Origin of the sequence: Gilliamella sp. B2911 (assembly GCF_026536965.1) — a bacterium.
Lineage (GTDB): Bacteria > Pseudomonadota > Gammaproteobacteria > Enterobacterales > Orbaceae > Gilliamella > Gilliamella apicola_E.
Genome location: NZ_JAFNNA010000001.1, coordinates 403699 through 444394, shown reverse-complemented (window position 1 = coordinate 444394; position 40696 = coordinate 403699). Strand labels below are relative to the sequence as shown.

The 40696-nt window shown below is 34.4% G+C and carries 41 protein-coding genes and 1 tRNA gene (1 of these 42 cut by a window edge); 25 read left to right on the top strand and 17 right to left on the bottom strand.

What is annotated here, in order from left to right; all coding sequences use genetic code 11:
- From J3U27_RS01980 to J3U27_RS01970, 3 genes are all read right to left on the bottom strand, one after another.
- Positions 1–320 (bottom strand): hypothetical protein (locus J3U27_RS01980; protein WP_267376704.1); only part of this gene is annotated, 320 nt, incomplete at its 3' end.
- A gap of 769 nt (positions 321–1089) precedes the next feature.
- On the bottom strand, positions 1090–2163 hold the full coding sequence (gene mltB / locus J3U27_RS01975; protein ID WP_267376701.1) for a lytic murein transglycosylase B: 1074 nt from the start codon (positions 2161–2163) through the stop codon (positions 1090–1092).
- 54 nt (positions 2164–2217) lie between these two features.
- The gene (locus J3U27_RS01970; RefSeq protein WP_065562123.1) at positions 2218–3219 is read right to left on the bottom strand and encodes a 2-hydroxyacid dehydrogenase; all 1002 of its coding nucleotides are present in this window, start codon (positions 3217–3219) and stop codon (positions 2218–2220) included.
- A 236-nt stretch (positions 3220–3455) separates the two neighbouring features.
- Here J3U27_RS01970 and J3U27_RS01965 point away from each other — a divergent pair, with 236 nt between their 5' ends.
- The 14 genes from J3U27_RS01965 (at position 3456) to J3U27_RS01900 (ending at position 17484) form a co-directional block, all read left to right on the top strand.
- Positions 3456–4721, top strand: coding sequence for an AmpG family muropeptide MFS transporter (locus J3U27_RS01965; protein ID WP_220224995.1), 1266 nt, complete (start codon positions 3456–3458; stop codon positions 4719–4721).
- 8 nt (positions 4722–4729) lie between these two features.
- Positions 4730–5383 carry an NAD(P)H-dependent oxidoreductase gene (locus J3U27_RS01960; protein WP_065734349.1) on the top strand — a complete coding sequence of 218 codons (654 nt, stop codon included), beginning with the start codon at positions 4730–4732 and terminating at the stop codon, positions 5381–5383.
- Between the two features lie 522 nt (positions 5384–5905).
- The gene (gene trxB / locus J3U27_RS01955) at positions 5906–6859 is read left to right on the top strand and encodes a thioredoxin-disulfide reductase (protein ID WP_220224997.1); all 954 of its coding nucleotides are present in this window, start codon (positions 5906–5908) and stop codon (positions 6857–6859) included.
- Positions 6856–8589 carry a heme ABC transporter permease/ATP-binding protein CydD gene (cydD, locus tag J3U27_RS01950; protein ID WP_267376699.1) on the top strand — a complete coding sequence of 578 codons (1734 nt, stop codon included), beginning with the start codon at positions 6856–6858 and terminating at the stop codon, positions 8587–8589. The genes trxB and cydD overlap by 4 nt, the downstream gene beginning before the upstream one ends.
- Positions 8583–10208, top strand: coding sequence for a heme ABC transporter ATP-binding protein/permease CydC (gene cydC, locus J3U27_RS01945; RefSeq protein WP_267336802.1), 1626 nt, complete (start codon positions 8583–8585; stop codon positions 10206–10208). The genes cydD and cydC overlap by 7 nt, the downstream gene beginning before the upstream one ends.
- Before the next feature lie 157 nt (positions 10209–10365).
- Positions 10366–10683 (top strand): ribosome silencing factor, encoded by a 318-nt coding sequence (gene rsfS, locus J3U27_RS01940; RefSeq protein ID WP_065734345.1) that lies wholly within the window; start codon positions 10366–10368, stop codon positions 10681–10683.
- 4 nt (positions 10684–10687) lie between these two features.
- Positions 10688–11158: a 23S rRNA (pseudouridine(1915)-N(3))-methyltransferase RlmH gene (gene rlmH, locus J3U27_RS01935; protein ID WP_220225000.1), complete on the top strand. Its 471-nt coding sequence runs from the start codon at positions 10688–10690 to the stop codon at positions 11156–11158.
- A 13-nt stretch (positions 11159–11171) separates the two neighbouring features.
- Positions 11172–11630, top strand: coding sequence for an rRNA maturation RNase YbeY (gene ybeY / locus J3U27_RS01930; protein WP_267336801.1), 459 nt, complete (start codon positions 11172–11174; stop codon positions 11628–11630).
- A gap of 77 nt (positions 11631–11707) precedes the next feature.
- Positions 11708–12574: a CNNM family magnesium/cobalt transport protein CorC gene (gene corC, locus J3U27_RS01925; protein WP_065734343.1), complete on the top strand. Its 867-nt coding sequence runs from the start codon at positions 11708–11710 to the stop codon at positions 12572–12574.
- A gap of 10 nt (positions 12575–12584) precedes the next feature.
- Entirely contained in the window at positions 12585–14108 is a 1524-nt protein-coding gene (gene lnt, locus J3U27_RS01920; RefSeq protein ID WP_267376697.1) for an apolipoprotein N-acyltransferase, read from the top strand.
- Positions 14109–14334: 226 nt separating this feature from the next.
- Positions 14335–15243 carry a glutamate/aspartate ABC transporter substrate-binding protein gene (locus J3U27_RS01915; protein ID WP_065562134.1) on the top strand — a complete coding sequence of 303 codons (909 nt, stop codon included), beginning with the start codon at positions 14335–14337 and terminating at the stop codon, positions 15241–15243.
- Positions 15244–15324: 81 nt separating this feature from the next.
- Positions 15325–16059, top strand: coding sequence for an amino acid ABC transporter permease (locus J3U27_RS01910; RefSeq protein ID WP_065734340.1), 735 nt, complete (start codon positions 15325–15327; stop codon positions 16057–16059).
- 1 nt (position 16060) lies between these two features.
- On the top strand, positions 16061–16762 hold the full coding sequence (locus tag J3U27_RS01905) for an ABC transporter permease subunit (protein WP_065562136.1): 702 nt from the start codon (positions 16061–16063) through the stop codon (positions 16760–16762).
- Positions 16759–17484, top strand: a complete 726-nt coding sequence (locus J3U27_RS01900; RefSeq protein WP_065562137.1) for an amino acid ABC transporter ATP-binding protein — start codon at positions 16759–16761, stop codon at positions 17482–17484. The genes J3U27_RS01905 and J3U27_RS01900 overlap by 4 nt, the downstream gene beginning before the upstream one ends.
- Positions 17485–17534: 50 nt before the next feature.
- Here J3U27_RS01900 and recD read toward each other — a convergent pair whose 3' ends face one another.
- Together recD and J3U27_RS01890 are read right to left on the bottom strand one after the other, a co-directional pair.
- Positions 17535–19385, bottom strand: a complete 1851-nt coding sequence (gene recD / locus J3U27_RS01895; protein WP_267376695.1) for an exodeoxyribonuclease V subunit alpha — start codon at positions 19383–19385, stop codon at positions 17535–17537.
- A gap of 24 nt (positions 19386–19409) precedes the next feature.
- Positions 19410–20987 (bottom strand): mucoidy inhibitor MuiA family protein, encoded by a 1578-nt coding sequence (locus J3U27_RS01890; protein ID WP_267376693.1) that lies wholly within the window; start codon positions 20985–20987, stop codon positions 19410–19412.
- A 228-nt stretch (positions 20988–21215) separates the two neighbouring features.
- Between J3U27_RS01890 and nadR the strand changes: the two genes are divergently transcribed.
- Positions 21216–22460, top strand: a complete 1245-nt coding sequence (nadR, locus tag J3U27_RS01885; protein WP_065562140.1) for a multifunctional transcriptional regulator/nicotinamide-nucleotide adenylyltransferase/ribosylnicotinamide kinase NadR — start codon at positions 21216–21218, stop codon at positions 22458–22460.
- Entirely contained in the window at positions 22453–23157 is a 705-nt protein-coding gene (gene pnuC, locus J3U27_RS01880; RefSeq protein ID WP_065562141.1) for a nicotinamide riboside transporter PnuC, read from the top strand. The genes nadR and pnuC overlap by 8 nt, the downstream gene beginning before the upstream one ends.
- 54 nt (positions 23158–23211) lie before the next feature.
- Here the strand turns inward: pnuC and J3U27_RS01875 are convergent, their stop codons facing one another.
- From J3U27_RS01875 to J3U27_RS01850, 6 genes are read right to left on the bottom strand one after another with little or no spacing between them, the layout of a single operon-like run.
- Entirely contained in the window at positions 23212–23838 is a 627-nt protein-coding gene (locus J3U27_RS01875; RefSeq protein WP_065562142.1) for a protein-L-isoaspartate(D-aspartate) O-methyltransferase, read from the bottom strand.
- Positions 23838–24854, bottom strand: a complete 1017-nt coding sequence (gene truD / locus J3U27_RS01870) for a tRNA pseudouridine(13) synthase TruD (protein WP_267376691.1) — start codon at positions 24852–24854, stop codon at positions 23838–23840. The genes J3U27_RS01875 and truD overlap by 1 nt, the downstream gene beginning before the upstream one ends.
- Positions 24855–24870: 16 nt before the next feature.
- On the bottom strand, positions 24871–25356 hold the full coding sequence (gene ispF, locus J3U27_RS01865; protein ID WP_305054762.1) for a 2-C-methyl-D-erythritol 2,4-cyclodiphosphate synthase: 486 nt from the start codon (positions 25354–25356) through the stop codon (positions 24871–24873).
- 12 nt (positions 25357–25368) lie between these two features.
- Positions 25369–26070: a 2-C-methyl-D-erythritol 4-phosphate cytidylyltransferase gene (ispD, locus tag J3U27_RS01860; RefSeq protein ID WP_416380526.1), complete on the bottom strand. Its 702-nt coding sequence runs from the start codon at positions 26068–26070 to the stop codon at positions 25369–25371.
- Positions 26067–26360: a cell division protein FtsB gene (gene ftsB / locus J3U27_RS01855; RefSeq protein ID WP_065562145.1), complete on the bottom strand. Its 294-nt coding sequence runs from the start codon at positions 26358–26360 to the stop codon at positions 26067–26069. Before ftsB ends, ispD begins: the two co-directional genes overlap by 4 nt.
- A gap of 21 nt (positions 26361–26381) precedes the next feature.
- Positions 26382–26699, bottom strand: coding sequence for a TusE/DsrC/DsvC family sulfur relay protein (locus J3U27_RS01850; protein ID WP_065562146.1), 318 nt, complete (start codon positions 26697–26699; stop codon positions 26382–26384).
- Positions 26700–26892: 193 nt separating this feature from the next.
- Between J3U27_RS01850 and J3U27_RS01845 the strand changes: the two genes are divergently transcribed.
- Positions 26893–26980, top strand: a tRNA-Ser gene (locus tag J3U27_RS01845).
- A gap of 338 nt (positions 26981–27318) precedes the next feature.
- On the opposite strand, the gene J3U27_RS01840 is transcribed toward J3U27_RS01845, so the two are convergent.
- The 6 genes from J3U27_RS01840 to J3U27_RS01815 form a co-directional block, all read right to left on the bottom strand.
- Positions 27319–28044, bottom strand: a complete 726-nt coding sequence (locus tag J3U27_RS01840; RefSeq protein ID WP_267376686.1) for a hypothetical protein — start codon at positions 28042–28044, stop codon at positions 27319–27321.
- 1028 nt (positions 28045–29072) lie between these two features.
- Positions 29073–30239 carry a serine hydrolase domain-containing protein gene (locus J3U27_RS01835; protein WP_267336793.1) on the bottom strand — a complete coding sequence of 389 codons (1167 nt, stop codon included), beginning with the start codon at positions 30237–30239 and terminating at the stop codon, positions 29073–29075.
- A 388-nt stretch (positions 30240–30627) separates the two neighbouring features.
- The gene (locus J3U27_RS01830; protein WP_065562154.1) at positions 30628–32229 is read right to left on the bottom strand and encodes a bifunctional aspartate transaminase/aspartate 4-decarboxylase; all 1602 of its coding nucleotides are present in this window, start codon (positions 32227–32229) and stop codon (positions 30628–30630) included.
- A 29-nt stretch (positions 32230–32258) separates the two neighbouring features.
- Entirely contained in the window at positions 32259–33959 is a 1701-nt protein-coding gene (aspT, locus tag J3U27_RS01825; protein ID WP_267352741.1) for an aspartate-alanine antiporter, read from the bottom strand.
- Positions 33960–34257: 298 nt separating this feature from the next.
- On the bottom strand, positions 34258–34656 hold the full coding sequence (locus J3U27_RS01820; RefSeq protein WP_065562156.1) for a hypothetical protein: 399 nt from the start codon (positions 34654–34656) through the stop codon (positions 34258–34260).
- A gap of 26 nt (positions 34657–34682) precedes the next feature.
- A complete protein-coding gene (locus J3U27_RS01815; RefSeq protein ID WP_416379926.1) occupies positions 34683–35750 on the bottom strand; it encodes a methyltransferase in 1068 nt (355 codons plus the stop codon).
- A 136-nt stretch (positions 35751–35886) separates the two neighbouring features.
- Here J3U27_RS01815 and J3U27_RS01810 point away from each other — a divergent pair, with 136 nt between their 5' ends.
- The 8 genes in view from J3U27_RS01810 to J3U27_RS01775 are tightly spaced (at most 34 nt apart) and all read left to right on the top strand, a layout consistent with a single transcriptional unit that may run on beyond the window.
- Positions 35887–36606, top strand: coding sequence for a beta-ketoacyl synthase chain length factor (locus J3U27_RS01810; RefSeq protein ID WP_220225017.1), 720 nt, complete (start codon positions 35887–35889; stop codon positions 36604–36606).
- Positions 36588–37376 (top strand): lysophospholipid acyltransferase family protein, encoded by a 789-nt coding sequence (locus J3U27_RS01805; RefSeq protein WP_267330136.1) that lies wholly within the window; start codon positions 36588–36590, stop codon positions 37374–37376. The genes J3U27_RS01810 and J3U27_RS01805 overlap by 19 nt, the downstream gene beginning before the upstream one ends.
- A 29-nt stretch (positions 37377–37405) precedes the next feature.
- Entirely contained in the window at positions 37406–37660 is a 255-nt protein-coding gene (locus J3U27_RS01800; RefSeq protein WP_065562159.1) for a phosphopantetheine-binding protein, read from the top strand.
- Between the two features lie 15 nt (positions 37661–37675).
- Positions 37676–37924: an acyl carrier protein gene (locus J3U27_RS01795; protein ID WP_065562160.1), complete on the top strand. Its 249-nt coding sequence runs from the start codon at positions 37676–37678 to the stop codon at positions 37922–37924.
- Positions 37925–37958: 34 nt separating this feature from the next.
- A complete protein-coding gene (locus J3U27_RS01790; RefSeq protein WP_176701509.1) occupies positions 37959–38492 on the top strand; it encodes a hypothetical protein in 534 nt (177 codons plus the stop codon).
- Positions 38462–39838, top strand: a complete 1377-nt coding sequence (locus tag J3U27_RS01785) for an AMP-binding protein (RefSeq protein ID WP_267376681.1) — start codon at positions 38462–38464, stop codon at positions 39836–39838. Before J3U27_RS01790 ends, J3U27_RS01785 begins: the two co-directional genes overlap by 31 nt.
- Positions 39835–40185 (top strand): hypothetical protein, encoded by a 351-nt coding sequence (locus J3U27_RS01780; protein WP_065562163.1) that lies wholly within the window; start codon positions 39835–39837, stop codon positions 40183–40185. Before J3U27_RS01785 ends, J3U27_RS01780 begins: the two co-directional genes overlap by 4 nt.
- Positions 40176–40696 carry the beginning of a glycosyltransferase family 2 protein gene (locus J3U27_RS01775; RefSeq protein WP_267376679.1) on the top strand. Its footprint extends 1213 nt past the window's final position, so the window shows 521 of its 1734 coding nt (coding positions 1–521); it begins with the start codon at positions 40176–40178; its stop codon lies beyond the right edge, outside the window. The genes J3U27_RS01780 and J3U27_RS01775 overlap by 10 nt, the downstream gene beginning before the upstream one ends.

Sequence of the window (40696 nt, the reverse complement as noted above, 5' to 3'; positions counted from 1 at the left end):
CCATCATCATCACCCCAATAATTATTAGGAGGACCGATAAGAGAACTCAAAGCGACTGAATTAGTATTAGTAGGAACGAACATACTTATATCAGCAAAACTCTGACCCACAACCGGCAAGACGATTGGGGTTGTAGATGATGAATTGGTAGAAGGCGTATATTGTGTACCATCAGATAGTGTAATCCCAAGCAGACCGTTAGCATCAACAACACGAGTACGACCACCATCGAAAGTCAGATAAGGTGCACTACCCTCAATATGATTTTTTGTTGTCTGTGAAGTCAATGCATGACTGGGAAAAGAAAGAAAAAACACCACGAATAGACCTAAATGGATCCACCGGGATAATTGTAGAAGATATAAGGATCTAAAAAAGGATCTGAAAAACGATCGAGAAAAGGATCGCGGAAGCGATCGCGCGAAAATTCGCAGAATTTCACTTGATCGCATGAAAAAATAAGCGATAGTGAAAAATTTAATTTGGGAGCTGGACTTAGACGAATTTAAATTAGAAGTTGGCCAAGTTGCCTGTTGCCTGTTGCCTGTTGAAAATTATAAAACATATGCGACAATCCTGTCAAGTAATTTTTTGATTTCTTTGCACTTTTGTGCTTTTTTATCAAATTTTAGCTTCTTTGCTAAAATTGTTAAAAAAGTATAGTGATTGGAAAAACACGATGCAACATTTTTTTTCACTCAATTGCGTTAACTTTCGTAAAGATGATCTAAAAAAGATCTAGGTGATATTTAGTTAATTACTGTTTTAATTAAAGATGTCATCATTACAAATCTTTAAAAAGATGATTAATGATCCTAAAAATTTTATTTTAGGGTTTAAAATCGTGATTGTGATCATTTATAAGTTTTTAAATGAAATTTATAACCTCAAAAACCCCACTTCTCAACTTTTTTGATGGAAAAATAGAACTACTAAAAAGCGCCACAGTTAAAGCGGAATTATTTGTTTGGGACAATATTTCAAAACAGAATTTAGAACCCCAAAAACCCCGTTCCTCAACTTTTTAGAGAGTTTATTAGGATTAATAAAAAAGGTCGCAACTGCGACCTTTTGCTTTTAAGGTTAATTTTATCTAGCTTGTTTAACGGCTAATCCCAATTGCCATACTGCCATTGCATAATGTGTGCTATGGTTGTAGCGGGTGATGACGTAGAAGTTAGGTAGTCCATACCAAAATTGGTAATTATCACCCATGTCTAAACGTAATAAGCTGACTTCTTTATGACCGTCGATTGAGCTTTTTGGTTTTAATCCTGCTTTAGCTAGATGTTCAATCGTATATTTGGTGCTAAAGCCTGTATCGAGTTCGATCGCTTGACCATCAGCAACCACTGCGACTTTTTTGTTTCGTTGCCAGCCGTGTGCTTTGAAATAGTTTGCTACACTGCCGATTGCATCAACTGGATCCCATAAGTCGGTATGACCGTCATGGTTGAAGTCGATAGCATGATTTCTAAAGGCTGATGGCATAAATTGTCCGTAGCCCATTGCTCCTGCAAATGATCCATTTAAATCAAACGGATCAACACCTTCATCACGACACATAATTAAGAAGTCTTCAAGTTCCTTAGCAAAGTATTGTGATCGTCTTGGGTAATAAAATGCTAGGGTTGATAATGCGTCGATAATTTTGGTTTTGCCCATTACTCTTCCCCACCCGGTTTCAACGCCTATAATTCCGACGATAATTTCAGGTGGTACACCGTACTCTTTGTAAGCACGTTGTAGATCTTTGTCATATTTATTCCAAAATTCGACACCTTTAGGTAAATTACCTGGGGTGATGAATTTATTTTTATAACGAATCCATGCGCCATTAGGTACGTTTGACGTTCCTGATTTTGGTGCTTGTTTGTCCATTAAACCAATAACCCAATCAAGTTTGTTGGTTTGTTCTAAAACATTGCGAAGTTGTTGGCGATTAAAGCCATATTTATTTACCATCATTGTGATAAATTTTTCTTTATCGACCGATAAAGGGGCACTATTGGCTTTTGGTTCTTCGTGCTGTTTTTCTAGATAAACGCCACCCTTTACATTCGAATGTCCTCGATGCTGCTGCATTGGCGATTTCGATGATCCCCCACTCGAACAAGCAGTGAGCCATAAAACCATCATGACACAAATAACGATACGTTGCATAAATCATCCATATTCATTTAGTTAAAAAACGGCGACATATTAAATTATTTATTGTTATTTAACAATATTTTGACACTCTTTTCCTGCTGCTATTTGCGCTATATTATTTAAGGTTGTGTCAGAGATATTTAATAGTGCTTCTTGGGTTAAAAACGCTTGATGACCAGTAAAAATCACGTTATGGCAGGCTGATAATCGACGGAATACGTCATCTAATATGACATCATTAGATTTATCTTCGAAAAATAGGTCTCGTTCGTTTTCGTAAACATCCATACCTAGTGCACCGATTTTGGTCTGTTTTAACGCTTCGATTGCAGCGGTTGCATCCAATAAACCACCTCGGCTTGTGTTGATAATCATCACACCATTTTTCATTTTGTTGAATGACTCTTTATTTAGTAGATGATAATTTTCAGGAGACATTGGGCAATGTAAGGTGATAACATCTGATTTGGCATAGAGTTCGTCTAATTGAACATATTGTGCACCTAATTCAACAGCGATATCATTTGGATAAGGATCATAAGCAAGGATGTTCATGCCAAATCCTTTTAAGATGCGGATCACTGCTTGGCCAATTTTACCCGTTCCAATCACACCTGCTGTACGATTGTGCATGTTAAAACCAGTTAAGCCGTCTAACGAGAAGTTAGCGTCGCGTGTACGTTGGTAAGCTTTGTGGGTTCTGCGGTTTAGTGTCATCATCAATGCAACTGCATGTTCAGCCACCGCTTCAGGAGAATAAGCTGGCACACGAACAACGGTGATCCCTAATTTTTTTGCTTCATCGAGATCAACATTATCAAAACCCGCACAGCGTAATGCTAAGATTTTAATACCATAATGGGCTAATTTTTGTAGAACTAATTTATCAACTTCGTCGTTAACAAATACACAAACAGCATCATAACCTTGTGCGGTGACAACCGTTTTATGGCTTAATTTATGCTCATAATATTCGATATCAAAACCAAAGTGTTTGTTGGCGATTTCGAGATGTTCTTTGTCGTAATGCTTACTGCTAAAAACAGCGACTTTGACTGTTTCTTTCATACTGCAATCCCCCTTATAGGCGTTTAATTAATGCATCTTTTAAGTTTTAGTGATGATTGAAACGCATTGTTTACTTGATATTTTTTTGGCGAATGTTGATTAAATGCTTACTTTTGAAAGTTGAGTTAAAAATTAACCTGTATAGTAAAACGCTTTATGTTAGCTTTAGCAATTATTTTTTTTATTAATATGCTATGATAGCACTTTGCTATATAACTGACCGATAATGTTAACTAATGAATAAAAAACAAGTTTCTCTTCTTAGGACTATCTTTTCCACTAAAATGCTTATTTGTATTTTTACTGGTTTGGCTTCCGGTCTTCCTTTTTATTTGTTAATTCAACTTTTACCTGCTTGGTTAACCAGTGAAGGGCTGAATATAAAAGCTATTGGTGCATTTTCATTAACTCAACTGCCCTATATTTTTAAATTTGTTTGGGCGCCATTTATGGACAATATTTCACTGTTTGGGATGGGGCGTCGACGGGGATGGATGTTTCTGTCGCAAATAATATTGCTCTTTTTTATTGCAATATTGGGGTGTTTTTCACCGACTCTGAATATTTGGATTATTGCTACACTCTGTTTCATTATTGCGCTGTTTTCAGCCACGCAAGATATCGCTTTAGATGCATTTCGCCAAGAAATTCTTTCTGATACTGAACTTGGATTAGGAAACAGTATTCATATTAACGTTTATCGTCTTGCCAGTTTGGTGCCCGGTTCATTATCGCTAATCTTATCTCATTTTTTACCTTGGAGTAGCGTTTTTATGGTCACGGCGCTATTTATGTTGCCCGTGATAATTATTACCTTGTTGATAAAAGAGCCAATTAATAAACCAATACCAAAATCCCATAATTTTGAAGATATTATTATCAATCCTTTTTTAGAATTTATTAAAAGAAAAGGCGTTAAATCCGCGATGATCATTTTGGCCTTTATATTTTTATATAAGTTAGGCGATAGCATGGCGACATCGTTAGCGACTACTTTTTATATGAAAATGGGATTCAGCCTACCAGACATTGGTTTGATCGCTAAAAATGCGCAATTATGGCCAGGGATATTAGGCGGGATTATGGGCGGCATTTTGATGATAAAAATAGGGATTAATCGGGCTTTATGGTACTTTGGTTTTGTTCAAGTCTTTTCTATTTTAGGTTTTGCCTGGTTATCAATTGAAGGTCCTTTTAATGATATTGGTGTCAGTGAAAAAATAATGTTAGCGATAGTGATCAGTGTTGAATCCTTGGGGGTTGGTCTTGGTTCGGCAGCTTTTGTTGCTTTTATAGCCAAAACCACGAATCCATTATATACTGCAACACAGTTTGCGTTATTTAGCAGCATCGCTTCTATTCCTCGAACATTGATTAATTCAACAACAGGAATTATGGTTGAATATTTAGGATGGACCAACTTTTTTGGTTTATGTACGCTATTAGCAATACCCGGCATGGTGTTACTGTTGAAAGTGGCACCATGGAATAAGAAATCTTAGGAGACATTATGGACAAACTATCGTTAGCTTTGGAGTTTAGACATGCTTGTAAACGGTTTGATGAATCAAAAAAGATTAGTCATAGCGATGTTGAAATTATTTTAGACGCGGGTCGTTTATCGCCTTCTTCGTTTGGTTTTGAGCCTTGGCATTTTGTCGTTGTCGATAATGCAGATATCAAAGCTGAATTGCGTGCTGCTTGTTATGACCAAGAACAAGTTACTAGCTGTTCACATTTTGTGATTTTACTTTACCGTAAAGCGAATAATTTTACTTTGCAAAGTCCATATTTACGTCAAGCTATAGGAAGAACATTGCCAGATCAGAACGATCAAACGGCAATTGATAAAGCTAGCCAAGATTTTCTTAACTATATTGCTTATGGTTTACGAGAAGGTTTAAATGCTGATAGCTGGTCAGAAATGCAAGGTTATATTGCTGCTGCAAATATGATGACTACAGCGGCTTATCATGGCATAGATTCTTGTGCGCTTGGCGGATTCCAATATGATAAGGTGATTAATATTTTAGAAAAACATATTCCAACATTTAGTCGTGAGGTATTTGGTGTTGGGCTGTGTTTAGCGTTTGGTTATCGTATTGATGAGCAACCACCTCATATTCGTTGGTCACTTGAAGATGTCACCACTTTCTTATCTTAATTGCTATTAGTCTTATGTCGCCAACTGGCGGCATTAACTCTTTTTTTAACAATTATTCAAACGTGTTATTAAGCGTTTGCGCATCTGCTAATAGTGAATCTAAAATAAATTCAACACCCAATAATATATTTGCGATTTTTGGATCGTTAATATTCTGCTGAATTGAGTTTAAAATTTCTTTTACCCACGTAGTTTTAGCCGATAGCATTTCCATTTTTTTGAATGGTGGCTTGTCGTATTTCGAGTGAAGGCGTTATCGTCTAGTTATTAAAACAGTAATAATTATTTATTTAAAACTTATAAAAACTTTAAATAAATAAAATCAATTTGTTAAAAACATAAATTAATTTAACAATTTGATAATATAAGGAAAAGTAACGTTACCCCGTGTTATTTATCACCTTCACCTATTGCTGTAATAAACATTTTTTTTACAAGAAAATAGTTGATAATGTTAGACTTATCATCTATAAATTGCGCTAATCATATTTTATTTAGCCAGAATAATAGGAAGGATACAAAATGAAAACCAAACATGCCCGTTTATTAATTTTAGGGTCAGGCCCTGCTGGCTATACCGCAGCGGTTTATGCCGCGCGAGCAAATCTCTCTCCAGTATTAATAACTGGTACTCAACAAGGTGGACAACTTACCACCACGACCGAGATCGAAAACTGGCCAGCGGCAAATCCAGAATTAACGGGTCCTGAACTTATGGTGAAAATGCAACAACATGCCGAACGATTTGATACCGAAATTATTATCGATCATATAGATAGCGTTGATTTTAGCCAAAAGCCCTTCAAACTATTTGGTAGCGATACGGAATATAGTTGTGATGCGTTAATCATTGCAACTGGTGCCTCCGCACAATATCTCGGGTTGCCTTCTGAAGAAGCTTTTAAAAGTAAAGGTGTGTCAGCCTGTGCTACATGTGACGGTTTCTTTTATCGTAATCAGAAAGTGGCTGTTGTTGGTGGCGGTAATACTGCGATTGAAGAGACCCTTTATTTGGCTAATATTGCCAGTGAAGTCCATTTAATCCACCGTCGCGATAGTTTTAGGGCTGAAAAAATCTTAATGAATCGTTTAGCTGAAAAAGTGCAAGAAGGTAAAGTCATTTTGCATACTCATCAAATCGTCGATGAAATTCTTGGCGATAATATGGGCGTAACCGGTGTAAGATTACGAAGTACTATCGATTCTGATCTAACCGAAGAGCTATCAGTAATGGGGGTATTTATTGCTATTGGTCATAAACCCAATACCGCAATTTTTGAAGGCCAACTTGAACTTGATAATGGTTATATCAAGGTGAAATCAGGTACTGAAGGTAATGCAACACAAACTAGCGTAGAAGGAATTTTTGCTGCGGGCGATGTTATGGATCATATTTATCGACAAGCCATTACCTCGGCAGGAACAGGCTGTATGGCTGCGTTAGATGCTGAACATTATTTAGATAAATTAAAATGACACTAGATAAAAAACGTCAAAATTATTTACTTAGCTGGTTAAAACAGCACACAAAAATGCATAAACCAGATTTGCGTGCTTCAGTTTTATTCGGTTTTTTGTTGAGTCTATTAATGATCGGCCAAGCTGCTTTATTGGCGATTATTTTGCAGAAGTTGATCATCGATCAGACTCCTTTTACCACCGTTTTCCCTTATTTTTTATCTTTAGTTGTCATCCTATTGGCGCGTGGCTTGCTTATTTTCTTTCGTGAAAAGATTAACTTTGCTTTAGGCCAAAAAATCCGACAACAAATTCGGCAAAAAATTATCGATCAGTTTGAATTGTTTGGTCCTGCATATTTAAGTCAAAGTACTACAGGAGCTTGGAGTACCTTAGTTATTGAGCAGGTTGATAATTTGCATGATTTTTTTGCTCGCTATTTACCGCAAATGCGCCTGGCAAGTATGGTGCCGATATTAATTTGTATTGCTATTTTCCCTTTTAACTGGGCCGCGGCCGTTATTTTGCTTTGTACTGCTCCGCTAATTCCTATTTTTATGATTTTAGTGGGAATGGGAGCCGCGGATATTAATCGTCGTCATTTTAAAGCACTCTCTTATTTAAGTGGGCACTTTTTAGATCGCCTTAAAGGGCTGAGTACTATTCGCTTATTTAATCAAGGCAAACAGCAAACCGAGCAAATTGCCAAGGCGTCTGAAGATTTTCGAATTAAAACGATGCAAGTATTAAAGATGGCGTTTTTGTCATCAGCGGTTTTGGAATTTTTTACGTCGATTTCGATTGCAATTGTGGCGGTCTATTTTGGTTTTTCGTATTTAGGGGAGTTTGATTTTGGTGCTTATAATGGCACAGTCACGTTATTTGCTGGTTTTTTTGCCTTGATTTTAGCACCTGAATATTTTCAACCGCTACGTGATTTGGGCGTCTATTATCATGCCAAAGCAGAAGCCATTGCCGCAGCTGATAATATTGAAACTTTTTTAAATAAAAAATTGCCACTTGATAGCGTTGAGAAAAAAAACGAGTCTAATCAATCATCATCAACCATTCCTTCTGAAATAAATGTTTTAAAAACAATTGAAGCGAAAGATCTTATCGTGTTATCTAACGAAGGTTTGCCTATTGTTGGCCCACTTAGCTTTTCATTACAAGCGCCATTTAAATTAGCGCTAATTGGTACTAGTGGTGAAGGTAAAAGTTCTATTATGCAAGTATTGCTTGGCTTTTTACCTTATCAGGGTTCGCTAAAAATTAATGGGATTGAATTTAATCAGCTTGATTTAGTAAGTTGGCAACATCAAATCAGTTGGATTGGGCAAAATCCTTATTTGATTAATGGTTCGATTCGTGAAAATATTCTACTGGGTAAACCCATGGCGAGCGCCAATGAAATTGACGAGGTTATTGCAAAAGCGCAATTATCTGATGTTATCGATCAATTACCAGAAGGCGTCGATACCCAAGTTGGTGAAGATGCGGTTAGATTATCAGTTGGACAAGCTCAGCGCATCGCCCTTGCTAGAGCAATGCTGAAACCTTGTCAATTACTGATACTTGATGAACCGACCGCAAGTTTAGATAAGCAAACAGTTCAGCAGTTGGCACCCTATGATATTGCGACAAATAGTATCACTATCACCCATCAACATGATGATATGCATGAATTTGACCAAGTATGGAAATTGTCGAAAGGACAACTTAACGCCATCAAGGAGAGCTTATGCTAGCGCTATTACGTCCCTATATTGCACTTTATAAGCACTACTTTTGGCAAATTGTTATTGGATTAGGTTTAGCTATTCTTACATTATTTGCCAGTGTTTTTTTACTTTCTTTATCTGGATGGTTTTTAGCTTCTACCGCGGTAGTCGGTGTGGCGGGTTTATATACGTTTAATTATATGTTACCTGCCGCGGGCGTAAGGGCTGCTGCCATTATGCGAACGGCATCCCGTTATGCTGAGCGCTTGGTTGATCACAATACCACCTTTAAAATATTAGCGTATTTAAGAACATTAGCATTTAAGAAGATTCTTCCTTTAAGCGCTAACCAATTATCCCAATATCAAAAAGCCGATCTTCTTAATCGTTTTATTGTGGATATTGATGCCCTTGATCATCTCTATCTAAAACTCTTTTCACCTATTGTAACGGCACTGGTAATTATTGTGCTCTTGTTTGTCGGATTAAGTTATATCAACTTTCCTATTGCATTAATTATCAGCATGGTACTAACTACTACTCTACTTGCTATACCGGTGATCTTTTATTATGCAGGTAAACAATTAGGCGAAATACTGGCTAAACAGCAAAGTGAGTATCGCGCATTGTTGGTTAATTATCTACAAGGCCAAGCTGAACTGACTTTATTTAATGCGCAAGATCGTTATCGCTCAAAACTCGACAAACTTGAATCAGATTGGCTTTATCATCAACAAAAGCAGTCTACTTTAATGGCTCTCTCGAGTGCTCTTGTGGTATTAATTGCTGGCTTTTTGACTTTGTTAGTGCTTTGGCTTATCACTCAATATACATTATCGCCTTTAGTTGCCCTATTTGTGTTTGTCTGCCTTGCTAGTAGTGAAATTTTAGCACCAATCCCTACTGCATTTATCTTTTTAGGGCAAGTATTAGCGTCAGCCAAACGAACAACCGCTTTATTTGATCAAACACCAGATATCCAGTTTGTCGAGCAAGGCAGATCGATAGATTTGACTACCGCAAAACTGCGGTTTGAAGATGTTTGCTTTAGCTACCCAAATCAACCTTTTGCAGTTTTAAGCCATTTTTCATTAACAGTTGAAGCCGGCAAACATATTGGCTTAATTGGTAAAACCGGTTGTGGCAAATCCACATTACTTAATTTAGTCACGCGCGCGTGGGAACCCACTTCAGGTAATATCTTTATCAACGATATACCGATTAATCAACTTGACGAGCCAACTTTACGTCAGGCGATTGCTGTGGTTCCTCAAGTGATTACTATTTTTAGTGACTCGCTTAGACAAAATTTGTTAATCGGTAATCCAAACGCTTCTGATCAACAGTTAATGGATATTTTACATCAAGTTGGGCTTTCCAAATTGATCTCAACCGATCAGGGTTTAGATTTGCCATTAGGGCAAGGAGGACGATCATTATCAGGTGGTGAAACTCGACGTATCGGTATTGCTCGGGCATTACTACATAATTCACCATTAATGTTGATGGATGAGCCTACCGAAAGTCTTGACCAACAAACTGAACTGCAGATAATTGAACTTATCAAAAACTACGATAAAACTTTGCTGATGGTTACACATAGATTAACGGATAATCCATTGTTTGATCAGGTGGTTGAGTTGTAAGATTTGGGGTGTCAAAAACCCCGTTCCTCAACTTTATTTATTTTAAAAAGTGCGCTCCTCACATTTTTTGATTTGTACTGATTGAGATGTGCTATTTTCAAGGCGATTTTGAAAAAATATGCTATACTAGCGCTTTATGTATATTAGTAGAGAGTATATTTTGCAACAATCATTACAAGACTTTATTATTGATAAAATTGATGATTTAAAAGGCAAGGATATTGTTACCCTTGATGTGCGTGGTAAGTCAAGTATCACCGACTATATGATTATTTGTACTGGAACTTCAAATCGTCATGTTTCGTCAATTGCAGGGCATCTACTTGATGAAGCTAAAAAGCAAGGACATGTGGTATTAGGCAGTGAAGGCCAAAATGATGCGGATTGGGTAGTCGTTGATATGGATTCGGTGATCGTTCATATAATGCAAGAAGAGAGCCGACAATTATACGAACTCGAGAAGCTTTGGAGTTAGTTACGTGAAACTACAGCTTATTGCTGTTGGCAACAAGATGCCAAATTGGGTAACCACCGCTTTTGATGATTACCAATCTCGATTCCCCAAAGATATGCCTTTAGAACTCATTGAAATCCCCGCAGGAAAACGGACTAAAAATGCCGATATTGCGCGTATTTTAGATAAAGAAGGTGAGCAGATGCTGGCTTCTTGTAGTAAAGGTAATCGCATTGTGACGCTAGATATTCCCGGTAAACCTTATACCACTCATGATTTAGCTAAGCAACTTGAACGTTGGAAAGCAGATGGGCGTGATGTTAGTTTGTTAATTGGTGGACCTGAGGGGCTATCTCCCGCTTGTAAAGCTGCTGCTGAGCAAAGTTGGTCGCTATCACCTTTAACGCTACCACATCCACTAGTTAGAGTGATTGTATCTGAAAGCCTTTACCGTGCTTGGAGTTTAACGGCTAATCATCCTTATCATCGTGAATAGGTTGGATATTTGAATGAATATTTTAGATTTGCAAATTGCCACCGAGCAACGAGATAATCTGCCAAGTGAGCAACAAATTATGCAGTGGTTACAGGTAATTTTACCGCAGTTTGTGGAGAATGCTGAAATCACTATTCGGATTGTCGATAAGGAAGAGAGTCAACACCTTAATCATACTTATCGCAATAAAGATAAGCCAACCAATGTTTTGTCGTTTCCGTTTGAATCGCCAGTTGAAATTGATGTTCCATTACTTGGCGATTTGGTGATTTGTAAGCAAGTGGTTGAAGCTGAAGCAATTGAGCAACATAAGTCGTTAACATCACATTGGGCGCATATGATTGTTCATGGCTGTTTGCATTTATTAGGATATGATCATATCCTTGACGAAGAAGCCGAAGAAATGGAAAATATCGAAATCGATATAATGGCACAGTTAGGATTTGATAATCCTTATTTATTAATTGATTAGATGACTAATTTTTAATAGTCTGTTTAATATAAAATTATAACTCAAAATACATTTGATATATGAAAGGAAGAGAGCAAATGAGTGATGATAATCACCGGAGACCCAAAAAAGGGTTTACATTATGGTTAAGTCAATTATTCAATTCAGAACCTAAAGATAAAGATGAACTTATTGAAGTGATTCGTGAAGCTGAAGAAAACGAACTTATTGATCCAGATACCCTTGATATGATAGAAGGTGTAATGGATATAGCTGATCAGCGCGTTCGCGATATCATGATCCCCCGCTCTCAAATTGTAACAATCAAAGATAATTTTTCCCTTGATGAATGTTTAGATATTATTTCTGAACACGGCCATTCACGCTACCCGGTTATTAGTGAAGATAGAGACCATATTGAGGGAGTACTTTTAGCTAAGGATTTACTTATTTATATTCGACAAGGTGTTAATGATTTTGACTTGAAGAAGATCCTTAGACCGACTGTTGTTGTTCCTGAAAGTAAACGCGTTGATCATATGTTAAAAGAGTTTCGTATGCAGCGCTATCATATGGCGATGGCCATTGATGAGTTTGGTGGTGTTTCAGGTTTAGTGACTATCGAGGATATTTTAGAACTTATTGTTGGCGATATTGAGGATGAATACGATGAGGTTGAAGATCGAGATATTCGTCGTTTATCACCAACTATGTACTCCGTTCGTGCCCTTACGCCAGTTGAAGATTTTAATGAGATCTTTGGCACCTCATTTAGTGATGAGGAGATGGATACTATCGGCGGTTTGGTGATGCAACATTTTGGGCGTTTACCAATTCGTGGCGAGACGATTACTATTGATGGCTATCAATTTAAGGTAACCATTGTTGACCGTAGACGAATTATTCAATTGCATGTCACAATTCCTGAAGATGCAGTTGTTCCTAATTTAGAGCAAAATGCTTAAGCATATTCTATTGAGCCTTTTTTTAGGCGCCATTGCCGTATTTAGTTACGCGCCCTTCCATTTTTGGCCAATTGCCTTTGTGTCTTTTGCTGGGCTTTTATGGTTAGTTGCTGATAAAACAAAAAAGCAAGCTATGCTAGTTGGCTTTAGTTGGGGTGTAGGCTACTTTTTAGCTGGTGTTCACTGGGTTTATATCAGTATTAAACAATATGGCGAAGTGCCAACGTCAGTTGCGATTATTATTTTGGGGCTGTTAGTTAGCTATTTAGCGCTCTATCCAATGCTATTTGCTTGGTTATTGAGAGCCTGTGACCGTTTTGCAACTAAGTGTTCAATAAAACAATTGGTTTTACTGGCACCAATTTTGTGGCAAGTTACCGAATTTTTACGAGGCTATATTTTAACAGGATTCGCTTGGTTAGAATTAGGTTATAGTCAACTTGATAGCCCTTTACGAAATTATTTCCCAATCGTTGGAATTAATGGGGTAACGTTACTCTTTACTATATGCTGTGGATTGGGTGTTTATTATTTGTACCATTTCAAGCAATCAGCCTTTATAAAGCACACATTTGGTGCAATTGTCGCACTATTTGCGATCATTTTTGCACCAGTTTCACTCAATTCAATTAATTGGACAACCATTGATCATTCCCGGACAGCTAATTTCAGCTTAATTCAAGGAAATATTTTACAATCACTACGTTGGAGCAGAGAGCAGTTAGATAACACTTTACAAACCTACGCTTCATTAACCGAAAAGAATTTTGGTAAAGATAAAATTATTATTTGGTCAGAAGCCAGTATTACTGATTACGAGATAAATCAGCAACCTTATTTACAGTTTTTAGATAATGAAGCCAGAGCAAATGGCAGTGAAATTGCAGTTGGTATTATTGATTATCGTATTGGTAATAATGGTTATCAAGCAAATCCAGATATTTATAATACTTTACTCGTTTTAGGTGAACATACCCCATATCAATACCCTACCGCAAATCGATATCAAAAACATCATTTGGTACCTTTTGGCGAGTTTACACCACTCCAATCGTTGTTAGATCCTATTGCAGATATCCTTGATATCCCTATGTCGTCAATGCAAGCGGGAGCAGAAAAGCAACCTCAGCTTACAATGAAGGGATTTAAGTTTACTACTGCAATTTGTTATGAGGTGATTTTATCGAATTTGATGTGGAAGAATTTTGCACCTGATACAGATTTTTTATTGACCGTTTCAAATGATGCTTGGTTTGGTGATAGTATTGGGCCAAAACAACATTTGCAAATGGCACAAGCTAGAGCGTTAGAGTTTGGTCGACCAATGATTCGTAGTACCAATACCGGTATTACAGCAATTATTGACCATCATGGTTATATTATTGAGCAATTACCGCAATTTCAAACCAATGTTTTAAATTATACGTTGTCACCAACTGTTGGTTTGACTCCTTATGCTAGATTTGGCGATCTAGCTTATTATCTTATTCTTTCTTTGCTATTTATTTTGGTTTTTGTAAAAAAACGTCGATAATCAATTTTTTGGCATAAATATTGCTTGTATATTATTGAAATTCAAAAAATTGTCTGAGTTAAATTTTTGTGAAAATCTAGATAAACCTAGGTTGTAGCTTGTCCTTTTAATCGATAAATATACAGTAAAAAGTACTTTTATGATGAAAAATAAGTTATAATATATGCCCTTTGTAAAAATATTAAATTTATTTAATATGATACAAATTAAACAGTAGGAGATGAGTATGAACAAAAAGACAAAATTAACCAAATTAGTGTTATCATTAGCAATGCTTGGACTAATGAGTGGTGCCGCTGTTGCTGAAGAATTAAGTGGTACATTAGCCAAAATTAAAGATAGTGGTGTGATTGTTGTTGGTCATCGTGAATCTTCTATTCCATTTTCCTACTATGGTGAAAAACAAGAAGTTATTGGCTATTCACAAGATTATTCTAATTTAATTGTCGATGCAGTTAAAAAAGAGTTGAATATGCCAGATCTTAAAGTTAAATATTTACCGGTTACTTCTAAAACGCGTATTCAATTACTTAATAACTATACTTATGATTTTGAATGCGGTTCTACTACTAACAATCTTGAGCGCCAAAAGACAGTAAGCTTTTCTGATAGCATTTTTATTGTTGGTACTCGATTCTTAGTGAAAGCAGACAGCAATATTAATAGTATCGAAGATTTAAAAGGTAAAAATGTGGTAACTACTGCGGGTACTACCTCTGAAGTCCGATTAAATCAAATTAATAATAAAGATAATTTAGGTATTCGTATTATTACGCCTAAAGATCATGGTGATGCATTTAATGCCCTTGAAACAGGTCGTGCTGCTGCATTTTTAATGGATGATGCACTTTTAGCTGGTGAACGTTCACGCGCTATCAATCCAGCTGAATGGAAAATTGTTGGCGAGCCATTATCTTACGAATCCTATGGTTGTATGTTAAGAAAAGGCGATACCCAATTTAAACAATTGATGGATAAAGCTATTGCTGATGCACAAAAATCTGGTAAAGCATTAGAGTCTTATAACAAATGGTTTACTCAACCAGTTCCACCTAAAGGTGCGAATATGGCTCTTGAAATTTCACCTAAAATGGTTGAGCTTTTTGCAAATCCAAATGATAAAGCATTAGATTAATACTTTTCATATCTTTCTAATCCAATGTACTAAATGTTTTTGCATTTAGTACATAATCTAATTTAGTGAAATAAATATATTATGAGTTTCAATTGGACACTATTTTTTGAATCCACCCCTTATGGTGATGGAATTTACTTAAACTGGCTTTTTGACGGTATTATCGTTACCGTTTCATTAGCAGTAACAGCTTGGATTATTGCATTCATACTAGGATCACTAGTAGGGATTTGCAGAACTTTAGAAAATAAATTTCTAAATAGCTTTGCTGCCGGTTATATCCAGCTTTTCCGTAATATCCCATTACTTGTTCAGATGTTTTTATGGTATATGCTTTTTCCAGAAATTTTATCTGGTAGCTTAAAAACATGGTTTATTTCTGGCATTTCTCCTAATGTCAGCGCATTTATTACTGCGGCAATCGCTTTAGGTTTGTTTACCTCTGCACGTATTGCAGAACAAGTTAGAACAGGTATTCAAACTCTACCTAAAGGCCAACGTTATGCGGCAATTGCGCTTGGTTTAACCAATCGACAAGCTTATATGTATGTTTTATTACCTAATGCTTATCGTCGTATTATTCCACCATTAACATCTGAAATGACCAACATCATTAAAAACTCATCAGTGGCTTCGACCATTGGGCTTATTGATTTGATCGGTCAAATCGATCGTATTAATGATGCAACTAATAGTATTATTGAAATATTATGTGGCGTTACCATTGCGTTTATGTTGATAAACTATGCTGTGTTAACGATTATGCGTTTTGTTGAAAAACATACACGCTTACCTAATATGAGTCATGGAGGTTAATATGCAAATTTTAAGTTGGATTGCAGATATACCTTCATTGGTTTTAAACAATTATCATTTATTGTTATCTGGATTATGGCTAACAACTAAGATCACCTTTACCGCTGTTGTATTCGGTATTATTTGGGGAACTGTGCTAGCTTTAATGCGTTTATCAAATAATAAAATTTTAAATATTTTTGCTAAATGTTATGTCAATTTATTCCGTTCCATTCCATTACTATTAGTGTTGTTATGGTTCTATTTAGCATTACCACAAGTTATTAAGCATGTATTTAATTTGCCACCATATGCTGATGTTAGGGTTGTTTCAGCAATGATTGCGTTTGCTCTATTTGAAGCAGCCTATTATTCAGAAATCATTCGTGCTGGTATTAATGCCGTTGCTAAAGGTCAGTATCATGCCGCTTATGCGTTGGGTATGACTAAAGGCCAGGCAATGCGTTTGATAATATTACCGCAAGCATTTAGATCAATGGTACCATTGTTATTAACCCAAGGTATTATCTTGTTCCAAGATACATCTTTAGTTTATGTGATGAGTTTGATTGATTTATTTGGTGCAAGTGTGACACAAATTGGTGTCGTTCAAGGTGGCACAGTTAAGTATTCAATGATTATTTTTGCAGCAATAAGTTACTTTATAATTTGTTATACTGCTTCTCGTTTAGTTAATTATTTCAAGAAAGGGATAAGTAGATGATCTCCTTAGAAAATGTATCAAAATGGTACGGAAAATTTCAAGTATTAAAAAACTGTACTACTAAAGTAGGTAAAGGCGAAGTTGTTGTTGTCTGTGGACCATCAGGTTCTGGTAAATCAACATTAATTAAAACCGTTAATGGTTTAGAGCCTATTCAGAAAGGTAAAATTACGATTGATGGTACTGAGATTACTGATCCATCGACTAATTTAGCAAAACTACGTTCTAAAGTGGGTATGGTGTTTCAGCATTTTGAGCTTTTCCCACATCTGACAATTTTGAAGAATCTGACACTAGCTCAAGTTAAAGTGCTTGGCCGATCAAATGAAGAAGCACGTGAAAAAGCCCTTTCTCTTTTAGATCGTGTGGGTTTGTTAGCACATGCCGATAAATTCCCTGCTCAACTTTCAGGTGGACAACAACAACGTGTTGCGATTGCTCGTGCACTTTGTATGGATCCAATTGTTATGTTATTTGATGAACCAACTTCAGCACTTGATCCAGAAATGGTTAACGAAGTGTTAGACGTTATGGTTGAATTAGCCTATGAAGGGATGACAATGATGGTTGTGACCCATGAAATGGGCTTTGCTCGCAAAGTTGCCCATCGCGTTATTTTTATGGATGCCGGTGAGATCATTGAAGATACATCTAAAGAACAGTTCTTTACTAATCCACAATCTGATCGTGCTAAAGATTTTTTAGCGAAGATCATCCATTAATATATAAAAAGCACCAGCTATTATTAGTTGGTGCTTGCTTAATCTCTTCTTTAATTCTTTTGCGAATAATTTGCTATTTGCTCAACTAATCCACTTTCCCGATGTATTTGACTTTTAACCACGCGCTCTAATATTTTGGCATCAGCATAAATGGATACGGACTTTTTCGCCCTAGTGATTGCCGTATAGAGTAGAGAGCGATTAAGTAACGGTGAGAATTCAGTGGGTAGTATTATATTTACATGATCAAATTCAGAACCTTGTGATTTGTGTATTGTCATTGCATAGGCTGTTTCATGTTCAGGTAGTCGATAAGGTGAAAAACCTTTAATGACTCCATCCGAAAATGGAAAATAGACTCGCAGTTTTGAACTATCGTGTTCAGCTGTTAGTGTAATGCCTATATCACCATTGTATAAACCTAACGATGTGCTGTTACGTAAAATCATAACTGGTCGACCGATATACCATTGTTCACGTTGATTTAATTTGATCAATTTATGCTTGGCTAGTAGCAGTTCAATTTGTTTATTTAATCCTTCTACGCCAAATTTTCCTTCACGCACAGCACATAATAAACGGCATTGAGCGAATTTAGCTAAAACTGTAGCGATATCATTATTAGCGTGATACCTAATGGCATTTAAGTAATCTTTATAGTGTTCAGCACAGTCTTCTAAAAGCGCTTGGTATGTTTGATTTGATGAAAGTTCATAATAACTGACATCTTGTAATGTATTATCAGCAAGTAGCTTTTTAACATTATGATACTGCCCTTCTTTTACTGCATTTGCTAACAATCCAATACCTGATGATTCGTTAAATCGATAACTTTTTTTCAGTAAACAGATGCTATCAGCGATTGTTGTTACAGGTTGATCCGTGATTGGGATGGTATAGCCGGTTAACTTGCTTAGCTCATCAGCTCTTGATTGGCTATACCCATTTGAAATAAAGTGACATAAATCTCCAAAGACCGCTCCGGCCTCAACTGATGAAAGTTGGTCTTTGTCACCTAATAAAATTAATCGGGCAGAAGTCGGTAAGGCTTCAATAATTCTCGCCATCATATTGAGATCAACCATTGAGGCTTCATCAATTACAAGAACATCGATATGTAATTGGTTGTTTTTGTTATAACTAAACGAGCGATTATCCGTCTTTGCGCCCAATAGTCGATGAAGTGTTACCGCTTCGGTTTTAATATTTAATGATTCAAAAGATAGCTGTTCAATTGCTCGCCCTAATGATTCAGTTAATCGTGATGCAGCTTTGCCGGTTGGTGCAGCTGCTACGATTCGTGTTGCTGGGTTGTTTAATACGATTCCAGCTAGAATTTTAGCTACGGTAGTTGTTTTACCTGTTCCCGGTCCACCAGAGATGATGGCAACTTTTCGTGTTAATGCAACAGCAACAGCAATTTTTTGCCAGTCAATACTTGCGCTGTTGTGAGTAAAGAGTTGGTCGAGTATTTTTTTTAAGTCGATACTCGACGTAATATCCAATTGAGTTTGATTGAAATATTGCGCAACAAAACGTTCATCTAACCACATGCGTTGAAAATAGAGTTTGTTTTCAATAAAAACTAAAGGTGCGAGTTGTTCACCAAAACTGACAACATGTTTATTAGATGCTAACTTAAGTACATTAACCCAATCGTCATTCGTCGGTGAATTAAGTTCTGACCAGATTTGTGGCTCAATATTTTCTAATCGAGTAAGATCAAGGCACACGTGCCCTGCTCTTACTTCCATACTTAAGGATAAAACTAAAAAAGCAAAACGTTTAGCAATGACTTCATCTTCACAATCAATTTTATTAACCAAAAATTGAGCCAAATGAAGATCTAATAAACTGATCTGACTATTTTGCTTAAATTGTTCTAACCACGTAATTAACATACTTTATTCTTTGTTTTATTAGGTTTATAAACCATATATATCTCGTTCTTTACCATCTGGATAAGTGATTTTAAAACTTAGATTAAGGTTTTTAGTTTCACTTGGGTTTAAGTTGAATTGCCACGTTAATAATCCGGTTTGTTTGTCATATACTGCGCCATCATATTTGGCATCATCAAGTGTTACCGCTTTATTTAAGATAACAGGTAGTTGATCCTTCACAACAATATTTATTGGCAACGCTTTGGTATTTTTGACATCAATAGTATAAGCATATTTTTCTGAAACATCATTACCAAATAGTGTAGGAGTCGAGGTCTCTTTTATATTACGATTTCGAGAAACTAAGATATTTTTATCACGCCCTAATGAAAAATCCAATGAGCCTTTAGTATTTTTGGTTGAAATGATAGTTTCCCCCATAAAATCACCACTGAAAAAGATATTGGCTTTTCCTGATAATAAATTCAACTTATCCCAATCATTTATTTGCGCTAGTAAGTATACGCTACTATCAAATTTAGGCATTGAAACATATTGGTAGTTTGCTTTAACATCTTTGGTTTGTAATGTGATTATATTATTTTTACTATCGTTTTTGATTGTATAAGGTAACTTGATATCAAAATGGGTATTGATACCTAATGTATTAACATTGCCAATTTGACTAGGATTAACCAATTGCGATTTGGCATCGCGTTCATAATAATCTTCTTTATCAGATTTGGAAAAAAATAAACCGCTTTTTTCATTATAAACGTCAATATACCAGGGATTAAAATCTGGTGGAGTAATATCTATGCTCGGATTAGATGTCGATAAACTAAAATCAACATTTTGCCAATCTAAACCCGTGTTTTGGTGGATTTCTGCTTTATATGTTAATTGGAGTGGCGAATTGATATCCGCTACTCGCACATCATAAGCTGGTTCCCAACCTGCTTTAGTTGTGATATATGAAAGCGTGATAGGTAGCGTTATATCTTTGTCAGAAGCAACTTTGACTATAACAGCATTGTGTAATTTTCCATTGTTAGTCTGATTTTCATCTAGTTTTTTTTCATATTCGCTTATCTGCCTGTCTAACTCATCGACTTCTTTTTGTAATCGATTTTGTTCATTTAACGCAGTGGTCAAATTGGTTTTCACAAAATCTAATACATTTTTCATTGCTGTTAAGTCATCAGGTCCTTTTTTAGCTAAAGTATCTAAACGGTTACCTTGTAAAAGCATAATTTGTTCATTAACAGCTTTGAGTTCGATTTCTAATGTATCGCGATCTTCTTGTAACTTATTCATTTTTTTAACAGTTAATAGAGTATCTTCGCCGTTACGAATATTAGCCAGATAGTTATCACTAAATGATGTAGATAATACTCGGACGTCACTATTATTACCAAAACCTACATTGATTGTATTTGGTTTAACATCATTAGCAATACCAGTTAATACTATTTCACTTTCACCTTTAGTTAATGAAACAGTTGACTGACCTTGTAATTCTGCTCCCTGAATAAATAATGTCACTTTATTTAATTTAACGTTATTATCTGCCAAAGCACTACCTGAAATTAATGCAATTGCTAATGCAATTTTTTTCATTGAATTATTTCCTTATATCATTCTGATTTTAATTATTAAATTATAGATTTTACTTAAAATGAAGATTGCCTATTTTTAAAATTATAAAAGTATCTCCTATTTTATATTTAATTACTATTAGATTTAAATTAATTAGGCAAAATTATTTTCCTTGTTTAATATATTGAACATTTATTAAAAATGATGTAAATTTAGTTCCAGATAAAAAACAAAAGGTAAGGAGGCGATATGAATGGTTTTAGTTATTTGAAAACGGCCATAAAACGCAAAAATTTATCGTTACAGACAGTTGCTGATGCCTGCCAAATGACCAAAGGTTATTTGAGCCAATTAATTAATGATAAAATCAAAAATCCTAGTGCTCAAAAATTACAATCACTACACCGTTATTTGCAAATTGATCCCAACAGTAAACATAAAAAGGTAGGTGTCATTTTTGGTAAGTTTTATCCATTACATACCGGACATATTTATCTTATTCAAAGAGCGATTAGCCAAGTTGACGAACTTTATGTGATTCTTTGTTCCGATACGATGCGAGATATGGCGCTATTTAAAGAAAGCGCAATGTCACGCCAACCAACAATTAACGATAGGATTCGTTGGTTATTACAAACGTTTAAATATCAAAAAAATATCCATATTGAGCTTTTAGAAGAAGATGGTATTCCTTCATATCCTAATGGTTGGAATGAGTGGAGTGATCGCGTTAAAAAGTTATTCAAGGAAAAAGGCATCAATCCTAGTTGCGTTTATTCGAGTGAACCACAAGATGTAGCGATGTATAAAGATTTATTCGATTTAGATACTGTGCTTATTGATCCTACCCGCCGATTTATGCAAGTAAGTGGTACACAAATTCGTCAAGCGCCTTTAAAAAATTGGCAATATATTCCAACTGAAGTTAGACCGTTTTTTGTACGAACTGTTGCTATTCTTGGTGGTGAATCGAGTGGTAAATCAACATTAGTTAATAAGTTAGCCAATATGTTTAATACCACTAGCGCTTGGGAATATGGTCGTGATTATGTGTTTTCTCAACTCGGTGGCGATGAACGAGCATTGCAATATGCTGATTACGATAAAATTGCATTAGGACATGCACAATATATCGATTTTGCTATCAAACATGCGAATAAAGTGTCGTTCATTGATACTGATTTTATTACCACGCAAGCATTTTGCAAAAAGTACGAAGGTAAAGAGCATCCATTTTTACAAGCCATGATCAACAACTATCGCTTTGATTTGGTTATTTTATTAGGTAATAACACGCCTTGGGTTGCTGATGGCTTACGTAGTTTAGGAAGTCCAAAACAACGGAAAGATTTTCAGCAACTACTAATCTCATTATTGAAAAAGAATCATATCAGCTATGTTCAAATCGACTCATCTGACTATGATGAACGTTATTTACGCTGTATTGAACTAGTCAATCAACTTATTAATGATAAGAGTATTAATTATGAATAATTTAAGAGATGTTATCATCGCTATTGGACGAAACAAGTTTTATCCACTATTTTGTATTATCTGCGTCACCCTTGCATTTTTGTATACTGATCCATTTAATAATTTCAATTTACGCTATGCCGTATCGTATGCTGGTGCATTTTTGGGATTATTGTGTGTCATTTTATTAGCTAAACGAAAAAACTTAGGAAATGTGCTGGGAATGCTTGCTGTAGTAGCTGAGTGTTGTGCCAATTTTCTTGGTGGCAATATTGGGGCAGGCTTACCTACTTTTTACTATTTTGGTTCACATATTTATGGATTATTTACTTGGCAAAAAAATCTCGATCAGAATAAAAATGTTAAAGTTCGTTCCTTAAATGAAAGTGCATTTTTATATGCGTTGATATTTTTAATTGTTGCAGCATTTTTTAATATCTATTTAACTAACGAAATCGGTGCGAGCAATACTTCATATCAACTCATTACAAATTGCTTTATATTTGGCTTAGGTGTAGTTGCGCAACTATTATTAATGATGAGGTACGCCTTCAATTGGTATTTGTGGGTATTGTTAAATGTATTAGTGATCGGTTTGAATATTTATACTGACAATATTGTTATTGCAACTCAATATTTAATTTACCTATTTAATGCATTATACGGTATTAGTGAATGGAAGCTTTCAGAAGAAAAAGCAAAAGAAAATAAATTATAGAGAACATTCAATCAAAAAATAGAAAATAATTGATTATTTTCTATTTTTTGCGATTTATTCAACATCCCCATCAACAAGCGGTACAAATTTTACTTCCCCAATATTTGTAGTTATAAAATTGTCTCCATCACGCTCAATTAATTGTAACGTTTGTTTGTTTTTACCAACAGGTAAAACTAAGCGCCCTTTGTCAGCAAGCTGTTCTAGAAGGCTTTGAGGAACTTCTGATGCTGCGGCAGTAACGATTATGCCGTCAAATGGACCTCGTTCAGGCCAACCTTGCCAACCATTACCATGACGAGTTGAGATGTTATGAATATCAAGTTGCTTTAATCGCCGTTTTGTATTCCATTGTAAACTTTTTATTCTTTCTACTGAGCAGACATGATCAACCAGCTTGGCTAGTACTGCGGTTTGATATCCTGAACCTGTACCAATTTCAAGCACTTTGGCTGTCGGCGTTAACCTTAGTAATTCAGTCATTTTGGCAACGATATATGGCTGAGAAATGGTTTGACCGCTACCTATTGGTAATGATCGGTCATCATAAGCTTGATGAGAAAGCGCTTCATCAACAAAATTCTCACGCGGTATTGAAGCTATAGCATCTAAAACACGATCATCTTTTATTCCCTGCTGGCGCAATAAATTAATCATAGCCTGCATTTTTGAATTTTGCATTACTCATTTCCAATTATCAATTCGCGTAAAACACTTGTAGCATAGCAACCAGAAGGTAAGTAGAAATTGATTTCAATATCATTTTCGCCTATCCATTGCCATTCAAGTTGCTCGGGGCGCAATAATATTGAGCGCCTGATTGTTTCCATTCGTTCTTTCTTGAATAATTCCTCAAAGCAAGACCAATGTTTTAAACAATTTGTTTCAAATTCTAATGCAACTGATGTTGTGCCCAATGGCGAATCACCAACCATTGGTGCAGTAATATTAATTTCGCCATTTTGCAAACGTTGTTGTAAAAGTGATAATTCATCAGTTTTAGACAAAAACCAACTATTACTTTTAGATAGTTGTAATATATCACCATCGAGCACCGTTTGCTGAATATTTTGTTTAATTCTTTGACTGACAATATCATTGAAAATAGCACTACGAGCAGCAGAAAGATAAAAACCTCTTTTTTTACGATCTTTAACTGAAATTTCGCCAGTTGCCCATTTTTTTGCTTGGGTTATGTTATTTTGATCTCGTCCAAATCTTTGCTCACCAAAATAATTAGGGACACCATATTGTTTAATTGTGTTTAATTTAGGCTCAATATTATCGGTTAAGTTTCTTAAAATAATTTTAAAGCGATTACCTTTTAAAGCCCCTATTTTTAATTTTTTATTATGACGAGTAATCTGCAATATTCGACAGCCCGTTAAATCAAATTTTGAAAAATCAGGTGTTTCTTTACCTGGCATATGTAAGCTAAACCATTGCTGGGTAACTGCTTGACGGTCTTTAAGGCCAGCATAACTGACATTTTTAGCTGAAATACCGACATATTTAGCTAATTGTTCGGCGACAAAGACCGTATTACAATCTTTCTTTTCAAGATAAACTAAAACATGTTCACCTTCACCAGTAAACTCAAAACCAAGCTCTTCAATAACGATGAAATCTTCAAATTGCTGTTTATATAAACCATGAGTTGTCGGTTTACCATAAAAATAATTAAGTTCTGCTAACACTTATTTTGCCTATCGTTTATTTTGTATTTGTTTTTTTTGCTAATAGTACTACTGCCTCACAAGCTATCCCTTCTTTACGGCCTGTAAAACCTAGTTGCTCGGTGGTGGTTGCTTTAACACTAATTTGGTCAAAATGTACATTCAAATCTTCAGCAATATTAACGCGCATTTGATCTACATGAGGTCTCATTTTAGGTTCTTGGGCAATAATAGTTGTATCTAAATTAACTAATTCATAACCTTTAGATTGAACAATTTGGTAAACTTCTTGTAATAACAATCGGCTGTTTATATTTTTGTATTTGGGATCATTATCAGGAAATAGTTTACCAATATCGCCCAAAGCTAATGCGCCAATTAAAGCGTCAGTGATAGCATGTAAAACGACATCACCATCAGAATGAGCAATAAGTCCATATTGATAAGGAATTGTTACTCCACCTAGGATAATTGGTCCTTCCCCTCCAAACTTGTGTACATCAAATCCATGACCTATTCGCATAATCTACCTATATTAAATTTGATTAGTTAAATAAAACGTAGCCAAGCTTAAATCTTCTGGGCGAGTAATTTTTATATTATCTCGACGACACTCAATTAATAATGGATGACCACCACAATACTCTATTGCTGATGCTTCATCAGTGATGGCGACATGATTATTTAAAGCCTTCCTCAAACATGCTTTAAGTTCACCTGCATTAAACAACTGAGGTGTAGCAGCACCCCATAAATATGTACGATCCACAGAGTGGCTAATGATATTGGCATCATCTGTATAAGCTTGCTTGATCGTATCACTGAGTGGGGTTGCTAATATTCCGCCTTTGTTTTCATGTAAGACTCGATTTATTAATTTAGTGATATCTTCATGGCTAACACAAGGCCTTGCGGCATCATGGACTAATGCCCATTGATTTTCAGCAACTAAGTTTAAGCCTGCTAAAACAGAGTCAGCACGAGTTTCACCACCATAAGTCACTTTAACTTTTGATGCAACATCAAGTGTTTTAAAAAGCTTATCTTCTTGGTTTATCACCACTACTACTTGACTGATTTTAGGGTGGGTTAATAATTTTTGTAGGGTGTGTTCTAAAATGGTCATTTGACCAATTTTTAAATATTGTTTAGGTAATTGACTATCCATGCGACAACCAATTCCTGCGGCAGGAACGATTGCGATAATATCACTATTATTTGCCACGTAATACCTTATTGTTGTGAGTTGGAATCAATAATTATTCGATAAAAATACTCATTAGGTTTAACCATACCCAAATGACTTCGAGCTCGTTCTTCTATTGCTTCATAACCTTTTTGTAAATCTTCAACTTCAGCAAACATCTGTTCGTTGCGAGCTTTTAACTTATCATTCTCTTGATGTAGGTTTTCAAGCATTTGCACATTTTCCTGGTAATCATAAAAATTATTTTTACCATACCATAATGAGTACTGCAAATACCCTAATACAAGAAGTAATATAAATGGGAGTTTCCATCTAATCATGAGTATAATTGTTCTCTTAACTTAAATACATTTCACAGGTTTAGGTAAGCCTGCAAGTTTAGTTGCTTGTTTAGCTGGTCCGTCAGGAAATAATTTATATAAATAGCGACTATTACCTTTTTCTGGACCAAATTTTTTCTCCATTGCTTTAACTAACGCACGGATTGCTGGTGATGTTTTATATTCTAAATAAAAATCACGAACGAATAAAATGACTTCCCAGTGAGCATCAGTTAATTCAATAGACTCTTTAATAGCTAATTCAGGCACCAAATCAACAGACCAATCCTGCCAATTCTTTAAATAGCCTTTTTCATCGGTTTCTATTTGATTTAACATACTTCAAAACATGGTTTGATATTTGCGGTGTATTATACTCAAATAATAAGATTCCAACACTAATTTTGGTAAGTAAACCATATCAATTTACTTAAATTGACCCGAATTTGGCGAAAATTAGAGCAGTTGATGAAAAATATTAAATTAGCTATTTACAAATAAGTCCGTCTCCTTTAATATTCACAGCCATTGCGGAAGTGTGGCTGAGCGGTTGAAAGCACCGGTCTTGAAAACCGGCGAGGGGCGACCCTCCCAGAGTTCGAATCTCTGCGCTTCCGCCATCTTTCCTAGAGATTAATCAAATAGTTACAATTCAAAACTCAATAAATAACTCTCTTCCAAAATATATCACTTAGAATTAACTTAGAATATAACATATCTATTTTCCCTAAAATACCTGTTTTACGTACAGTGAAAATCATCATCAATTTTTTTGCTAGGGTAAAACTCATACCATTTTTAGCAAATTTCTGCGATCCGCTTTCCAACTTTTCACTTCAATTCACACTCCAGAAAAATATTAGTTATGATGAATAAAACTAACTAATCTTTCATAACATGATCACAATAAACTACACAAAACAATTTACATACTAACCGACCCAGACACCGATTCAATTTACGATTGTGAAAATGATTCGTATTTGATTTTTCCTCTCTCTCGATATACACAATGACTGGTAGTGCTTTTATCGGAATAACGGATTAAACAAAATCGGAATTTTTGAATCGTATCAAGATGTTTTTGAAATTCAATAATACGATCACTAATATAGGATTTTAGTTCATTTTCATTCTTATCTAACATTGGTAGAACATATAGTTGGTCATAATATTTGCCATATCTAGTTCCATCAACAGGATCTTTATAGATAATAGTATAATCATTATCATCGAGTAAATTGATATAAGGATATTCTGAAACTAAATATTCTTCATAGTGATCTAGTCTTCCACCATTCCAAGGATTAACAAATGAGGAATTACCTTTTTGAGTAGCTAGCGCATAACTTAATATGCTGTTATCCGGATTTTGACAACTTAAAATAATGTACATTTGGTCATCGGTAACAAAAGAGTGTTTAAATTTATGACAAATTGGTTTGTCATAATTAGCACTACCATAATAAAATTTACCACCGTTTGTTGCATAACCTTTAGCGAAATTCTCTCTTAGATTTTGAATCCGTCTTTCATCTAATGTTCCTTTATCTTTATAAAAAGGTTTTAAAGTATCGCCAAGTAATTTCTCTTCAAGTGCTTTTTTTTGCTGTCTATAATTTTGCTTTTTATTTTCTATGATCAAGTTATTTATCGGGATAAAAAAGATAATTGTAAATAACATTGTAATTGTTATGTAGTCACTTGTCTTTTTATTGGATTTGATTAGTAAGTAACATAACCCGATAATAGCATTAAAAATAAATAAAATGATAATTAAACCTGTAGTTACATTTTGATCGCTAAGTATAAGGTTTCTATTTTGACCAAGTCGAAAAAAAATTAAAAGGTATTCAATTGAGAGCAAAATTGTAATAAAAATTCGCATATTTTATATATTTTCAGCTATTTTATATTTTCATATTATTATGACAATAATAGTGAATGGCAAATTATTTATATGTTTATAATCAAGTTTTAAATTGATCGATACTATCAAGTTAACTCATCTTGTCGTTATCAACAACGAGAAAATACTAATGCTAAATTAACAAATTAATTGCACTACCTTATTTGTCTGATAATTGGGTATCGATTTTCATTGATTTTTGTATAAATAATTCTCAACAAGGGAAAATCAATTCACCTGTATCTCTTTCAATAGTTGATGTAATTTATCCAATCAGTATTAATCAGTTGGTACCAATTGTAAAAATATAACTAAATTGTTTAGGCAAGTCGTAGCATTGCTTGTTTTAAATCAATGGCTACTGAAAGTCGAAGTGTTTAGGAATATTGGTCGTGTAACGCCATATGACATTAATGCTGTGGTGACTGTTAGGTTTAATATTTATACCATTAACCAAACTTAAAAATTATTAAGCAGATCGTCGGATAGGCAAAATCACTTTCACTTTGTACATTTGAAACAGGTGAAGGAAATAGTTTCAGTAACATCATGCTCTGTTACATTCTAAAATTGATATGAGACATCGATTTTAGTGTCGATGATAATCAGATCTTCTGTTTCCAAAGAATATAACTCACCATTAACAACGTACACGTGCTTTTGTTAGCTAATGTTAGAAACGATACTATAGCTAATCTCAATAAGAACAATTTATTAATCAATTCATTACGATAGAACAGAACTTTTAATATTATATTAACTTAAAATAATAAATGTAGTTATCGATTTTGTTAGCTATTACTTTAAATACAACGATATATCGCCTCTTTGATTTTTTTGGGGTATAGGCCTGACATTCCTTCTATCGCTGTATTAGTAAAAATAACAACTGCTAAATCTTGTTGAGGGTCGTAAAACCAATCATGTCCGTACACACCAACCCACTCTATTGTGCCTTCACCTTGAGATGTTTGAGCTATAGCTGGATTATCAAGTACCGCACCGCCATAACCAAATCCCCAACCTGGACCTTGAGTAGCAAAGTCACTACTAATATAGCATTTAGCCATTTTATCCATTAATTTTTGTTCGCTTATTGGGTTATTTTTTGCGGTTAATGCTAACAAAAATTGTATAAACTCACACGCATTGCCAACCATACCTGCGCCACCAGATTGGTAAGCATTATTATTGTATATCCGTTTAGGATCATAAGATAAAATTCCATTATTCCATTCCGCACCTAAATGCATAAAATATGGACTTGGCATTGGTAAGGGCTCTGGAGCGGCATCATAATAATGAGTTACCAATTGACTGCTTTCAGATATAGTAAAACCAGTGTGTGGCATGTTTAAAGGTTCGGTTATTAGAGTTTTGATGACACTTGCTAATGATTGCTTTGTGGCCGCTTCTATTACTGCTCCTAATACATCTAGTGCTAATGAATAACACCAACTCGTCCCTGGTTGGTAAATAAGTGTAGTTTGAGATAAGCGCTTAAGATTCTCTTCCAAGCTGATAGCAATTTGATCAAAACCATCAGAAATCTGCAAAGAATTATAATTACCTTTACCATTAGGTTCATCAAATCGATACTTCAACCCAGCACTATGAGTCAGTAAATGATGTAAAGTTATAATCGGTTGCTCACCACTGTCAAGCTTAGGAGTGAAGCTAGGAAGATAATCGGTAACCGGCGATTGTAAATTAAGTAATCCTTTTTCTACTAAACATAATGCAGCAGCTGTCACTATTGGCTTCGTAACAGATGACAATAAAAATAGCGAGTCAGTATGCATAGGTATTTTTTGTTCACGATTAGCATAACCACAAGCTTGCTGATAGATAATTTCTCCATTTTTAGCCACTATAACAACAGAACCAACGATTCTTTTGTTTTCTATAGCTTCTTGATTGACGTGATTGATACTTTTAGACATTGCTGCTGATAGATGGTTAGTATTCATAATACATCCTTATACATTATTTATAACTTAATAATGGGTGTTACTTTTTTATATATAATTTTTGAATAATAATCTAATTTAATTAACCAATAAAATTATTTAGCTGTTTTAAATAAGTTTATCAGATTTATCTTGTAGCCCTGGTAGAACCTAAACTACAAGGTTATCAATAATATTGATAACTTAAACTAACGATAGTTTCTATTTTTATTAACCTTAGATCATAAATTTATCCAGAAAATTCCTTAAGCTTTTTATTGTGTTACTAGCATAAATTAATAATAAAAACCAATACACTATTCTTAAATTATTAAATAAAACCACAATAAAAAACCCTAGATAAACTAGGGTTTGATAGTAAAGTTGATAAGTTAATCAGTATGATTATCTATTTTTTATTAGCTTTACCTTGATACTCTGCATAATACTCTTGTGCAAGTTTACGCATAGATAAACCAATTGCCGCATATTGATATTCATTTAAGTTAGCTAATGAAGCCCGAGCAGATGGATGTTGCACTGCAAACCCTTTACCTGGTAATAAAACTACACCAGCTTCATCAGCAATTCTAAATAACATTTCAGATGGATTTTTATTTTTTAAGATCCATTTAGCAAACTTATCATCATAAAGTTCACGACAAATATGTTCTAGATCAATTAAGGTATAATAATCGACACTATTTTCATCAGTATGATGTTCAAGTCCTAAATGTTGATACAATGATGCTGCTCGACGACGAATTAACGATTTCAATGCGGCTTTATAACTTTGATCGGTATCCATCATCTCACATAATGCAAATAACACCATTTGAACCTGTTGTGGCGTAGATAGACCAGCAGTGTGATTTAACGCAACCGCACGGCTATCTGCTACTAAACGATCGATAAATTTAAGATTTTCAGGATCGGTCACAATTGAGCTGTAACGTTTATCTAAAATCTGTCTAGCCTTGCTTGGTAATGCTTTAATTTTGTTATCTAAAATATTATCGTGTGCTATTGCAATCACACCTAGACGCCAACCTGTTGCACCAAAATACTTAGAGAATGAATAAACTAAAATCGTATTTTTAGGGCAAATAGCAAATAAGGATTGGAAATCATCAGCAAATGTGCCGTAAACATCATCAGTTAAAATAATTAAATCAGGACGTTTTTTCACAATATCAGCAATGATTTTCAAACTTTTATCATCAATTTTTACTGATGGTGGATTAGATGGGTTAACTAAGTAAAATGCTTTGATGGAAGGATCTTCTAATTTGCGCAATTCGGCTTCTGGATATTGCCAATTTTTATCAGGATCAGAATTAACTAACACTTCAACCAATTGATAATCATTAAGCTCTGGAATTTCCAAATACGGCGTAAAAATAGGTGCACCAATTGCAATTTTATCACCTTTTTGGATTAAGTTATTTTCTTTCATTGAATTGAAAATATAAGCCATTGCAGCAGTACCACCTTCAACAGCAAATAGATCAAGATCATCTCGTCTTAAATATTGCGCACCCATTTGAGAAAGAACATAGGCTTTAACCACCTCTTCACTAAAATGCAGCATTCTATCAGGTACTGGATAGTTACAGCCCAAAATACCTTCCACCATCTCTTGTAAGAAGGCATTTTCATCTAGACCAAGTTGATCGCGAATATATGAAAACGCTTTACCTAAAAATGACACGCCAGGAGTTTGATAATTTTGACGGACAAAATGTTCAAAACGACCTGTTAAACCAGCCTTAATTGGCATTCCTCCTATGCCTTCATTCATATATGAAAAAGACATTTCAGACTCTTGCAAAGCAAAAACACCAAGTTGGAAAAAAGCTTGTCGTGGCCATGTTGCCAAGAAATTAGGATTACCACGCCCCGCATTTAACATTACACGGTCAGTATGGCTTTGTGCTAGTTTAATTAAATTATCTTTCAATTCAAAAGGACTTAAATTCGCATATTTTGCATATTCATTATTACTTTTCATAACCATGTATCCTTAATTTGAGATGTCAATTAAACAAAAGCAACAACTAATGGCCCTAATAAAGTTAGGAAAACATTAGCTAGAGCATAGGTAATAGCAAAAGAGTTAGTAGGTGTTGAGTTACCCGCTTTATTTAGTACTTCACCAAAAGCTGGATTTGCACTACGAGAACCCGCCAAAGCACCAGCAAATACTGCAGAATTTTTATAACCCAGCACATACTTACCAAAGTAAATACCAAGCAACATAGGCAATAAAGTAACTACAACGCCAATTAGAAATAAAGAAATACCTTGATCTTTAATGGTATCAATAGCTTGCAATCCAGAGCTTAAACCAACTACGGCTACGAAGCCAGCTAGACCAAAATCTTTAAGTAATTGCACCGCACCCGTTGGGATGTTTCCAACAGTTTGATGTAAAGATCGATACCATCCAAATAATAAGCCTGATAACAAAGCACCACCACCAGCACCTAAGGTAATTGGAATACCACTAACACGAATTACAATAAGACCAATAATAAGGCCTACGACAAGACCTAAACCATGGAATATCCAGTCAGTTTTTTCGCTCTTTGTTATCGGCGCACCAATTTTATCAACTACTCGCCTTAAGTCACCATCAGTACCATAAACCGTAATAATGTCACCTAATTTGAACACCATATCATTATTTAATGGCAATGGTTGCCCATCGCGATGGACAGCAATTAAATAAATACCATGTTTTAGTTTCATTACTTCATCAGATGAAAGTACTTGCGTTAAGTTTTGACCAACATAACGTGTATTACGCATTTCGACATCTTGAGTATTCATAACCACATCCATACCCTGTGCCGAATTCACCTCTTCACCTAATAAATCAGTCGCTTTAATCATGGCATCACGATGGCCAACAACTAAAATAATATCTTTGGCCTTTAATATAGTTTCTGGTCCAGCTTCAATAATACGATTACCACGTTTGATTCGTTCGATACTTATGCCATTAATCACCTTTTCTAAACTTTCAACGGTTTGATTAACTTTATTGGTAATACGATATAAACGACCAGTTACATCTGATAAGGCAAAGTTCTGACCACTACCTAATAAAAGTGAACCATGTAATTGTTCTGCTTCTGCCTGAATTGCATCATCGTTAATTTCACGACCCATAATTTTAGGTAAAATATTAACACAGACAATTATGGCTCCGAGTGAACCAAAGATATAAGTTACGGCATATCCAATAGTCACATTACCTTGTAATCGGCTTAACTCTTCAGGGCTTAAACCTAGCTGAGTAAGAGCATCTGATGCCGTCCCCATTATTGCTGATTGGGTTAATCCTCCTGCAGCTAAACCAGCAGCAAGACCTTTATCTAAATGGAATAATTTGGCTAAAACGAGCACCGTAACAAAGCCAGCAACGGCAATAAATAGTGCTAAAAAGATTTCACGAAGGGTTTTAACCCCCAATGAACGAAAGAATTGTGGTCCACTTTCGAACCCTACTGCATAAATAAATAAAGCAAAAAGTACAGCTTTGACACCAGCATCAACCGTAACACCAAACACGCTTAATGCGACAGCAACTAGTAGGGAACCAGCCACTCCACCTAATTGAAATTTACCAATTCGAATACCACCAATCAAATACCCTAAGCTCAGTGAGAGAAATAAAAGTATTTCTGGTGAATGTTTAAGTCCATCTAAAATCCAATTTGAAAGCCATTGAAACATAATAATTGTCCTCAAGTGCTAAAATTTATGAAATAGAAAAAGATAGAAAAGAAAAGATTGGAACTTGAACTTCAATATTCATCACATTTTATGAATACTGTTATATATTAAACTTCAATGCAAAGAATAGATAGTTAATTTTAACGATTAATACTATTGTTAGGAGATAACAGATTATTAAAAAAGTAACATATTGTCATATTACAATATCTATAAATTGTTCTTAAAAAGAAGCCCAAACAATTTTTGGGCTTAAAGGTGGTTTAATTAAAAAATAAATTTCATTAAGTTCAAAGCGTTATTTTGCTCTGAAAATATTTTCTCTAATTTTAGCATCAAGATTGTTTATCCAACGATTGTAGTTGCGATGAACTTTTCCATTACTACCTTGTAAGTTTGAACTAACTGAAACATACTTAATTGAATACCCTGTTGCAGAGTAAGGGATATCAACAACAACTTCAAATTTACGATTGAATAATTGACCTCGGATAGTATCATTATTTAATGCTTGCATTTTCCAAGTACCAAATGCTGCTCTACCTTTAGTACCACTATCTAAAATAGCTTGTTTAACTTGTGCTTTAGTCAAACCATTAACTGGGGTACTAATACTATTTGGCGCTTGATATTTACTTGCACAACCGAATAATATTGAAACTAAAAAGAATGCTGCAATATATTTAAAAAATCTCATTGTTTACTCCTTAAGGATAATTTTAATTAACGTTTTTTACATATTAATAAAGTGTGTCCAAATCCAATCCCATCAATATCTTCCTCAACGTGAAACCCTGCTTCATTTAGACATTGATAAAATACTTTTGAATGGTAAAAACGGCTATTACCATTTGCTAAACAAGTAAAATAGAGAGAAGAAGCATTTAAACTTAATGCTCCTGCCTCAAAGTTTTGGCGATCCCAAAAAAGATCCATAATACAAACAGAAGCATCATCATTCATACTACGGTGTATTGTTTTCAAAATATGGACAATTTGATCTGAACTAAAACAATCTAAAAACTGGCTCATCCACCAGATATCAGCTTGGTTAGGGAAAATATCAGTTTCCAGTACATTTACACCAATACCATCGATACGATCTTCAAAGCCCGATTTTTTAATATTTTCTTTTGCAACTGAGATTTGTTCAGGTAAATCTAAGATTGTCACTTGAGTTTCAGGCAAATGTTTAGCTGAAAAAATTGCCCATTTACCTGTATTACCACCTATATCATAAACATGTTTAGGGTTCAATTTCATGATGTGAGGTAAAACAGCAGGAAAAGCGTGATCTGAATAAAAATGGTCGAAATCAAACCAACTTTTTTTTGCTTGTTCAGGCAGAGACTGCAACATGGGGTAAATCGTTTTACCATCACCAAAAACTTTGAGGCCACTCGGTTCGCCTTTTTCAAGTGCTTCTTGAAGAAAAAACATACTTTGGTAGCAGATATCTTGGGAAAAATTAAGGTTAACTTCTGTCATTTTATCATGCAATAAAAAATGACCAATTTTACCTAAAATATAGTTGGAGTCTTGCTGATAAATAACACGCATACTAAGTGCAACATCCAGCAGAAGTTCAAGTGCATAAGGTGATAAAGAAACTTTTTTAGTTAAATCCTCTAAATTAATACCAATTTTACCAGATTGATCAATAGAAGATAAAATTCCTTTGTTTTTCATGCACATTATGGCTTGGAATAATATAGGAGCAAAGGCAATTTTTTGAGCTTCAGTAATTGCTTCTAATGCTGTATAAATTTCCTTATTGAATCCATACTTGATGTTTTCTTGTCCAGTCAATGTATTGCCTTTTTATTGTTTTACTGTATTGTATAAATAAATCAGATTTTTTCAGTATTATCGAATTAATAATATTACAAAAAGTTGCTAAGTAAAGAATTAATTAAAAAATATTAATATGAGACTTTCTTTTTCAATCGAAAATTGGTTTGCTTTATCTGCTGGTTTATCCTCCAAATCTGACTGGCAATTATGGTCAAAGCAGATTAATCACAATTGGGATTTACACATACCCAAACTCAATAAACTGCCTATGATGCAAGCAAGAAGAATGAGCATTTCTTCACGCCTTGCTGTTGAAGTTGCTTTAGAGCTCATAGAAAATAATAATGTGGATTTAGCGATTTTTTCAAGCCAACATGGTGAACTTGAAAAAACATATAAAATACTAGTTTCACTTAATCAAGCTAATGACATTTCACCAACCGATTTTGCATTATCGGTCCATAATACTGCTTCAGGTTTATTCACAATTATTGCCAAGCAAGCTATCCCTATCACATCGCTTAGTGCAAATAATGATGGTTTTCAACAAAGTTTGATTGAGGCTCTACCAACACTACAACAAAAAGATAAAAAAGTACTATTGATTGATTTTGATGGAATGGTTCCTGAATCTTACCAAACAGAAATTCATCAAATAATTCCATATTATGCGGTAGGTTATATCTTAACAAATGGCAATCAGTTAACATGCCAAAGTATTAATAAAACATCACAGAAAAATCCAATCAATTATCCTCAATCATTGGCTTTTTTACATGCTTATCTAAATAAAAAACAAAATTTCATCATACAAGGATTATCTCAAGACTGGCAATGGACGATAAATACATAAATAAACAAAAATTCTATACTATAAACCAGTGGTGGCGATTATTTGCGACCGCACTGGGTTTTATTATATTTGGTCTTTTTGGATTATTCGTTTTATCGTTGATATGGTTTAGTTTATTGAGATTATTTGTTTGGAAGAAACAAAAAAGAATTATTATTGCTCAATACAGCATAAGTATTAGCTTTAAAGTGTTTTTATGGATAGTAAAATCATTATGTATTTTCAACTATCAATTTAATGAAGTTGAAAAATTAAAGCAAGATGACGGATGTTTAATTGTTGCTAACCACCCATCTTTGCTAGATGTTGTTCTTCTCGTTTCAGTTATGCGTCGATGTGATTGCTTAGTTAAGGGTGCGTTACTCAATAACCTTTTTATTAGCCGCATTATAAAAACAGCAGGTTATATACTAAACGGTGAATCAGGCCAAATACTACCACAATGTAATGAAATCTTATCAAACAAAGGAAGAATTTTGATATTTCCCGAAGGAACTAGAAGCATACCTAATCATCCTATAACATTACAAAGAGGAGCTGCTAACATAGCATTAAGGTGTCATGCTGATATCCGAATAATACATATTCAATGTAATCCACCATGGTTGATAAAAAAACAAAAATGGTATGACATCCCTGAAAAAAAGGCATTGTTTAATATTACAGTAGGTGAAAAAATCAAAATAGATGACTTTCTAGAAGAAAATACAACTGTTGCAGCGAGAAAACTTACCAGACATCTCACAACATTATTAACGCTGGAACCATAAAAAAGAATAATAGATAAAAGGGAAATTAAATGGAAAAATTACATCATGATATAAAATCATTAATAATCGAAGTGCTTAATTTAGAAGATATCACATCTGAAGATATCGATACCCAAGCTCCATTATTTGGTGATGGTTTAGGTTTAGACTCAATAGATGCATTAGAACTAGGTCTTGCTATCAAAAATCAATATGGTATTGTTTTATCGTCAGAAAGTGAAGAAACCAAAAAAGCATTTTACTCAGTTAAAACGCTAGCTGATTTTATTAATTCTCAACAGTAATAAGGAAGATTTTTAATGGATAAGCAACAAATTTTTCAACAAGTACAATCAGCACTAGTTCAGCTTTTTGAATTATCTGCCGATGAGATTAAGCCAGAATCTAAACTTTTTGAAGAATTAGACTTAGATAGTATTGATGCAGTAGATTTAGTTGTACATTTACAAAAAAAGATAGGCAAAAAAGTTGATCCTGAAACGTTTAAAGCAGTAAGAACTGTTCAAGACGTGGTTGATGCAGTGTACAATTTGCTAAATGCTAAATAGCATAATGAATAAATTTAAGTTAATAATAAAAGCAATGACAGGAATAATCCTGTTTTGCTATCCGATAGTTATTTACTTATCTTTAAAATATCAAATTATTAATATCGCTGTTTTATGCATTGCTGCATTATTAGTGTTAAGGCTAATCGCCTTACCTAATTTATTTTCAAATATTGGTTGGTTAGCAAAAGTAACAACTTGCTTTGGTTTGCTTTTAGCATTAACCAGCTGGATATTTAACAAATTTCAATTTTTGCTCTATTACCCCGTTGCAACAAATCTTCTATTCTTAATATTTTTTGGATATTCATTGTATCAGCCACAAAATATTATCGAAAGATTCGCCAGATTAAAACATGATAATTTACCAGCAAGTGCAATTAACTATACAAGAAAAGTAACTATATGTTGGTGTCTATTTTTCATACTAAATGGTTTAATCGCACTAATAACTTGTCTTATTAATAATATTTATTGGTGGACAATGTATAACGGATTAATAAGTTATATTCTTATCGGATTATTAATGGGGGGAGAATGGATTGTTCGTCAAAAAGCAAAACATTAGTTTTATTATCCGAGCAATTATTACGACCAGATAATGAAATAATTGCATTCAGAAAGCAACTAGCTTTAACTGTTGGAGATCTAAAACAACAAATTAGCATAATTGTTAATGAATTAGACAATCATACTGAAGAAAATTGGGTTTTATTCATGGATGATAGTTTTAATTTTGTTGCAGGATTTCTCGCTCTCTTATATTCAGGAAAGCATCCACTTTTACTAAATCCTAGGCATGTCGAATTATTACACTATTATCAAGCTGTATTAACCGATACACATCTTACAAATATTAATTTGCCAACTAATTTGCCAATTATCAACATCAGCAATATTAATCAACATCAATCAGTTAAATCAGTAAAAAATAATCCGGATTTTAAACAAACATCATTTACATTATTCACCTCTGGCTCAACAGGTTTGCCAAAACCAATTAAAAAATCTATTTCTCAACTTGAGCGAGAAATTAATATATTAATAGATAATTTAAAAATTTCACCTTGTGACTTACTTATTGCTTCTGTGTCACATGAGCATATGTACGGATTAACCTTTAAGATAATGCTTTCTTTAATCTGCAATATACCTTTCGTTTGTGAAACAATACTCTATCAGGAACAATTAGCAACTTACCAATCTAAAAAAATCACTTACATCACAACGCCATCAATTATCAAAAATTTAGATCATAATTTATCTACTATTAACTGTACTTGTGTATTTTCATCTGGTGGTGAGCTTAGTTTTGAAAATGCCCAATTTTGTTTACAGAATTTCAAAGTGTTACCTTATGAAATTTACGGTTCAAGTGAGACAGGTATTATAGCCAAAAGACAACAAAAATCGCTTAATACACCTTGGGAACTCTTTTACCCATTACAATTAAAATATACCCCCAATCAACAACCATTATTAATATCACCTTTATTACCACAAGCTGAATTACTAAATGATAAATTACAAAAAATAGATGACATTAAATTTTATTTAAAAGGCCGGATGGATAAAATAGTCAAAATTGCAGAACAACGCCTATCTTTAACCTATATAGAGAACCAGATCAATAAAATTACAGCCGTTGAAAAAGCAATTGTTATTCCATTAGAAAAAAACAATAGAACAATATTGGCCGCCATCATTAAAATAAAACCATCTCATAGTAAGGAAATAGATAACTTTAATTATTTCAAACTTACACAATATTTTCGACATTTACTTAAAGATACATTATCATTAGTTGAAATACCTAAGAAATGGCGTTTTATTGAAAGTTTTCCGGAAAATTTGCAAGGAAAATGCACATATACTGACTTAAAAGCATTATTCGATACTCCAAATAAGATATGAAAAAAGAGTTTCCCAACGAAATAAGCATTAGTAAAACTGAAACAGAAGCTAATATTGAAATCACAATACCGCCAGATCTTTTTTGGTTTAAAGGACATTTTCCTACACAACCAGTGTTACCAGGTGTGACTCAGGTTAATTGGGTAATTGGTTATGCCCAAAAATTAATTAATCCAAACTTATCAATATCGTCCATCGAGGTGGTAAAATTTCAATCGCCAATATTACCTAATGATCGCCTAAAACTAACGCTACTCTGGAATGAAAATAAACTAAAATTCACTTATAGTTTTATTACACAGCATGGCAACATAGCAAGTACAGGAAAGCTTACACTATGTCAGTAATTGAGCCTTCGTTATCAAAAAACTATTGCTTTATTATACCTTGTTACAATCATAGTGATGCTTTACCGCGTGTTTTACAAAATATTGAACATTATCAATTGACTTGTTTTCTAATTGATGATGGTAGCTCGTATGAACATGCACAAAAACTGACAGAAATAGCAAAACAATATGCATGGGTCAATTTAGTGCGTTTAACTAAAAATGAAGGTAAAGGTGCGGCAGTAATGTGTGGATTTAGTCACGCATTAGATCATGGTTTTGCTTATGCCATTCAGATAGATGCTGATGGCCAACATGATAGCCAAATTGTCAAACAGCTTATTGAACAATCACAATTAAATCCCAACACTTTAATATCTGGTTGTCCTATCTATGATGATTCAGTTCCTAAACACCGACTTATTGCGCGATATATTACCCATTTTTGGGTATGGATTGAAACCTTAAGTTTTAATATTAAGGACAGCATGTGTGGGCTTCGTGTCTATCCATTAAAACAGACTTGTCA

Coding starts and splice junctions, on each gene's coding strand:
- mltB (WP_267376701.1), bottom strand. CDS start 2,163: ATGCAACGTATCGTTATTTGTGTCATGATGGTTTTATGGCTCACTGCT.
- J3U27_RS01970 (WP_065562123.1), bottom strand. CDS start 3,219: ATGAAAGAAACAGTCAAAGTCGCTGTTTTTAGCAGTAAGCATTACGAC.
- J3U27_RS01965 (WP_220224995.1), top strand. CDS start 3,456: ATGAATAAAAAACAAGTTTCTCTTCTTAGGACTATCTTTTCCACTAAA.
- J3U27_RS01960 (WP_065734349.1), top strand. CDS start 4,730: ATGGACAAACTATCGTTAGCTTTGGAGTTTAGACATGCTTGTAAACGG.
- trxB (WP_220224997.1), top strand. CDS start 5,906: ATGAAAACCAAACATGCCCGTTTATTAATTTTAGGGTCAGGCCCTGCT.
- cydD (WP_267376699.1), top strand. CDS start 6,856: ATGACACTAGATAAAAAACGTCAAAATTATTTACTTAGCTGGTTAAAA.
- cydC (WP_267336802.1), top strand. CDS start 8,583: ATGCTAGCGCTATTACGTCCCTATATTGCACTTTATAAGCACTACTTT.
- ybeY (WP_267336801.1), top strand. CDS start 11,172: ATGAATATTTTAGATTTGCAAATTGCCACCGAGCAACGAGATAATCTG.
- corC (WP_065734343.1), top strand. CDS start 11,708: ATGAGTGATGATAATCACCGGAGACCCAAAAAAGGGTTTACATTATGG.
- J3U27_RS01915 (WP_065562134.1), top strand. CDS start 14,335: ATGAACAAAAAGACAAAATTAACCAAATTAGTGTTATCATTAGCAATG.
- J3U27_RS01910 (WP_065734340.1), top strand. CDS start 15,325: ATGAGTTTCAATTGGACACTATTTTTTGAATCCACCCCTTATGGTGAT.
- J3U27_RS01905 (WP_065562136.1), top strand. CDS start 16,061: ATGCAAATTTTAAGTTGGATTGCAGATATACCTTCATTGGTTTTAAAC.
- J3U27_RS01900 (WP_065562137.1), top strand. CDS start 16,759: ATGATCTCCTTAGAAAATGTATCAAAATGGTACGGAAAATTTCAAGTA.
- recD (WP_267376695.1), bottom strand. CDS start 19,385: ATGTTAATTACGTGGTTAGAACAATTTAAGCAAAATAGTCAGATCAGT.
- J3U27_RS01890 (WP_267376693.1), bottom strand. CDS start 20,987: ATGAAAAAAATTGCATTAGCAATTGCATTAATTTCAGGTAGTGCTTTG.
- nadR (WP_065562140.1), top strand. CDS start 21,216: ATGAATGGTTTTAGTTATTTGAAAACGGCCATAAAACGCAAAAATTTA.
- pnuC (WP_065562141.1), top strand. CDS start 22,453: ATGAATAATTTAAGAGATGTTATCATCGCTATTGGACGAAACAAGTTT.
- J3U27_RS01875 (WP_065562142.1), bottom strand. CDS start 23,838: ATGCAAAATTCAAAAATGCAGGCTATGATTAATTTATTGCGCCAGCAG.
- ispF (WP_305054762.1), bottom strand. CDS start 25,356: ATGCGAATAGGTCATGGATTTGATGTACACAAGTTTGGAGGGGAAGGA.
- ftsB (WP_065562145.1), bottom strand. CDS start 26,360: ATGATTAGATGGAAACTCCCATTTATATTACTTCTTGTATTAGGGTAT.
- J3U27_RS01850 (WP_065562146.1), bottom strand. CDS start 26,699: ATGTTAAATCAAATAGAAACCGATGAAAAAGGCTATTTAAAGAATTGG.
- J3U27_RS01840 (WP_267376686.1), bottom strand. CDS start 28,044: ATGTTATTTACAATTATCTTTTTTATCCCGATAAATAACTTGATCATA.
- J3U27_RS01835 (WP_267336793.1), bottom strand. CDS start 30,239: ATGAATACTAACCATCTATCAGCAGCAATGTCTAAAAGTATCAATCAC.
- J3U27_RS01830 (WP_065562154.1), bottom strand. CDS start 32,229: ATGAAAAGTAATAATGAATATGCAAAATATGCGAATTTAAGTCCTTTT.
- aspT (WP_267352741.1), bottom strand. CDS start 33,959: ATGTTTCAATGGCTTTCAAATTGGATTTTAGATGGACTTAAACATTCA.
- J3U27_RS01820 (WP_065562156.1), bottom strand. CDS start 34,656: ATGAGATTTTTTAAATATATTGCAGCATTCTTTTTAGTTTCAATATTA.
- J3U27_RS01810 (WP_220225017.1), top strand. CDS start 35,887: ATGAGACTTTCTTTTTCAATCGAAAATTGGTTTGCTTTATCTGCTGGT.
- J3U27_RS01805 (WP_267330136.1), top strand. CDS start 36,588: ATGGACGATAAATACATAAATAAACAAAAATTCTATACTATAAACCAG.
- J3U27_RS01800 (WP_065562159.1), top strand. CDS start 37,406: ATGGAAAAATTACATCATGATATAAAATCATTAATAATCGAAGTGCTT.
- J3U27_RS01795 (WP_065562160.1), top strand. CDS start 37,676: ATGGATAAGCAACAAATTTTTCAACAAGTACAATCAGCACTAGTTCAG.
- J3U27_RS01790 (WP_176701509.1), top strand. CDS start 37,959: ATGACAGGAATAATCCTGTTTTGCTATCCGATAGTTATTTACTTATCT.
- J3U27_RS01785 (WP_267376681.1), top strand. CDS start 38,462: ATGGATTGTTCGTCAAAAAGCAAAACATTAGTTTTATTATCCGAGCAA.
- J3U27_RS01780 (WP_065562163.1), top strand. CDS start 39,835: ATGAAAAAAGAGTTTCCCAACGAAATAAGCATTAGTAAAACTGAAACA.